The organism is Pseudonocardia sp. CA-107938 (assembly GCF_050936315.1).
In the GTDB taxonomy this organism is placed as follows: Bacteria; Actinomycetota; Actinomycetes; order Mycobacteriales; family Pseudonocardiaceae; genus Pseudonocardia.
Window position 1 is genome coordinate 3,608,888 of the sequence record NZ_JBNJNA010000001.1, and the last position, 57,671, is coordinate 3,666,558.

Sequence of the window (57,671 nt, forward strand, 5' to 3'; positions counted from 1 at the left end):
TGCCGGCGAGGGGGGCGATGCGGGGTTCGGGCACGAACTCGCGGACGTGGTCGAGCACCATCCGCTGCGCGGTGGCGAGGTCGATGGTGGAGGCGCGCACCGCGTCGGTGAGGCCGGACTTCGCGTGCATCTCGCGGACCACGTCGGGCATCCCGTCGAGGACGTCGTCGGGCGCGTGGATCACCACGTCGACGCCGTCGCCGAGCACCTTCAGGTCCCCGTCGGTCACCAGGACCGCGATCTCGATGAGCGCGTCCTTGGTGAGGTCGAGCCCCGTCATCTCGCAGTCGATCCACACGATCCGGTCGTTCACAACGGGTCACAGTAGCCCCGCCGGTGCTGGTCGGCCGGGTTGCGGCACGCCGGGGGCGGTGTGGCGCTACGCTCCGGCGCCGTGGGGAACACCGCTGCCCAGGAGATCGCCGCCGGCTACGCGACCGAGGGCGGGGCGCTCGAGCTCGGCACGGTCGTGATCGACGGCGTCGTCGATCCATCCGCGCGCGTGCGCATCCCGTTCGCGACGTTGAACCGGCACGGGCTGGTCGCCGGCGCGACCGGCACCGGCAAGACGAAGACGCTCCAGGGGTTGGCCGAGCAGCTCTCCACCGCCGGCGTGCCGGTGCTGCTGGCGGACGTGAAGAGCGACCTGTCCGGCATGGCGCGGCCGGGGGAGTCCAACCCGAAGATCGAGTCGCGGGCCGAGGACACGGGCGACGACTGGGTGGCGACCGGGTTCCCCGTCGAGTTCCTGTCGCTGGGCGGGTCGAGCAGCGCCGTGCCGATCCGGGCCACGCTGACGCAGTTCGGGCCGATCCTGCTGTCGAAGGTCCTCGACCTCAACGACACCCAGGAGTCGACGCTCGGCCTGATCTTCCACTGGGCCGACCAGCAGGGCCTGCCGCTGCTCGACACCAAGGACCTGCGCGCGGTCATCCAGCACCTGACCAGCGACGAGGGCAAGGCCGACCTCAAGGGCATCGGCGGGGTCTCCTCGGCCACCGCGGGCGTGATCCTGCGGGCGCTGGTGAACCTGGAGGCCGCCGGCGGCGAGGACTTCTTCGGCGAGCCCGAGTTCGACCCGCGCGACCTCATGCGCCAGGTCGACGGGAAGGGCGTCGTCACGCTGCTGGAGCTGGCCGACCAGGCGGCGAACCCGCGGCTGTTCTCGACGTTCCTGATGTGGCTGCTCGCCGAGCTGTACGAGGACCTGCCCGAGGCGGGCGACCTCGACAAGCCCAAGCTCGTCTTCTTCTTCGACGAGGCGCACCTGCTGTTCAACGGCGCGTCGAAGGCGTTCCTGGAGCGGATCGAGCAGACCGTCAAGCTGATCCGGTCGAAGGGCGTCGGGGTCTTCTTCTGCACGCAGCTGCCCACCGACATCCCCAACAACGTGCTGTCGCAGCTGGGTGCGCGCATCCAGCACGCGCTGCGCGCGTTCACGCCGGAGGACCAGGACGCGCTCAAGAAGACCGTCCGCACCTACCCCAACACCAAGAACTACGACATGGAGGAGGCGCTCACCTCGCTGGGCACCGGCGAGGCGATCGTCACCGTCCTGTCCGAGCGGGGTGCGCCGACGCCGGTGGCGTGGGCGCGGATGCGGGCTCCGCGGTCGCTGATGGCGGCCATCGGCGCCGCGGACGTCACGGCGGCCGCGAAGGCGTCGCCGCTCTACCCGAAGTACGGCGAGACCGTCGACCGCGAGTCCGCCTACGAGAAGCTCACCGCCAAGATCGCGGAGGCGCCCCCGCCGCCGCCCCCGCCGGACGACGCGCCGCCGCCCCCGCCTCGCCAGCAGCGCGAGGAGCCGGGCATGGTGGCCGAGGTGCTGGGCTCGCCGGTGGTGAAGTCGTTCCTGCGCTCCGCGGCGAGCGCGCTGGGCCGGGAGATCACGCGCGGCCTGTTCGGCACGCGCCGCCGCTGACGCGGGGTGTCCCGGCGGTAAGGGACTCCTGACGGACGCGTGCCTCGACCTTGCTGTGCGGACGCCTGCCGGTGCCGCACCCTCGCTCCTGATCGGGCACCCGTGGGTGGTGCAGCCGGGGAGGGAGGCGTCGTGGACGTGCGCGAGATCCATCGAGGTGCCACCGCGTTGGCGATCGACGGGTTCACCAGGCGGTTCGGGGCGACGGTCGCGGTCGACGACCTGTGGTTGACGGTGCCGAGCGGTTCGTTCTTCGGGCTCGTGGGCCCGAACGGAGCCGGCAAGACGACGGCGCTGTCGATGGCGGTGGGGCTGCTGCGGCCCGACGCAGGCGTCGCGCGGATCTTCGGCCACGACGTGTGGGCGGACCCGACGCGGGCGAAGGAGCTGGTCGGCGTGCTGCCGGACGGGCTGTCGCTGCCCGAGCGCCTCACCGGACGGGAGTTGCTGACCTACACGGCGCGGCTGCGCGGCCTGAACCGCGCGACGGCGGCCGAGCGCGCCGACGAGCTCCTGCGCGTACTCGAGCTGACCGACTCCGACGGCACGATGGTGATCGACTACTCGGCGGGGATGCGCAAGAAGATCGGCCTGGCGACGGCGCTGATCCACGCCCCGAAGCTGCTGGTGCTCGACGAGCCGTTCGAGGCCGTCGACCCGGTGTCGGCGTCGACGATCCGCACCATCCTGACCCGCTTCGTGGCCGCCGGCGGTTCCGTGGTGCTGTCCAGCCACGTGATGTCGCTGGTCGAGACGATCTGCGACCGGGTCGCGGTGATCACGCGTGGTCGGGTCGTGGCCGCAGGCACGCTCGCCGAGGTGCGCGGCGCGGGCAGCCTCGAGGACGCGTTCGTCGAGCTCGTGGGCGGGCGCGTCGGTGGCGGGGAGGGGCTGTCGTGGTTGGCGTCCTGATCGGCATGAAGGCGCGCGTCCTGCGCAACACGCTGCGCGGGAAGGGCGGCGCCTCGTTCGCGATCGGTGGGGTCGTCGGGCTGGTGGCGGCCGCCGTCGGCGTGGTGTTCATCGTCGCCCAGGACGGCGGGATCACCGTCGGCACGGACGTCGCGTCGGCGCTCTTCGCCGTCTGGATGCTGGGCTGGCTGTTCGGCCCGGTCCTCACCGGCGGCGGCGACGAGACGCTGCGCCCGGAGAACTTCGCGCTGCTGCCGATCCGGCCGCACCGGCTGGCGGTGGGTCTGCTGGGTGCGTCGCTGGTCGGCGTGGCCGTGCCCGTGACGTTCGTGCTGTTCAGCGGGTTGATCCTGCTCGCGGCCCCGGCCGGGGTGCTGGCCGCGGTCGTGGCCACCGCCGCGGTCGCCGCCCAGCTCGGGCTCGTGGTGCTGCTGTCCCGCGTGGTCATCGCGGGCCTCGGTGACCTGCTCGGCTCCCGTCGCGGCCGCGACCTCGGGGTGCTGCTCGGCGCACTGGTCGGGCTCGCCTACCTGCCGGCGCGGTGGGTGCTCGAGCAGGTCGGCCCGATCGTCGTCGGCCAGAGCTCACCGGCGCTCACGGCGACGCTGCGCGCGCTGCCGAGCGGCTGGGGCCCGAACGCGGTCGCCGCCGCGGCCGCGCAGCAGTGGCTCCCGGCGCTGGGCTGGCTCGCCGCGCTCGCCGTGCTCGACGCGGTGCTCGTGTTGGCCTGGTCGCGGTTGCTGGTGCGCCGCCTGACCTCCGGCGGGTCGCCGGCCGGACCGCGCCGGACGGGCCGCAGCGCGCGCACGGCGCGCCGGACGCTGCTGCCCGACACCCCGCTGGGCGCGGTGATCGGCAAGGAGCTCACGCTGTGGCGACGGGACGCGCAGCGCCGCACGATGATGCTGATCTCGATCCTCATCGGCCTGCTGCTGCCGGCGTTCTCCCTCCACGGCGTCGGCTCGGCGGGACTGGTGTTCGCTCCGCTGTGGATCGCCGTCTTCGCGACGATGCAGGTCAGCAACCTCTACGGCCTGGACGGCACCGCTGTCTGGCAGACGCTCACCACCCCGGGCGCCGTGCGGGCGGACGTCCGCGGCCGGCAGTGGGCGTGGGTGCTGATCGTCGGCCCGGTGGCCGTCGTGGCGGCGATCGTCCTGCCCGCCGTCACGGGCGCGACGGACAGCTACCCGTGGGTGCTCGCACTGGTCCCGGCGCTGGTGGGGGCGGGCGCTGGCACGGTGCTGCTCGCCTCGGTCGAGCTGCCGTTCCCGATGCCGAGCGGCAAGGGCCGCAACCCCCTCGGCTCCGGCAACAGCGGTGTCGGAATGGCGAACGTCATGCGCCGCATGCTGATGGTGCTCCTCCAGCTCGCCGTCGCCGTCCCGGCCGTGGTCCTGCTGGTGGTGGGCGGTACGGGGCTGGTCCCGGTGGCGAGCTGGCTGGCCGTCCCGGTCGGGGTCGCGTGCGGGATCGGTGCGGCGTGGGGGTGGGGCGGGCGCGCCCTGCGCCGGCTGGAGCTGCGCGGACCCGAGGTGCTCGCGGTGCTGCGGGTGCCGGTCTGAGTCAGACGACGACCGGCTCGCCGGCGTGCCAGCTCGTCGACGGTGTGGGGGCGGCGCCGCAGGACGCCGGGCGCGCCGGTCGCGTCGTCTGCCGCACGGGGACCGACCAGCGGGTGCCGTCGGTGGCGGTGACCAGCACGTCGGGCCCGTCACCTGCGGCGACGGTGAGGGCGGCGGCGTCGCGCAGCCCGGTCAGCTCGCGCACCGCCAGCTCGGCGACCTGGCCAGCTGGCGACCACGCGGAGCGGCCGCGGCACTGCCCGATCTCCACCTCGCCGAGCGCGGCGGCCTTCCCGGCGGCGGCGGCGCCCGCGGTGTCGATGCGGCCGTAGAGGTAGCCGGTGGGCAGCACCAGCGCGGTGGGCGCGAAGCGGTGCCCGCCCAGGTGGCTGCACTCCCACACCTCGGGCTCGCCGATGCTGCGCACGGCGGTCGCGAGCGCGCGGCCGTCGAGCGCGCAGCAGCGGTCGCGCCGGCCGTGCGTGCACACGAGCAGGACGCCGCCGGAGTACTCCTCGCCGACGGTCTCACCGGGGACGATCGCGTCCAGCTCGGCCGGGCCGTCGACGGTCAGGGTGGTGAGGCGCGGCGCGGCCGGGGAGATGTCGGCCAGCAGCACCCGGGTGGGCCCGGACGGGGCCCGGCCCGGCCGGCGGATCAGCAGCAGCTTCCAGCCCACGGCGGCCGCGCGCTGGTGCAGCGCGCGGATGGACGGGTCGGCGTGGTCGTCGACGTTGCGCGGCCAGGCGCCGCGCTGCTCGACGCAGACCCAGCCGGCCGCGACCGGTGCGGTGCCCGCGACGGGTTCGGTGAGCGCGAGGACCGCGCACCGGGAGTCGAGGACGTCCGCCATCGCCTCACTCTAGCCTAGGCTTGCCTAACTCCAATGGGTCACGTGTCACTCGCGGACACCGGCAGCTCCTTCTTGGCGATCTTGCCGGTGGCGTTGCGCGGCAGCTCGTCGAGGAAGTGCACGTCACGGGGCACGGAGAAGCGGGTCAGCTCGGATCGCACCCAGCCGCGGACGTCGTCGGCGGAGACGTCTGCTCCGTCGGAGACGACCACGAACGCGGCCAGCGCCTGCCCGAACTTCTCGTCGTCCACGCCCACGACGGCGACCTCACGGACCTCGGGCCGCTCCTCCAGGAGCTCCTCGACCGGCCCGGGGTGCACGTTCTCCCCGCCGCTGACGATCATGTCGTCGGCCCGGCCGGTGAGGTGGAGCCGGCCCTCGTCGTCGAGCCGGCCGACGTCGCCGGTGCCGAGCAGGTCGCCGTGCCGCTCCACGTCGGCCCCCTCGCGGGTGTAGCCCTCGAACGGCATGTCGTTGCCGACGAACACGCGGCCCTCCACGCCGGGCGGGACGGGCTGGTCGTGCTCGTCGAGGATCACCAGCCGGGTGCCGACGGGCGCGCGACCGGTCGTGCCGGGAGCGGCGCGCAGGTCGGCCGGCCCGGCGATCGACACCCACGACACCTCGGTGGAGCCGTAGAGGTTGTAGAGGATGTCGCCGAACCGGTCCATGAAGGCGGTCGCGAGCGGCGCGGCCAGCGCCGAGCCGCTGACCGCGACGATCCGCGGCCGGTGCTCCTGCCAGGCGGCGGCGAGCACGTCCTCGGGCAGGTCGAGCCAGCGCTGCAGCATCACCGGCACGGCGATCACCGCGTCGCAGCGCTCGCGCTCCACCAGCTCCAGCGCGGCCTCGGCGTCGAAACGCCTGGTCAGGACCACCGGTGAGCCGTGCAGCACGGCCAGCAGCAGGCCGGCGTTGCCCCACGTGTGCAGCAGCGGGGCGGCGATGAACACCGGCTCGCCCGCCTTCAACGGGATCGCCGAGAGCACCGCGGCCACCGGGGTCAGGCCGCTGGGCTTGGGCCGGCGCGCCCCCTTCGGCGGGCCGGTCGTGCCCGACGTCAGCACGATCGTGCGGCCCTCCGCCGGGCGCAGCGGCAGTGTGCCGGGGCCGTTGCGGGCGATCAGCTCGTCGAGCGTGGGATGACCGACAGGCCCGTCGTGCCACCCGATGACGATCGTGGCGTCGTCGGGGAGCGCGTCGAGCTTGTCGCCGAAGTCGGCGTCGGCGACGACGAGACGCATCTTCTGCTCCTCGGCCACTGTCGCCAGCTGCGCGGCCGGCAGGCCGGTGTTGAGCAGCACGACGTCGGCGCCGAGCTTCGCCACCGCCACCTGCGCCTCGACGGCACCGCGGTGGTTGCGGCACAGCACGCCGACCCGGTCCCCGGCGCCGACGCCCAGGCCGGCGAGCGAACGGGCGAGCCGATCGGTGCGCCGGCCCAGCTCCGCGTAGCTCACCCAACCCGCGTCGTCGACGATGGCGGTGCGGTCGGGGTGGCGGGCCGCCCCGGCTGCGTAGCCCGCGGTCAGGGTCAACCCGTAGCGCAGCCCGCCGACGCCCATGCCGAGGATCCGGTCCGGCCGGATCGGGCGGATCACCCCCGAGCGGACGAGCTCGACGACCGCCCGCGCGGACACGGCGGTCCTCTCCACGGTCTTCTCCACGGCAGCGGACACGGCACCGAACAAGGAATCGGCCACGGCGCCATCCTGCCCCGCCCACGTCCTCAGCGCGCGGCGGTGAGGTCGTAGAACTCCTGACCGCCGATCGTCTGCGCCGTGAAGTTCTGCTGCACCCACTCGGTGATCTGCTTGCCCGTGCCGCGGCCGCCGCCCGGGCCGCCGCGCTCCCCGCCGGTGACGAACCAGTGGATGCGTCCCGCAGCGACGTCGGCCTGGAACTGCTCCAGCGTCGGTGCCGGGTCGCCGCCGCTGAACCCGCCGATCGGCATGACGTCGGTGTCGCTCGCCAGCGCCAACCGCCCGGCCCCCTGCGAGCCGACGGTGGCGGCCGACCAGTCGGTGCCGGCCGACTGCAGGAGCGCGACCACCGCGGGATCGACGGTCCCGGGCTCCATCATCCCCGGGCCGCGCATCAGCTGCCCGTCACCGGGCGGGCGCTGGCCCCGGTCGCGGCCGGCCTCCTCGATCGGCGGGCCGGCCGACGGGATGCCGCCCACGTGCGACGTGGTCACCGTCGTCAGCGTGTAGGCGGTCGGTCCGGCCAGCCCGGCGACGGCGACCGCCGCCAACGTGCCCGCGAGGAACGCCCGCGCCCGCAACCCGGCGAGGACGCCGACCGCGCCCAGCACGGCCGCGGCGACCACCACCCAGCGCAGCCACGGCAGGTACTGCGGCGAGCGGTCCAGCAGCACGAACGCCCACGCGCCCGTCCCGGCGACGACGAGCGCGAGCACCCCGCGCACCCACCACGTCGAGCGCTCCCGCCACAGCAGCGCCCCGCCGATCCCGACGAGCGCGGCGATGCCCGGCGCCAGCGCCACCGTGTAGTAGGGGTGGAAGATGCCCTCTGCCAGGGAGAACACCAGGAACGTCAGGACGGTCCAGCCGCCCCACAGGACCAGCGAGCCGCGCACCTCGCGGTGCCGCCACGCCAGCCACGACCCGGCCACGAGCAGGACGAGCGCGGCCGGCAGCAGCCAGGTCGCCTGCCCACCGATCTCTCCGTTGAACAGCCGCTGCAGCCCGGCCTCGCCGCCGAAGCCGCCTCCGCCCATCGGGCCCTCGGGGCCGAAGACGACCATGCCGGGGCGCGGAGCGGGGCCCGTCCCGATCTCGATGCGCGTCCCGCCGCCGCGCTCGCCGCCGAAGATCCGCCCCAGCCCGTTGTAGCCGAGCGCGAGCTGCAGCACCGAGTTCGTCGTCGAGCCGCCGATGTACGGGCGGCTCGCGGCCGGCCACAGCTCGGCGATCGCGATCCACCACCCCGAACCGACGACGACCGCGCCACCCGCGGCCAGCAGCTGCCACACCCGCTTCCAGATCCCGGTCGGCGCCGCGACCAGGAACGCCAGCGCGAGCGCCGGCAGCACCACGAACGCCTGCAGCATCTTCGCCAGGAACCCGAACCCGAGCAGGAACCCGGCCAGCAGCAGCCAGCGCGTCCCGCCCTGCTCGATCGCGCGCACCGTCGCGTACGCGGCGGCGACCATGAGGAGCACCAGCAGCGCATCGGGGTTGTTGAAGCGGAACATCAGCGCGGCCACCGGAGTCAGTGCCAGCACTGCGCCGGCGATCAGCCCGGCCCGCGGACCGGCGACCCGGCGCACGGCCGCGTACAGCAGGGCGACCGTGGCGACGCCCATCAGCGCCTGCGGCACCAGCATGCTCCACGAGCTGAAGCCGAAGATCCGGCCGGACAGCGCCATCACCCACAGCGCGGCCGGCGGCTTGTCGACGGTCACCGTGCCGCCCACGTCGAGGGAGGCGAAGAAGAACGCCTTCCAGTCGAGCGTCATGGACCGGACGGCCGTCGCGTAGAAGTCGTTCGCCCACCCGTTCGCGGACAGGTTCCACAGGTAGAGCACGCCCGTGCCGAGCAGGAGCGCGGCCAGCGCGCCGTGCTCGCCGCGCGATCGACGGGTGGGCTCCACGGCGGACGCGGTGGGTCGGTCGAGGGTCGCGGTCATGCGGAGTTCTCCGGGGTGCGGGTAGGGAAGATCCAGCTGCGGAACGCGACGAACCGCAGCACGGTGGCCAGCAGGTTGGCCACGACGAGCACGAGCATCTCGACGGGCTGGCTCGCGGCCGGCGCGAGCGCACCGAGCAGCGCCAGCGCGCCGGTGGTCAGGGCCAGGCCGAGCGCGAACACGACCAGGCCCTGCACGTGGTGGGTGAGCGCGCCACCGCCGCCGCGCACCCCGAACGTGAAGCGCCGGTTGGCCGCGGTGTTGGCCACGGCCGTGCCGACGAGCGCCAGCAGGTTCGCGCCGAAAGCACCGAACGGATCCCGCAGCAGCGCGTAGAGCAGCAGGTACGCGAGCGTCGACGCGATCCCCACGACGGCGAAGCGCAGCAGTTGCACGGCCATGCCCTTCGGTTCGCCGGCCAGCGGTTCGCGGCCCAGTCCGCGCAGCGCGCCCAGCGGGATCCGGCCGGTGGCGAATCCGCGGGCCAGCCGCGCGACGCCCTGCAGGTCGGCGACGGCCGTCGCGACGATGTCGACGCTGGAGTCGGGGTCGTCGACCCAGTCGACGGGCACCTCGTGGATGCGCAGCCCGGCCCGCTCGGCCAGCACGAGCATCTCCGTGTCGAAGAACCAGCCGGTGTCCTCCACCAGCGGCAGCAGCCGTTCGGCGACGTCGGCCCGCACGGCCTTGAAGCCGCACTGGGCGTCGGAGAAGCGGGCGGCCAGCGCACCCCGCAGGATCAGGTTGTAGGTGCGCGAGATGAACTCGCGCTTCGCGCCGCGCACCACCCGCGCCCCGGGCCGCAGCCGGGTCCCGATCGCCAGGTCGGAGTGCCCCGACACCAGCGGCGCCACCAGCGGTAGCAGCGCGTTCAGATCGGTGGACAGGTCGACGTCGCAGTACGCGAGCACGCTCGCGTCCGACGCGGTCCACGCCGTGCGCAGCGCCCGCCCGCGGCCCTTCTGCGCGAGGTGCAGCACCGTCACGCCGTCCAGCTCGACAGCCAGCCGTTCCGCGATCGCCGGGGTGGCGTCGGTGCTGGCGTTGTCGGCGATCGTGATGCGGAAGGAGAACGGGAAGCGGTCGGTCAGGTGCGCGGCCAGCCGGCGCACCGAGCGCTCGAGGTCGGCCTCCTCGTTGTAGACGGGCACGACGATGTCGAGCACGGGCCCGGGCCGGGCGGGGGAGCGGCCTCGTTCGTCGGCCGTGGAAGCGGTCGCGGTGGACATGGGTGCCAACCTCGGGGTCGGCGCTGTCGAGGCCTTGTGGTCGACCTGTGTGCGGGCTGTGGGCGCGCCCCGATCGGGTGTGACCGCGGTCATGACGCCGCCGTCAGGTCGTGGACGGGGGTGCCGTCGACCGTGGTGGCGGGGAACGTCGCGGCCACCCACTCCGCGATCTGCCGGGCCGTGTCGCTGCCGCCGCTCGCCGTGCCACCGGGACCGGTGCCGCCGACGAACCAGTGCACCCGCCCGTCCGCGACGAGCTGCTGGAACTGCGCCAGCGTCGGGAACGGGTCGGTGCCGTTGTAGCCGCCGAGCGCCATGACCGGGTGGCCGGACGCGAGCTGGTAGGCGGCCGCGTTCTGCGAACCGACGGTCGCGGCGGCCCAGGTGTGGCCGTCGGCCTCGCTCAGCAGTGCGGTGAGCTCCGGTCCGGGCGTCGGTGCGTCGAGGAGACCGCTCATGCCGCGGCCGCCGACGAACCGCCCGGGCTGCGCGCCAGGTCCACCGGGCGGCGGTGCCGCCAGGATCCGCACCCCGCCCCGTCCTTCCGGGCCGGCCGCCGGGATCGCGCCCGTGCGCGGGGTGGCGGCCGTTGCGACGGTGTAGGCGGCCGGGCCCAGCAGCGCAGCGACCAGCGCGATCATCAGCACCGGCGCCCGCGGGAGCCGGTGGGCCGCGGCCAGGCCGACCACGGCGACGACGCCCGTCGCGAGCACCGTCCACAGCACCCACGGCTGCCACGCCGGGGTGCGCCACAGCAGCACGGCCGCCATCCCCACGGATGCGACGACCGCACCGACCAGCACGAACCGGCCGGCAGCCGTCCCTCGGCGCTGCCACGCCGCGACCGCGCCGATCGCGACCAGCGCGGCCACCGCCGGCGCCAGCGCCACCGTGTAGTACGCGTGGATGATGCCGTTCATCAGGCTGAACACCAGCCCCGTGACCAGCAGCCAGCCACCCCACAGCACCACGTCGGCGCGCCGCGTCCACCACAGGACCGCCGCACCGAGCAGGACGGCGGCCGGTAGCAGCCAACCGATGCCGCCACCCATCTCCGTGCCCAGCAGGCGCAACGGGCCGGCCGCGCCCCAGCCGCCGCCGGGGCCCCCGCCGACGGAGCCGACCTCGTCGCCCGTCAGCCGGCCGAGGCCGTTGTAGCCGAGCACCAGCTCCAGGACGGAGTTCGTCTGCGAGCCGCCGATCCAGGGCCGCCGGTCGGCGGGCCACAGCTCGACCAGCAGCACCCACCAGCCGGCGGCCACGACGAGCGCGGCGCCCGCGGCGAGCAGGCCGACGAACCGGCGGCGCAGCGGCAGCGGTGCCGCGAGCAGCCACACCGCGGTGAACGCGGGCAGCACCAGGAACGCCTGCAGCATCTTGGTCAGGAAGCCGAACCCGACCAGCGTCGCGGCCAGCACCAGCCACCGCACCCGACCCGCCTCGACGGCCCGCAGTGTCGCGTACGCGGCGGCGACCAGCAGCAGCGTCAGCAGGGCGTCCGGGTTGTCGTAGCGGAACATCAGCGCCGCTACGGGCGTCAGCGCCAGCACCGCGCCGGCCAGCAGCCCCGCGGCGGTGCCGGACGTGCGGCGCACCGCCGCGTACAGCAGCGCGACCGTCGCGACCCCCAGCAGCGCCTGCGGCACCAGCACGCTCGCGCTCGACAGCCCGAACAGCCGCACCGACAACCCCATCACCCACAGCGCGGCCGGGGTCTTGTCGACGGTGATGGCGTTCGCGGCGTCCGACGAGCCGAACAGCCACGCCGTCCAGCTGGAGCTGCCGGCCTGCGCGGCCGCGGCGTAGTAGGCGTTGGCCCAGCCGGACGCGGTGAGGTCGACCAGGTACAGCGCGGCGGTGCCGCAGAGCAGGGCGGCCAGTGCGAGCCGGCGGGGCCCGGGGCGCGGTGGAGCGGACTCGACCGTCCGATGGGGGAGCGTGGCAGTCACCGCGTCGACGCTGTCGATCGAGGCTGTGCGGGCCTGGTGGCACGGCTGTGTGCCGGCTGTGAGTGGCGGGTCAGCCGGGCAGGTCGGCGCAGAGCCGCAGGATCTCCCCGATCACGACGTGCGGTTCGGTGATCGGCACGAGGTGGCCGGATCGGGCGGCGAGCACGTGCCGTCCGTGCGGCGAGCACGCGGCCCGCGCGGCGTGGGCGGCGGTGATCTCGGCGCGCAGCCGCCTGGGGAGCCCGCCGGCGCGGGCCCCGGAGATGACGGTGACGGGGATGTCGCCCAGCTCCGGCGGGTGCTCGCGGAACGCCCTGACGACGTCGACGAAGGTCGTGGCCTGGGCAGCCATGGTGGCGACGACGCTCGGGGTGAAGCCCTCGGCGTCGAGGTCGCGGCGGGCGTCGGCCGGCAGCCGGGAGCGCACCGAGCGCTGCAGGTGCGGGAGCAGGCCGGTGCGGGCGAGCAGGGCGAGGACTCGCAAGGCGGTCCGTTCGGTGCGCCGGAAGCAAGGGGTGAACAGGGTGGGACCGGCCTCGTCGGTCGGGTCGACGAGCACGAGCCCGGCGACCCGCTCCGGCCGCCGCGCGGCAGCCGCTCGCACGATCGGCCCGCCCGCGCTGTGCCCGACCAGCACGAACGGGCCGGGGCCTGCGTGGTCGAGCACGGCGGCGAGGTCGTCGGCCATCCGCGGGAGGGTGCGCGAGACCGGGTCGGGGGCGCTGCGCCCGAGCCCGGAGCGGTCGTAGACGATCGCGCGGGTGCGGGCGCCGACCGCCGGTTGCACGAGTGCCCATGACGAGCGGGAGGCCCCGGCGCCGGCCTCGAACACGACGGTGGGAGTGGCACCGCCCGGGCCCGGCAGCACCATGGCGTAGAGCTGGCGCCCGTCCGGTGTGGTGATCCACTCCGGTGCGCCCTGGACGTGGCTCACCGCCCGGCCGCCACCTTCTGCAGTGTCGGGCGCAGCTGCCCGATGAGCCAGTCGACGGCGACGACGTTCGGTGCCTGCAGGGCCACCGCCTGGTCCGTCGTGAGCGGTACGTAGGTGCCGCCCCGGACCGCGCGAAGCTGCTGGACCAGCTTGTTGCCCTCGAACTGCTGGCGGTCGCCGCTGCCGGCGAACGTGATGAACAGGGCGTCGGCGCCGTCGAGGAGGCCGGCGTTCTCGTAGCTGACCCCGACCGTTCCCGGGGCGAGTGCCGCGGTGGCCGGCGCGTTCACGAACGCCTCCGGCACGCGCAGGCCGAGCGAGCGCATGAACACCGTGGACAGGTTCTGCTCGCCCACCACCATCGGCAGCACCTCGCCGCGGGCCTGGCCGAACAGGTACGTGCGGCCGGAGAGGCCGGGCAGCTCCGTCCGCAGCGCGGCGACCCGCGCGTCGGCGGCGGTGATCAGCTCCTCGACCTTCGCCTCCGCGCCGATGGCCCTCCCGATCTGCCGGGCGTCGTCCTGCATCGAGGCCGCGTACAGCGAAGTGCCGTACGTGACGGTCGGCGCGATCGCGGCGAGCTGGTCGTAGCTCTGCCTGTCGAGCACGAGCGGGGAGGTCACGGCCAGGATCAGGTCGGGCCGGTAGCCGGCGATCCGCTCCAGGTCGGCCTCGGGGTCGGCGGGGATGCCCAGCACCTCGGGCGGCAGCGGCGGCTGGACGTAGGGCAGGTTGGGGTCGCCGGCGAAGTTGCGCAGCGCGCCGACGATCGGGGCGCCGACGGCGTGCGCGATCGCGACGTCGGCCGTGCCGAGCGCCACGATGCGCTGCGGGCGGGCCGGCACGACGGTGGTGCCGTAGGCGTGGGTGATCGTCACGGGGAATCCGGGGCCGGCCGCGGGCGCGGCAACGGGCGCCGGACCGGCACACGCGGCCAGCAGCGCGGCGACGACCAGCAACGAGGGGACCAGCACCGAGCGGCGCAGACGGGACACCATGCAGGTGAACTTAGCCTAACCTTTGCTGGACGTCGGCAGGTCCACGCGGAACTCCGTGCGGCCCGGCCGGCTCGTCAGCTCCACCTTGCCGCCGTGCGCCGCCACCACCGCGTCGACGATCGACAGGCCGAGGCCGGTGCTGCCGTTCTCGCGCGAGCGCGACTCCGAACCGCGCGCGAACCGCTCGAACACGTGCGGCTGCAGCTCGGGGGCGATCCCGGGCCCCTCGTCGAGCACGGAGAGGCAGACGGTGGAGCCGTTCGGCTCCAGCGCGACCGTGATCGCCGTCCCGGCGGGGGTGTGCGTGCGGGCGTTGGCCAGCAGATTGACCAGCACCTGGGTGAGCCGCGACGCGTCACCGGTGACGACGACGGGTTCCTCGGGCAGGTCCAGCCGCCACCGGTGGTCGGTGCCGGCCGCGTGCGCGTCGTTGACGGTGTCGAGGACGAGCCGGGTGAGGTCGACCGGAGCTCGCTCCAGCGGACGGCCCGCGTCCAGCCGGGCGAGCAGCAGCAGGTCCTCGACCAGCGCCGTCATCCGCTCCGACTGCGACGAGATCCGCCCCACCGAGTACGCGGCCTCCGGCGTGAGGTCCGCGCGGCGGGTCAGCTCGGCGTAGCCGCGGATGGCGGCGAGCGGGGTGCGCAGCTCGTGGCTGGCGTCGGCGACGAACTGCCGCAGCCGCGTCTCGCTCTCCTGCCGGGCCTCCAGCGCCGCGCCGACGTGGTCGAGCATCGTGTTCAGCGCCGCCCCGACCGTGCCGACCTCCGTGGCCGGGTCGGCGACGGGCACCCGTTCGGCGAGCGACACCTCACCGCGGTCGAGGGGGATCTCGCTGACCTTCGCCGCCGTCGCGGCCACCCGTTGCAATGGCCGCAGCTCCCGTCGCACGAGGACGAGCCCGGCCGCGCCCGCCCCGGCCAGCGTCACCCCCGCGACGATCACGGAGATGATGATCAGCTGCGCCACCGTGTCGTCGACGCGCCGCTGGGTCAGCCCGGTCACCAGCACCACCCCGGTGGTCATCCGAGAGGCGACCAGCCGGTAGTCGCCGAAGTCCCCGATCGTCGCGGAGGTCGGCGGGGCCCCGGGGGTCAGCGCCAGCAGCTGCGGAAAGTCCGCCTCGGGCACGGGGACGGGATCGGCGTCGCGCGGGTAGACGGCGGCGCCCACGACCTTGCCGTCGTTGACGACCGCCGTGAGGGTGTCGGGGTCGCGCGGGGGCACCGGCAGCTGCGGCAGCGGTGTGCCCTGCTGCGGCCCGATCACGATCCTGACGGCGAACCCGTTGGCGCCCCGGAGGTCCGCGTCGAGCCGGTCGATCAGGCGATGCCGCAGGATCAGCGTCGTCGACACGGCGATGACGGTCGCGGCGACGGCGAGCAGCAGCACCACGACCGCCACCAGCCGCGCCGTCAACGTCCGGGGCGCGAACCTCATCCGGCGGCTTTCAGCACGTACCCCGCCCCGCGCACGGTGTGGATCATCGGTGAGCGCCCGGCGTCGATCTTCTTGCGCAGGTAGGAGATGTAGAGCTCGACGACGTTGGACTGGCCGCCGAAGTCGTAGTGCCAGACGCGGTCCAGGATCTGCGCCTTCGACAGCACCCGGCGCGGGTTGCGCATCAGGTAGCGCAGCAGCTCGAACTCGGTGGCCGTCAGCTCGACGACGTCGTCGCCGCGCCGCACCTCGTGGCTGTCCTCGTCGAGCACGAGATCGCCGACGACAAGCTCGGAACCCTGCCGGGCCGCCGCCGCCATCCCCGAGCGGCGCATCAGGCCACGCAACCGCGCGACCAGCTCCTCCAGGCTGAACGGCTTCGTCACGTAGTCGTCGCCGCCCGCGGTGAGCCCGGCGACGCGGTCCTCCACCGAGTCCTTCGCCGTCAGGAACAGCACCGGGACGTCGGGCGTCTCGCCGCGCAGCCGGCGCAGCACCTCCAGCCCGTCGAAGTCGGGCAGCATCACGTCCAGGACGACGGCGTCCGGGCGGAACTCCCGCGCCACCCGCACCGCCGAGAGGCCGTCGGCCGCCGTGCGGACCTCCCAGCCCTCGTAGCGCAGCGCCATCGACAGCAGGTCGGACAACGTCGACTCGTCGTCGACGACCAGCACCCGCACCGCACCCCCGTCGGCGCGCCGCAGCGACGGGACCTGCTCGCTCACCGGAAACATGCTAGTCAGGCTCGCGCGCGCGGCTGTGGCGTCGATGGGTGAATCCTGTGTGCCCGCTGTGTACGTGGTCCGTCACGTGCAGACGAACGGGCCTGTTCCGGGCGTTCCTGCACGAGATCGGCGCATCGAGGGAACCGCGCGCCCTCCGGATCCGTCAAAGCCCCGACCATCCACCGGAAGGGGTATCCCATGTCCACCGCCACCAGCACCGTCTTCACCGGCTGGCCCGCCGACGCCGTCGCGTTCCTGAGCGAGCTCGAGGCCGACAACACCGCGGAGTTCTGGGCCGCGCAGCGGCATCGCTACGACACCGCGGTCCGCCCGCCCACCAGCGCACTGGCCGCGGCGCTCGGGGCCGAGTTCGGTCCGGTCCGGGTGTTCCGGCCGTACCGCAACCGGCGGTTCCGGCCGGACGTCCCGCCGTACCGCACCGACACCGGCGGGGTGGCCAGCACAGCCGGTGGCACCGATCGGGGGTTCGTCCTGTCCGGCAGCGGGCTGGCGGTGACGGTGGGCCGGTACGCGTTCACCGGGCCGGCGCTGCGCGCCTACCGCGCAGCGGTCGCCGGCGACGCGGGCGGGGAGCTGGCCACGGCGCTCGCGGCCGCGGCCGCCGGCGGACTGTCCCTGCTCCCGGCCCCGTCGGCCGCGCGCACACCCCTTGGCTACCCGGCCGACCATCCGCGCGTGGCGCTACTGCGGTTGCGCGCGCTGCAGGTCGGCCACACGTGGGCGGTCGGGCCGTGGCTGAGTACGCATGAGCCGCTCGCCCGGGTCGCGGGGGCCTGGCGGGCCGCCGCGCCCCTGGTGGCCTGGCTGGACGCGCACGTGCCGGAGGTCGGTTAGGGCGCGCTGGAGCTACTGGGCGGTAACGTGCGGGCGTGTCCGCCGAACGCACACCCGTACTGGTGGGGGTGGGGCAGGTCCGGGGCAACCGCGCCCGCGACGTCGCCGCCGCTCGCGAACCCGCCGAGCTGGTGTCGGCGGCCGTCGCCGCGGCAGCGGCCGACTGCGGTGCCCCGGGGCTGCTCGCCGCCACCGACACCGTCGCCACGGTGCGCACCACCAGCTGGGCCTACGCCGACCTCGCCGGCAGCATCGCGGCGGAGATCGGCGCGCGGCCGCGGCACACGGTGGACTCGAGCGTCGGTGGGCAGTGGCCCGCCGTGCTGCTGGAGCAGGCGGCCGCGCGCATCGCCGACGGCTCGTCCCAGGTGGCGCTCATCGCAGGCGGCGAGGCGATGGCCTCGCTCGGCGCGCTGCGGGCCGCCGGCACCGATCCCGTTGCGGCGGGCTGGAGCAGCGCGCCCGGTGGACCACCTGCCTTCGACCCCGAGGAGATCGGCAGCCCGGCCATGCTCGCGGCCGGGATCCTGCTCCCGCGCCGGGTCTACGCCCTGTTCCACTCGGCGCACCGGCACGCGCTCGGCCTGTCCCCGGACGCCGCGATCGCCCGGTCCGCGCGGCTCTACGCGGCCTTCACCGAGGTCGCGGCGGCCAACCCCGCCGCGTGGAACCCGCAGGTCCGCACGGCTGCGGAGATCGCGGAGCCCGGCCAGGGCAACCGGATGGTGGCCGAGCCGTACACGCTGGCGCAGAACGCGATGCCGCACGTCGACCAGGCGGCCGCCGTGATCGTCACGTCCCTGGCCGCGGCCCGCGCGCACGGCGTGCCGGAGGAGCGGATCGTGCACGTCGTCGGCGGTGCCGGCGCGAGCGACGCGACCGACGTGCTGGCCCGGCCCTCGTTCGCTTCGTCGGCGGCGCTGGCCGACGCGCTCGACCGCACGCTCGCCGGGCTCGATCCGGCCGAGCTCGACGTCATCGACGTCTACAGCTGCTTCCCCGTCGTGCCCGAGCTGGTCGCCGACCACCTCGGGTTGCCGGTCACGTCCGTCGCCGGGGTGACCGGCGGGCACAACGCCTTCGGTGGGCCGCTGTCGAGCTACACGCTGCACGCGCTGGTCGCCGTCACACAGCGGCTGCGCGCCGGCGGCGGCCGCGCGCTCGTGCACGGCAACGGCGGCTACCTCACCCACCAGCACGCGCTGCTGCTCTCCCGCGATCCGATGCCGTACCGGGGCGACCCGCAGCCCCGCGACACCGCCGGCCCGGCGCCTCGCCTGGTGCCGGTGCCCGACGTCGCCGAGGCCGTGGTGGAGGCCGCCACCGTCGAGTACGGCCGTGCGGGCGCACCCGAGCAGGCGTTCCTGGTTGCCCGGTTGCCCGACGGGGCGCGCATCGCCGCCACCACCGCACCCGGCGACCCCGACGCGGCCATGGCGCTGTCGCTCCACCGCCGCGGGGCGCCGCGGGAGATCGTCGGGGTGCCGGTCCGCGTCACCCGCAAGGACGGCCACGTCGCCGTCGACACCCTGGAGGGTTGATGACCGATCCGTGGCTCACCGACGAGCGACAGGCCCTGCGGGCGCTGGTCGCCGACTTCACGACCCGCGAGATCGTCCCCCACCTCGCGGAGTGGGAGGAGGCCGGCGAGCTGCCCCGCGAGCTGCACGAGGAGGCGGCGGCCGTCGGGCTGCTCGGGGTCGCGTTCGGAGAGGAGGTCGGCGGAGGCGGCGGCGACGCGATCGACGGGTTCGTCGTGGCCGAGCAGATCCTGCTCTCGGGCGGGTCAGGGGGCGTCGTGGCGTCGCTGCTCACGCACGGCATCGCCGTGCCGCACATCGTGGCGAGCGGCGACGCCGACCTCATCGAACGGTTCGTCCGCCCGACGCTGGCCGGCGAGAAGATCGGCGCGCTCGCCATCACCGAGCCGGGCGGCGGTTCCGACGTCGCCGGTCTCACCACGCGGGCGGTGCGTGACGGCGACGAGTACGTGGTCGACGGCGCGAAGCTCTACATCACCTCCGGCGTGCGGGCCGACTTCGTCACGACGGCCGTGCGCACGGGCGGTCCGGGCCACGCGGGGATCTCGCTGCTCGTCGTGGAGAAGGGCACGCCCGGGTTCACCGTCAGCCGCAAGCTCGACAAGATGGGGTGGCGCTGCTCCGACACCGCCGAGCTGTCCTACGCCGGCGTGCGCGTCCCGGCGGCCAACGTGGTCGGCGCCGAGGGCAGCGGGTTCGTGCAGATCGCGCAGCAGTTCCAGAGCGAGCGGCTCTCGCTGGCCGTGCAGGCCTACGCCACCGCCCAGCGCTGCTTCGACCTCACGATGCAGTGGATCCGCGACCGCGAGACGTTCGGTCGCCCCCTCGCGACCCGCCAGCTCGTCCGCCACCGGATGGCCGAGATGGCGCGCCGGATCGACGTCGCGCGCACCTACACGCGCACCGTCGCCGCACGCTGGCTCGCGAGCGGCGGTCAGCTCACGGAGACCGCGATGGCGAAGAACACCGCTGTCGCGACCGCCGAGTTCGTGGCGCACGAGTGCGTCCAACTGCTCGGCGGCATGGGCTACATGCGCGAGCACGAGGTGGAGCGGCACTACCGCGATGTGCGCATCCTCGGCATCGGGGGCGGCACCAACGAGATCATGAACGAGATCATCGCCAAGCAGCTGGGCCTCTGATCGAGGGACGGCCTGAGAACGTCCTGTGCGATCTGTGTAACGTCCCAGCCCTTTCGACGGACAATCCCACGATCGGGTTACCACGTGGGGGTGGGTCGGGGATGACGTCAGCACTGACGGAGAGAACGCAGCGGTACCGCGGTTTCGCTGCGGTGCTGGTCGCGCTGACCATGATGGCGAGCCTGTTCGGGGCCGCCATCCTCACCGCGCGCGCTGCGCAGGCGCAGCCGGTGTTCCTGGAGCCGGCGCACGCCGTCGGCGAGGACCCGTTCGTCCCGTCGCTGCTGTCGCCGGCACCGGCCGCCGAAACGGTGCCCGAGAACGCCGGCACCGGCGACCAGCACACCTGCGACCCCGCCACGCTCACCGCGTACCTCAACGGGCACGCCGCCGCGGCCGCGGCGTGGACGGCGGCGCTCAACGCCGACCCGACGTTGAAGTGGAGCGGTGGCAACAAGGTGGGCGTCGACCAGATCGCTGCCTACGTCGCCGAGCTGACTCCTGCCGTGCTCGGTGGCGACATGCAGGTCACCAACCACCGCTTCGTCGACGGCCACCTCGGCGCCGTGCAGTCGGTGCTGCAGGAGGGCACCGCGGTGCTCGTCGACGCCGACGGCACCCCGCGCGTCCGCTGCGCCTGCGGCAACCCGCTCGCCCCGGCCGCCTACACCGACGACGACGACAACGACTACGTCGGTGAGCCGTGGCAGGGCTTCAGCTACGACGAGTCCGACGACACCGAGGCGTGGCACCACGACGACGACTCCGACCACCCGATCGTCGACGACTGCCACCGCGGCGAGTACCGCGACGACGACGGCAACTGCGTGCGGCACTGCCCGCGCGGCACCTGGCGCGACGACGACGGCCACTGCCGCGCCCCGGTCGAGCACTGCGACCGCGACAAGCACGACTGGTGCAAGCCGCGCCCCGACTGCAAGCCGGACGATCCCGGTGCACCGGTCGCGATCTCGACCGACGGCGACCGGCACGGGCCGCCCTGCCGCCCGCACTGCCCCGACGGGAAGACCTGGAAGGACGGGCACTGCGTCCCGCCGCCGTCGCACCCGAAGCCGTGCGGGGACGACGGCAAGGCCTGCCCGGCCGACCCGCCGAAGGACCCGGTGAAGGACCCGGCCAAGCCGGTGTGCGACGTCGTGGGCGCGGTCGCCGGTGCCGTCGACTCCGTGGTGGGGATTAAGCCGGACGACCCGTGCTCGCCCGCCCAGGCGAAGAAGCCGGGTGCCGAGGGCACGCCCGACAAGACGGACCCGCCGGCGCAGAAGCCGGCCGAGCCGGCGCAGCCGCCGCTGCCGCCGCTGACCGGGCCGGACAAGGTCCTGCCTGCACCGGTCGAGCAGCCGCCGGCGCCGCCGAAGGTCGAGGTCCCGGCTCCGCCGAAGACCGACCCGCCGGCCAACACCGGCCCCACCACGGAGTCGGTGAAGGAGCCGGCGAAGGAGCCGGCGAAGCCGCCTGCGGGCGGGCAGGCGGAGGGACATCCCGACCTGTCGCTGCCGGCGGTCGTGCCGGCACTGCCGCTGCCGAACGCCGGGCCCGCGTCCGAGGCGCCCAAGCCTGCGCCGGAGGTCAAGCCCGCGCCGGAGGTCAAGCCGGCCCCGGAGGCCAAGCCCGCACCCGAGGTGAAGCCGGCCCCTGAGGTCAAGCCTGCACCGGAGGTCAAGCCGGCACCGTCTCCTGCCCCGGCTCTGCCGAAGATCGTGCCGCCGCCCGTCGAGGTGCCGCCTGTCGCCAAGCCGGCCCCGGCGCCCGCTGCGAAGCCGGCCCCGGCTCCCGCGGCGAAGCCCGACCCGACGCCGGCGCCGAAGCCCGTGGTGGCGGTGAAGCCGGCTGTCACCTGCCCGAACGGTACGGCGATGCCGGCTGCCGGCTGCACGATCCCGGAGACCGGGGTGCCGGTGGGCTGGGTGCAGAAGGGCACGCGGATGGTGCCCGCCTGACGGTCTACCGCACCGGGAGTTGATCAAGGGCAGAGCGTCGTTGTTCGATCATGAACAGCGACGTTCTCCCCTTGATCACCGACACGACGCGCGGCGTCAGCGGGCGCGCCAGTACCCCGTCGCGTAGACGGCGCGGCGGTCGAGGCCGCGCTCGTCGAGCAGGTGCTTGCGCAGGTCCTTGACGCAGGTCGACTCGCCCGAGAGCCAGGCCTGCCCGCGTCCCGCCGGGAAGGTGGCGGCGCGGACAGCAGCGGCGAGCGGTTCGCCGGGCGGCGCGTCGCCCCGGTGGACCCAGACGAGCTCGGCGGCGCCGGGCAGCTCCTGCTCCTCGGCGGCGTCCGCCACCTCGAGGAACGCCACCGCCGGCACGCCGGCGGGCAGCGCCGCGAGCACGGTGGCGACGGCCGGCAGCGCCGTCTCGTCGCCGATGACGACGTGGAAGTCGGCAGCCGGGTCGGGGTCGTACCGGCCGCCCGGCTCGGAGACGCCGACCCACGCGCCGGGCTGCGCGTCGCGCGCCCACGCCGCGGCCGGGCCGTGGCCCTCGTGCAGCACGAAGTCGACGTCGAGCTCGCCGCCGTCGGGGTCGAACCGGCGCACCGTGTACGTGCGGATGGTCGGCCGCGCCTCGCCCGCCGGCCACACGGGCCCGCCGGTGCTGGCCCGCGGCACCGCCGGACGCTCCTGGCCGGGCACCGGGAAGAACATCTTGATGCGCCGGTCCGGCCCGGTCCCGCCGAAGCCGGCGAGCTCGTCGCCGCCGAGGGTGACCCGCACCATCCGCGGCGTCACCCGGACGCTGCGGCGCACCTGCAGCAGACGCGGGGCGGTAGTCGTCACGCCCGGAGATTCTGCCCGGCCTCGCCCTGCCGCTGCGCCAGACCCGTCCAGGCGAGGTCCATGAGGTAGTCGGTGGCCTGCTCGGCGGTGACGGTGTCGCCGTCGCCGCGGCCGCGCCACAGCGCGAGCCGCTCGGTGGCCCCGACGATGATCTGCGCCCACCCCTCGACGCGCTGCGGCTCGACGCCCGGGCGGGCGGCGGAGAGCATGCCGACGATGAAGTCCACCTGCTGCTGGCGGATGGCCTCCAGGCTCTCGGACGCCGCACCGGTGTCGGACTCGGTGTAGAGCAGCATCCACGCCGGGCCCTGCGCGTCGAGGTAGTCGAAGAACGCCCGGGTGCCGCGGCGCAGCGCGTCCTCGGCGCTGGTGGCGGCCGCGACGGCGGTCGAGGTGACGTCGAGCAGCTCCGCGCGGGCGCGGGCGATGCAGGCCAGCAGCAGCCCGTCCTTGGAGCCGAAGTGGGTGTAGAGCACCGGTTTCGTGACGCCGACGAGCTTCGCGACGGCGTCCATGGACGCCTGCTGGAACCCGCGCTCGCTGAAGACCCGGACGGCCGCGTCCAGGATCTGCCGCTCGCGCTCGGCGCGGCCGAGGCGACGGCGAGGCGCTCTGGTCTCCACCGAGCCATCCTACCGCAGGTAACTTACCCTCGGTAACTTGTTGGGTGGGTACGGTTCCCCGGTGAGCGTAGTGGTCGTCGGGGCCGGGATCGCCGGCATCGCGTGTGCGCGGGAGCTGGCCGCCGCCGGCGTGGCGGTGCAGGTGCGGGAGCGGGCGGACCGGATCGGCGGCCGCATGTGCTCGCCCGAGCTGGACGGGCGGCCGGTCGATCTCGGTGCCGCCTACTTCACGGTGCGCGACGACGGGTTCGCCGGGGTCGTCGACGGCTGGCGCTCCCGCGGGCTGGTGCGGACGTGGACCGACACCCTCGACGTGATCGAGAACGGCACTCGTGGCACGGCGCCGGGGCCGATGCGGTGGGCCGCGCCCGGCGGGCTGGGCGGGCTCGTCGCCGATCTCGCCACCGGTCTGGACGTCCGGCTGGGGCACACCGTGCGGTCGGTCGAACCCGGTCCGCTCGTCGACGGGGAGCCGACCGACGCGGTCGTGCTGGCGATGCCGGACCCGCAGGTCGGCGCGCTCGTCGACGCGCCGGCCGCGCGCGGTCGGGAGTGGCGGTCGGTGCTCGCGGTGGCGATGCGGTGGCGGGAACGCGTGTGGGCACCGTTCCCGGCTGCCTTCGTGAACGGGCACCCGCTGCTGACGAGTGTCGCCGACGACGGCGACCGGCGCGGCGACGGCGCGCCCGTGCTCGTCGCGCACGCCACCGGCGGGTCGCCCGCCGAGGTCGTCGCGGCGGCGCGGGAGCTGCTGGACCTCCCCGAGCCGGAGTCCGTGCACGCGCACCACTGGCCGCACGCCGCCCCGGTCGACGGGCGGGACGAGCCGTACCTGGCCGGTGCGGACGGGATCGCGCTCGCCGGCGACGGGTGGGGCAGCAGCCGGGTGGAGACGGCCTGGCGCTCCGGTTCGTTGCTGGGACGGGCCCTCGCCCAGCGGCTCGCCACGGGTTAGCGTCAGGCATGACCACGGTCGTGCCTGACGAGGTAGCCGCCGAGTTGCTGGCGGCGCTGCCGCCGCGCCGGGTGCTCACCGATCCCGACACCGTCCGCAGCTACCTCCATGACGAGGCCGAATGGGCCCCGTACGGGCAGGCGATCGCGGTGGTGCGCCCCGAGTCGACCGACGAGGTCGCGGCCGTGGTGCGGGTGTGCGCGCGGCACCGGGTCCCGGTCGTGCCGCGCGGCGCGGGCACCGGGCTCTCCGGCGGGGCGAACGCGGTCGCCGGTTGTGTGGTGCTCACCACGGAGAAGATGAACGCGATCCTGGAGATCAACGGGCCGGAGCGGCTCGCGGTCGTGCAGCCGGGGGTCGTCAACGACACGCTGCGCGCGGCCGTCCGTCAGGAGCGGCTCTGGTACCCGCCGGACCCGGCGAGCGCGCCGTGGTCGACGATCGGCGGCAACGTCGCCACCAACGCGGGTGGGCTGTGCTGCGTGAAGTACGGGGTCACCCGCGACTACGTGCTCGCGCTGGAGGTCGTCACGGCCGCGGGGGAGGTGCTGCGGCTGGGCCGGCGGACCGCGAAGGGGGTCGCGGGCTACGACCTCGTCGGGCTGATGGTCGGCTCGGAGGGCACGCTCGGCGTGATCACCGAGGTCACCGTGAAGCTGCGGCCGCTGCGCACCACCGAGCCGCGCACCGTCGTCGGCTTCTTCGACACCCTGGAAGCGACGGGCGAGGCCGTCGCCCGCGTGATCGCAGCCGGCCTGCAACCGGCCGCGTTCGAGCTGATCGACCGGTTCAGCCTGAAGGCGGTCAACGCGTGGAAGCACGCGGGCCTGCCCGAGGACTCCGCGGCGCTGCTGCTGGCCCAGACCGACCTGCCGGAGCCGGCGGCGGCGCAGGAGGCCGACGCGATCCTCGCCGAGTTCACCGCGGCCGGGGCGACCGACGCGATGCAGTCCACCGACCCGGCCGAGGCGGACGCGCTGTTCGAGGCGCGCCGGATGGTCTACCCGGCGCTCGAGCAGCTGGGACAGGCGATGCTGACCGAGGATGTATGCCTGCCGCGGCAGAAGCTCGCCGAGATGATCGGTCGCATCGTCGAGATCGGGGAGCGGCGCGGGGTGCAGATCGCGACGGTCGCGCACGCCGGCGACGGCAACCTGCACCCGCTGATGCTCACCCCGCACGGCGACGAGGAGGCCAAGCGCCGCGCGCAGGGCGCGTTCGACGACATCGTCGCCGCCGCGCTGGAGATGGGCGGCACCGTCACCGGCGAGCACGGTGTCGGCCTGCTGAAGATGCCCGGCATGACGCAGGAGCTGGGACCGGGGGTGCTCGCGCTGCAGCGCAGCGTCAAGCAGGCGCTCGACCCGCACAACATCCTGAACCCCGGCAAGGTCGTCGGGTTAGCGTGAGCGCGTGCTGCTCCCCGCTCTCGCCGACCCGTCCGACCGTCCCGCGCTGCGCTTCGGCGACCGCGAGCTGACCTACGCCGAGCTCGCCGGCGCCGTCGGCGCGCTCGCCGGTGCGCTGGCCGGGCGCTCGCGCGTCGCCGTCCACGCGACGGCGAGCCTGGAGACGGCCGTCGCGGTCGCGGCGGCCGTGCACGCCGGCGTGCCGATCGTGCCGGTCAACCCGAAGCTGGGGGAGCGGGAGCTCGCGCACGTGCTCGGCGACTCGGTCCCGGAGCTGGTGCTCGCCGCGCCCGGCGTCGCGCTGCCGGACGGGTACGCGGGCCTCCCGCGCGTCGAGATCGACGTGGCTGCCCGAGCCGGGTCCGACGCGGCCGACGTCCCGGAGAGCGCGCCGGCCCTCGTGATCTACACCTCCGGCACGACGGGGCCGCCGAAGGGCGCGGTGCTGTCGCGACGCGCGATCGCCGCCAACCTGGACGGGCTCGCCGAGGCGTGGGCCTGGACCGCCGACGACCTGCTCGCCCACGCCTTGCCGCTGTTCCACGTGCACGGGCTGGTGCTGGGCGTGCTGGGTCCGCTGCGCCGCGGCGGGCGGCTGCGCCACCTCGGCACCCTCGACGCGGCGACGCTGGCAGCGAGCGGCGCGACGATGGTGTTCGGCGTGCCGACCCAGTACCACCGCCTCGCCGACCAGCTCGAACGCGACGCCGACGCGGCGGCGGCCGTGGGCCGGGCCCGGCTGCTGGTCTCCGGCTCGGCGGCGCTCACCGCGGTCGACCACGCCCGCATGCGGGCCGCCACCGGCCTCGCCGTGCGGGAGCGCTACGGACTCACCGAGACCCTCATCCTGACCGCCGCCCGCGTCGACGACGAGCCGGAACCCGGCTCGGTGGGGCGCCCGCTGCGCGGCACCGAGCTGCGGCTGGTGCCCGTCCCGGACTCGGCGGACCTCGGCACCGTGGAGGTGCGCGGTCCCTCCCTGTTCGACGGTTACCTGAACCGGCCGCCGCGCGGTGCCGACGAGTGGTTCGCCACCGGCGACGTCGGCCGCTGGACGGAGTCGGGCCAGCTCGCGCTGGTGGGGCGCAGCGCCACCGACCTGATCAAGTCCGGCGGCTACAAGATCGGCGCAGGGGAGATCGAGAACGCGCTGCTGGAGCACCCCGGGGTGGCCGAGGCGGCCGTCATCGGGGTGCCCGACGACGACCTCGGGGAGCGCGTGGTGGCCTTCGTGGTGCCGGCCGGACCCGCGCCGGACGCGCAGGAGCTCACCGATCACGTCGCCCGGCTGCTGGCGCCGCACAAGCGGCCGCGCCGCGTCCGGTTCGTCGAGGAGCTGCCCCGCAACGACATGGGGAAGGTGCAGAAGGCGAAGCTGCCGCGCGATTGAGGGGCACTCGTTCGGGGCACCCGACAGGGATGAGCGCCACCACCGACGAGCAGACGACCTTGACCTTCCGCGGCCCGGCCGAGGCGAGCATCCCGCCCGTCGCGGGTCTGCCCGGCGTGCACGGCGACGAGGCCGCGCCGGCCCGGGTGCTGGAGGTGGAGCGCTACGACACGGCGGACCTGCGGCTGGCCGCTGCCGGTGTCACGGTCTCGGTGCTGCGCGACGACTCGCCGGCCCGGTGGGAGCTGCACACCCCGGGTGACGGGGACCCGCTGCACCTGCCGGTCGACCCCGACGCCGCCCCGGGCGCGCGGCTGCCGCTGCCCGCGGGGATCGCCGAGCTCGTCCGCGGCGCGGCGCGCGGGCGGAACGTCCGTCCGGTCGGCCGGGTGCGCACCACGCGCACCGAGCACCGCCTGCTCGACGAGTCCGGCGCGCGGCTGGCCACCGTCGTGCACGACCACGTCACGCTCTCGACGCTGGGCCGCAGCACCGAGGTGGAAGCGTGGACGGAGGTGGCGATCGACGCCCCGCCGGCGCTGCGCCCGGCGCTCGCGGACCGGGCGGCGGAGGCCGGGCTGCGGCGGGCCGAGCCGTGCGGGGAGGCGGAGCTGACGCGCCTACTGCGTCCGGCCCGTCCGGAGCGGGCGCGCCCGTCGGAGAAGCGGGCCGGTGGCGCGCTCGTCGCCTACCTCGCGAAGCACAACGACCGCCTCGCCGCCGAGGACCTGCGGGTGCGCCGCGGCGAGCCCGACTCGGTGCACCAGCTGCGGGTGGCGGCGCGGCGGCTGCGCAGCGCACTGCAGGGCCACCGCCGCCTGCTCGACCGCGAGCGCACCGACCCGCTGGTCGAGGGCCTGCGCCGGCTCGGCCAGGCGCTCGCCCCCGCTCGGGACGCCCAGGTGCAGCGCGAGCGCGTGCTGGCCGGCCTCGCCGAGCTGCCCGACGAGCTGCGGCTCGGCGGCGCGGCCGCGGTCGCCAACCGGTACTTCGCGCGGATCGAGAGCGAGAGCAACGCCGCCGCCCTCACGGCCCTCGACAGCGTCGAGTACGTCCGGCTGCGGGAGCAGCTCGACGAGCTGGTCGCTGCTCCTCCGCTGCGCAAGCGGGCGGCGAAGAAGGCGAAGAAGGAGCTGCCCCGGCACGTCGCGAAGCAGCAACGGCGCTTCGCCGCGCGCGTCGAGCACGCGCTCGACCCCGAGCTGCCGCCCGAGCGGCGCGACATCGCGATGCACGAGGCACGCAAGGCGGGCAAGCGGCTGCGCTACGTCGCCGAGGTGGCCCGTCCGGCCGTCGGCAAGCCGGCGAAGCGCTACGCGAAGGCCGTCAAGGGCATCCAGCAGGCGCTCGGCGAGCACCAGGACACCGTCGTGTCCCGCGGCACCCTCCGCAGCCTCGGCGCCCTCGCCCACACCGACGGCGAGAACGGCTTCGCGTTCGGCGTGCTGCACGGCCACGACACCGCCCGCGCCGCCGCCGTCGAGGCAGAGCTGCCGGAGCTGTGGCGGCAGGCGTCGCGCAGGAAGCTGCGCCGCTGGATGGAGTGAGCCGCCGCTGTGCCACGATCGGCAGGTGAGTGCTCCTCGCGACCCGGTCGCCGACCTGCGCCGCATCGCGTTCCTGCTCGAACGGGCGCACGAGTCGACCTACCGCGTGCGGGCCTTCCGCGGCGCCGCCAACGGGCTCGACGGCTGGGACCCGGAGGAGCTCACCCGCATCGCGCTGGCCGGTGAGCTGACCCGGATGAAGGGCGTGGGCGAGGTGACGGCCAAGTGCGTCGTCGAGTCGCTCACCGGGGTGGTGCCGAGCTACCTGAAGCGGCTGGAGGAGACGCCGCCCGACCCGCTGGACGCGCCCGTCCAGGAGCTGCTCGACGCGTTGCGCGGCGACTGCCACAGCCACACCGACGCGTCCGACGGCGGTTCGCCGCTGCGCGAGATGGTCGACACCGCGCGCGGGCTGGGCCACGACTACCTCGTCGTCACCGACCACTCGCCGCGGCTGACCGTCGCCAACGGGTTGTCGGCGGCCCGGCTGCGGGCGCAGCTGGAGCAGATCGCTTCCTTGAACGAGGAGTTGACCGACTTCCGGGTGCTCACCGGCATCGAGGTCGACATCAACGAGGACGGCACCCTCGACCAGGACCCCGGCCTGCTCGCCGAGCTCGACGTGGTGGTGGCGTCGGTGCACTCCAAGCTGCGGATGGCCGCCCCGGAGATGACCCGGCGCATGCTGCGCGCCATCGACAACCCGCTCGTCGACGTGCTCGGGCACTGCACCGGCCGCATGGTGACGGGCAGCCGCAAGCGTCCCGAGTCGCAGTTCGCCGCCGACAAGGTGTTCGCGGCCTGCGCCGACAACGGGGTCGCCGTGGAGATCAACTCGCGGCCGGAGCGGCTCGACCCGCCCAAGCGGCTGCTGCGCCAGGCCGTCGAGGCGGGGTGCGAGTTCACCATCGACACCGACGCGCACGCCCCCGGCCAGCTCGACTGGCTGCGCAACGGCTGCGAACGCGCCGTCGCCTGCGAGGTGCCGGTGGAGCGGGTGCGCAACACCTGGACGGTCGAGCGGCTGGTGGGCAGCCGCGCGTGAGGACGCGTTCGCGCGTGCCTCGATCGGGGGACGCGCGAGCGGGTGGAGAGTCTCGCTCCGCGACGGCGGGAGCGGTCGAATGTGCGCGCGGGGCGGTGGGTGACGAAAGGGATCTGGGGCCGTCACCCACCGCCCCGGCCCCGGCGGCTGCTCAGTAGTGGTAGCCGGTGGAGCGGTTCAGCTCCGCCGCCGTGGGCGGGTCGGCGCCTCGGCGCGAGCACGTGATCGATGCCGCCTCGGCCGCCCGGTCGAGCAGCCGGTCGAGCGTCTCGGCGTCGATGGCGCGGAGCCGGTCGCGGGCGGCTGCGCCGAGCAGGCCGCGGTCGTGCAGCCCCGCGAGCAGCGCCGCGGAGAACGTGTCGCCGGCCCCGACGGTGTCGACGACCTGCACGGGGATGCCGGGTCGCCGGGTGCGCAGCCCGCCGGCGCTCCCGGCGATGACGCCGTCCCCGCCGAGGGTGACGGCGACGACGGCGGGGCCGCGGCCGAGCCAGTCGTCGAGCACGTCGGCGGGGGTGGTGCCGGGCAGCAGCCACTCGAGGTCCTCGGCGCTGACCTTCACGACGTCGGCGAACGCCAGCACCTCGTGGACGCCGGCGAGCACGTCGGCGGGGTCGCCCATGAGCATCGGCCGGCAGTTGGGGTCGTAGCTGATGGTCGCGGTGGCGGCGGCATCGGCCAGCAGCGACCGCAGCACGCCGGCGCCGGGTGGGGTGGTCAGCGCGAGCGAGCCGGAGTGCACCGCCACCACGGACGGGTCGATCGCCCCGACGAGCTCGTCGGCGCTCCACTGCCAGTCGGCGGTGCCGTCGATGCGGAAGTCGTAGCTCGGGCCGCCGTCCTCGCCGACGGTGACCAGCGCCAGCGACGTCTGCTCCCGCGCGGTGACGACGTGGTCGAGCTGCACGCCGTTGCTCGCGAGGTGCTCGCGGATCCGGCGCCCCATCGGGTCGTCGGCGATCCGGGCGAGCAGCCGGGCCGGCACGTCGAGCCGGGCCAGGCCGAGCGCGACGTTCGCGGGGCTGCCCCCGGGACGGGCCTCGAAGTACTCCCCGACCGGGGCCGGGACGAGGTCGACCAGCGCCTCGCCCGCGACGGCGATCGTCACTGCGTGACCACGGAGTCGAGCTTCTCCAGCACGCCGTCGTGGATGCGGGCGAGGCCGCGCGGCGCGAAGGTGCGCTCGAAGAACCCGCCGATGCCGCCGGCGCCGTTCCACGAGGTGTCGACGGTGACGGTGCTGCGGTCGCCGTCGCCGGCGACGGTCCAGGTGGTGACCATGCTCGAGTTCGTGTCCGCCTCGACGAGCTGATGCGCGGCGGGCTCGGTGACCTCGACGACCTGGTCGCGCACCCGCGACTTGGTGGCCTGCAGCTTCCACGCCACCCGGCTGCCGGCACCGTGACCACCGGACTCGACGCGGTAGTCGGAGTAGCTCTCGGTGAGGATCTTCGGTCGGGTCGTGGCGTAGTCGGCGAGCGCCGCGTACACCTCGTCGGCCGGGGCTGCGATGGACCGCCTGGCCTGTGCCGTCACCTGTGCCATGACCGACATCCTGCCGCAAAGGCCGCGACACGCGACCGGCCGGCTTCCTAGACTCGCGAGGGTGACGGCAACCACCGCGGGCACCGGTCAGATCACGACGATCGAGGAGCTGGAGGCGCTCATCGGCAGGCCGGCCCCGCCGTCGGCCGACAAGGTGCGCACGTCCCTCGACGCGATCGACGTCGAGTGGATCGCGGCCACCCCGCTGATCATGCTGGCCACGAGCGACGCCGACGGGCGCTGCGACGTCTCCCCGAAGGGTGACCCGGCCGGGTTCGTGCGCGTGCTCGACCCGCACACCATCGCGATGCCGGAGCGGCCGGGCAACCGGCGCGTCGACGGTTACCGCAACATCGTCGTCAACCCGCACGCCGGGCTGATCTTCCTCATCCCCGGCCGCGACGACACGCTGCGGATCAACGGCCGCGCCCGCATCGTCACCGACGGTCCGTACTTCGACGACATGGTCGTGAAGGGGCACCGGCCCCGGTTGGCGCTGGAGCTGCAGGTCGAGGAGGTCTTCTACCACTGCGCGAAGGCGTTCCTGCGGTCGAGGACGTGGAAGCCGGAGACGTGGGACACCGGCCGCGTGCCGAGCCGCGCCCGGATCTCGCACGCCCTCGAGCGGAAGGACCAGCCGCTCGCCGAGGTCGAGGCGCACTACGGCCCGGCGTACGCGGAGAAGATCTACCAGGAGTCCTGAGCGGGCTATCCTCGTCCGATCGGTGGGGGACGAGTCGATCGGAGGGCCCGTGCCGGAGCGCGTGCGCGGCGGCGGGGTGCAGTCGCTGGATCGGGCGTTCGCGCTGCTCGAACACCTCGCCGACGGCGTCGGTCCCGACGGGGTGGCGCTGTCGGAGCTGGCGAGCCGCTCCGGCCTGCCGTTGCCGACGATCCACCGGCTGGTGCGCACCCTCGTGGCGTCGGGGCACGTGCGGCAGCTCCCGTCGCGGCGCTACGCGCTGGGGCCGCGGCTGATCCGGCTGGGCGAGGCGGCGTCGCGCATGCTCGGCGAGTGGGCCCGCCCGCAGCTCACCGCGCTCGTCACGGCGACGGGTGAGTCGGCGAACCTCGCGATGCTCGACGGCGACGCGGTCGTCTACGTTGCGCAGGTGCCGTCGCAGCACACGATGCGCATGTTCACCGAGGTCGGACGCCGGGTGCCCGCGCACTGCACCGGCGTGGGGAAGGCGCTGCTCGCGACGCTGCCGACGGTCGAGGTCCGGGCGCTGATCGCGCGCACCGGGCTGCCGGCCGCCACCCCGCACACGATCACCGACCCGGCGCTGCTGCTGCGTGAGCTCGACCGCGTGCGGGCCCGCGGCTACGCCGTCGACGATGCCGAGCAGGAGCTGGGCGTGCGCTGCGTCGCCGTGGCGGTGCCGGGAGCGCCCTCCGCGACGGCGCTGTCGGTGTCCGGCCCCGCCGCGCGCGTCACGTGGGAGGCGGTGGAGCGGATCGCGCCGCAGCTGCAGACGGCCGCGCAGGCCCTCGCCGGGCAGCTGGCGGCGGCCGCACCGGGCTGAGGCACCGGCCCCGGGTGCGGCGTTGATCATGGGCAGAACGTCGCTTCCCAAGATCCACCAGCAACGGTTTGCCCATGATCACCGTCGCGGCCCGCCCACTCCGCGACCGGGCCCTCGTGCAGCGCCGCGTACACCCGGTCGCGCAGCGCGTTGGCCGCCGCCGCGGTCAGCGTGCGGTCGACGGGGCGCAGCACCAGCCGGACCAGCGCGTTCACCTGCCCCGGACGGGTGCCGAGGCGGGGCGGCAGCTGCTCGTGCGGGGTGATCGCGCGCAGTGACAGCTCCTCCAGCGCGTCGGCGTCGGGGCCGAGCGCGGCCCGGGCGCGGTCGCCGAGCAGCTCGACGTCGGCGTCGGCGGCGTCGAGGACGAGGGACAGGTCGCGGCGGGCCGGCGGCCGCTGCGAGACCGGCCGCCACGGGGAGAGGTCGAGCATCTGCCCGGCGATGCGCGGATCGGTGGCGCGCAGCAGCCGGATGTCGGGCACGCCCTTGCGCAGCATCACCGCGCGGTCCAGCCCCATGCCCAGCGCCAGACCGCTCCAGCGCGCGGGGTCGAGCCCGGCGCCCGCCAGCACGGCCGGCGCGGCCAGCCCGCACTCGGCCAGCTCCACCCACCCGTCGCCGTCGCGCACGTCGACCTGGCAGCCGTCGACCGTGTACGGGTGGACGGCGGGTTCGGTGCGCACGGCCCGACCCGGCACGGCGGCCGCGGCCACCGCGTCGATCATCCCGGCGAGGTCGGCCGGGCGCATCGGGCGGTCGCGCACGATCCGCCAGAGGTCCAGCTGGTGCGGGGTGCCGACGTGGTGGCGGTCGACGGCGTCGCGCCGGTGCACCATGCCCGGCAGCACGAGCAAGACGTCGGTCGTGTCGCGGTCGAGGGCTCGCAGCGCGCCCGGCACCCCGGAGCTGACGTGGCTGCGCAGCATGGTCGTCGGGGTGACGTAGTGGCTGTAGCGGGCGTCGCGCGTGACCGCGTCCGGGGCGTAGCCGAGCCGGTCGTAGTTGTCGGCGACGTCCACGACGGGGTGCGGGCGGTGCTCGATCGCCGGCACCCGCCAGCGGGCCGTCAACGCCGCGACGACGTCGTTGACGACGAGCTGGACGGCGTGCGGTCCGGCGGCGGGATCGGTCAGGTCGCGGACGGCGAGCGCGGCGGACAGGGCGTCGGGGGAGAGCAGCACGGCAGGTCCTCACGGTGGCGGTGGCAGGGGATCGACCCCCCGGCCGCCGGGCACGAGGACGCGCGGCTAGCGCCCCCCGCCGCGTCGCGGCCGGGGGCGACCGAATCGCCGCACCGTGTGCATGCCGGGGAGGGTAGGCCCGGCCCCCGTGGCAGCAAAGCCACTTTCCCGTCAGGGCGTCAGCACCAGGCGGCCCCGCAGCCCGCCGTCCGCCAGCCTCCGGTGTGCTTCTGCCGCCTGTGCCAAGGGGAGGACGTCCGCCACCCGGGCGGTCAGGCGGCCGGCCGCGGCCAGCTCCGACAGCTGCCGCAGGCGCCGTCCGTCCGCGCGGACGGCGACGCGCGTCACCCGGCTTCCGCGCAACGGTGGTGGCGCGGAGCCGAGATGCACCGACACGAACGCGCCGCCGCCGCGCAGGGCGTCGTGGGCGGCGACGCCGACGACGGCGGCGTCCAGCACCCCGTCGACGCCGCCGGGCACCTGCGCGCGCACGGCCGCGCCGAGCCGTTCGGCGTCGCGGGGCACGAACCGCTCGGCGCCGAGGCTGCGCACCAGCTTCTCGTCGTCCGCCCCGGCCACGGCGACCACCCGCAGGCCGGCCGCGACGGCCAGCTCCACCGCGTACCCGCCGACCGCGCCGGCCGCGCCCGTGACCAGCGCCGTCGAGCCGGCGACGAGGTCCAGCACGTCGAGCGCCTGTGCCGCGGTGAGCGCGTTCAGCGGCAGCGTCGCCGCCTCCACCGCGCTCCAGCCCGCCGGCGCCGGCGCGACGGCGTCCGCGTCCAGCACGATCCACTCGGCGTACGCCGCCGTCGGCACGTCGAGGCGGTCGGCGAGCCCGATCACCGCGTCGCCGACGGCGAACCCGGCCACGCCGTCGCCGATCGCGTCGATCTCGCCGGCCACGTCCCAACCCAGACCCAGGCGGTCCCGGGGCACCACCAACCCGGCCGCGGTCGCGGCACCGGAGCGCACGAACCCGTCGACGGGGTTCACGGCGGCCGCCCGCACCCGGATCCGCACCTGGCCCGGCCCCGGCTCGGGCACCGCCACCTCGACGAGCACGGCCGCGTCGGGGCCGCCGGGCTCGTCCACCACGACCGCTCTCATGGAGTGCTGCACTGAAATGGTCATGCTGCACACCTTCGGCGCGTTACTCTCCATGGGGAAGAAGGCACCTTGAAGTGCGTACCGCTCCTGGAGGTAGGACGTGACGACCCGTACCGCGGCCCAGCGCCGCGAGCTGGCCGCGATCGAGTACAACGCGTTCATCCGCGAATGCCCCACGCACAAGCTGCTCGCCCGGATCAGCGACAAGTGGGTGAGCCTCGTGCTGGTGGCCCTCGCCGTGGGCCCGCAGCGCTACAGCGAGCTGATGCGCACCATGCCCGGGATCAGCCAGAAGATGCTGACGCAGACCGTCCGGTCCCTGGAGCGCGACGGCCTGGTCGCGCGGACGGCGCACGCGTCGGTGCCGGTGCGCGTCGACTACCGGCTCACCCCGCTCGGGGAGACGCTGCTGCCGGTCATGCGCCAGATCAAGCAGTGGGCCGAGCGGCACATCGACGAGGTCGAGGAGGCCCGCGACTACTTCGACGGCGTCACGAGCGACAGCGCGTAGGACCCGTACCACTCGCCGGCCGACGGAGCGTCGCCACCGCAGTCGCCGTCGGACTCGCCCGGCCGCTTGATCCACAGCAGCGCGTCGACGAGCGGGATGCCGGGGTTGAGCGTGGGAGCCTCGCCGAGGCGCCGGCCCGGCGGGTTGCACCAGCCGTCCGCCGCGTCGGGGGCACCGTTGCGGCTGGTGTCGATGACGAAGTGCTTCCCGCCGAGCGCGGTCGAGATCGCGGTGCCGTAGGTGACGTTCTCGGCGGTCGAGCCGAAGTTGGCGACGTTGAGGCTGAACCCGGCGGCCTGCGTCACCCCGGAGCGGCGCAGCGCGTCCGCGGTGGCGGCGACGTCGCCGGTGAAGCCGGGATGGCCGGCGTCGAGGTAGACCGCGGCGCCGGCGGCGGCGAGCTTGCGCGTGGCGTCGGCGAGCAGCGCGTACCGCGCGTCCGGGTCGCCGGCGCACTCGCCCTGCAGCGCGTGCGGGATCGCGTCCGGCTCCAGCACGACGATCGCGCCGCTGCCGCGCACGGCCTGCGCGAACGCCGTCGACCAGAGCTCGTAGGCCGCGGCGTCGCCCGCACCGCCCGCGGAGTAGCCGGCGCCGCAGTCGCGACCGGGGATGGCGTACCCCACCAGCAGCGGCCGTCCGCCCGCGGCGCGCGCTCGGGCGAGGTAGGGCCCGACCTGGCCCGCGACGTCGTCGGCGCTGCCCGTGACCCACTCGGGCTGCGGCTGCCCGGCGATCTTCTCCAGCGCGGCCGCGTCGGCCGTCCGGCCCTGCGCGCGAAGGGTGCGCACCTGCTCGGGGGCCGCGCCCTCCGAGTCGACGAAGAGATGATCGGCGCACACGATGCCGGCCGCGCAGGGCACCGCGGCCGGGACGCCGGCCGGTGCCAGCAGGACGGCGACGAGCGCGGCGGCAACGCAGGGGAGCACCTCAGCAGGTTGACACCGCGGATCGGGGCCGGACGGCACTGCAACCCGGTCGGGCGTCGGGGACCGCCCGATCCGGGGTGATGCGGATCGCTCGGGCGGACGGCGGGATGCGACGATCAATGATCGTGTTGCCCGCCCGCCTGGCCGTGTCCTGCGCCGCCGCCCTGCTCGCCCTCGCAGGCTGCGCCGCGGCACCCCCGGTCGCGCCACCGGCGCCGGGCTGCGTCACGGCCTTCGATCCGCAGACCGACTACTTCCCGGTCAAGGCGCAGTTCGAGCACGCCACCGCCGTCACGCTCGACTACGAGCGCAGCTACCGGGTGCTGACGGTGAAGCAGCCCTACCCGGGCGGCGCCCCCGAGTCCTACGTGCTGCTGCAGTGCGGCGCGCCGCGGCCGCAGCTGCCGCCGCAGCTCGCCGGCGCGCCCGTCATCGAGACGCCGGTGCGCAGCGTCTACGCCGCCTCCACCACGCAGCTGCCGATGATCACCGACGTCGGCGCGCTGGACGTCCTGACCGGCGTCGCCACTCCCGACTACGTCTCCGACACGGCGGTGCGGGCCCGGATCGCGTCCGGCGCCGTGCGCGGGTTCGCCACCAACGGCCAGATCAACGGCGAGTCGGTGCTGGCCGCGGCGCCGTCGGTGCTGCTCAGCCAGGGCACGGAGGACCCGGCGTTCCCCGCGCTGCGCACCGGTGGCGTGCCGGTGATCGGCTGGGCCGACTACCTCGAGACCGGCCCGCTCGCGCAGGCCGAGTGGATCAAGGTGGTGGGCGCGTTGACCGGCCACGACGCCGAGGCGAACCGCGTCTACGACGACATCGCCCGCCGCTACGCCGACGTCCGTGCGAAGGTCGCGGGAGCGCCGCCCGTCCCGGTGCTGCTCGGTGCCGCCTACCAGGGCACCTGGCGGGTTCCGCAGGGCGGCGGCATCGCCGGCAACCTGGTCCGCGACGCCGGCGGGACCTGGTCGCAGGCCGCGAACCCCGGTTCCGGGGCGCTCGCCCAGGACCTGGAGACGGTGTTCGCCGCCGACGGCCAGGCCCGGATCTGGCTCACCGACGGCCCGCTGCCCACGAAGGCGGCCGTGGTCGCCGCCGACGCCCGGTACGGCACCCTGGCCGCCGTGCGCGACGGCCAGGTGTGGACGCGGGACCGGCGGGTGGGCCCGACCGGCGGCAACGACGTCTTCGAGCGCGGCGTCACCCACCCCGACGAGGTGCTCGCCGACCTCGCCGCGATCCTGCACCCGGACCGGCTGCCCGGCCACGAGTTCGTCTACTACCGGCAGGCCACCGGGTGAGGGGAGCGGGCGCGCTCGTGGGCCTCGCGCTCGTCGGCGGGATCCTGTTCGTGCTGGCCGTGGCGCCGGGACCGGTACCGGTGCCGCTGGCCGACACGGTGCGGGTGATCGTCGGGGCGGAGCCCTCCGATCCGCGGTGGAGCGTCGTGATCGGCACGTTCCGCCTCGCCCGCGCGGGCACCGCCGTGCTGGCCGGAGCCGGGCTGGGGGTGGCCGGGCTGCTCATGCAGACGCTCTTCCGCAACGCGCTCGCCGACCCGTACGTGCTCGGCGTCTCGGCCGGGGCGAGCCTCGGGGTGGCGCTGTTCCTCGCCGCGACGACGACCGCTGCGGCCGGCGCCACCTTCGGCGCGAGCCTGGTCGGACTCGGCCGGGTGGGCGCGGTGGGCGCGGCCGCGGTCGGCGCCGCCGGGGTGCTCGGGCTCGTGCTGGTGCTGGCCCGGCGCGTGCGCTCCGCGGTCACGCTGCTGATCGTCGGTGTCATGGTGGGTGCCGTGGCGGCTGCCGTCGTGAGCCTCGTGCTGGTGTGGTCGGACCCGTTGACCGCCCAGCAGTACCTGGTGTGGGGCCTGGGCAGCGTCGACGCCACCACGGGCGCCGACCTGCCGGTCCTCGCGGCGGTCGTCGCGGCCGGGCTGGTGCTGGCCGGGCTGGTCGCCGCGCCGCTGACGGCGTTCCTGCTCGGCGAGGACTACGCCCGCAGCATGGGCGTGGACGTCCGGCTCGTGCGGATCGCCGTGCTGGTCGCGGCCGCCCTGCTGGCCGGCGGGATCACCGCGTACTGCGGGCCGATCGCCTTCGTCGGCATCGCTGTGCCGCACCTGGCCCGGCTGGTGGCGGGCACGTCCGATCACCGGCTGCTGCTGCCGGCGACCGCGCTCGTCGGCGCGGTGACGTTGCTGGCCTGCACGATCGCCGCGCACCCGCCGGGCGCCGAGCTCGTCGTGCCGTTGAACGTGGTGACCTCGCTGATCGGCGGACCCGTCGTGATCGCGGTGCTGCTGCGCAGCAGCCGGTTCGCGGGTGCGGCGACGTGACGCTCGTGCTCGACGGCCTGACGGTCGGCCACGGCGGCCGCACCGTGCTGGCCGGCGTCCACGCCGCCGCTGCTCCGGGCGAGCTGACCGTGCTCATCGGACCCAACGGTGCCGGCAAGTCCACGCTGCTGCGAACGGCCGCCGGGCTGCTGCCGCCGCTCGCCGGCAGCGTCCGCCTCGACGGGGTCGACCTGCTCGCGCGCACCCCGACCGAGCGGGCCCGGCAGCTGGCGGTGGTGCTCACCGACCGCGTCGAACCCGGGCTGCTGACCGCGCACGAGCTCGTCGGCCTCGGCCGGCTCCCGCACACCGGTCCGTTCCGTCGGCTCGGCCGGGCCGACCTCGCGGCGATCGACGGCGCGCTCGACGCGACCGGTGCCGCGCCCTTCGCGGCACGCCGGGTCGCCGAGCTGTCCGACGGGGAGCGCCAGCGGGTGCTCGTCGCGCGGGCGCTCGCGCAGGCGCCGCAGGTCCTGCTGCTCGACGAGCCCGGCGCGTTCCTCGACGTCGCCGCGCGCGTCGGGCTGCTCGTCCTCCTGCGCGACCTCGCCCGCACGGCGAAGATGTGCGTCGTGGCGTCGTCGCACGACCTGGAGTCGGCCCTGCGGCTGGCCGACCGCGTGTGGCTGGTCGGCGCCGACGGCGACCTGCACACCGGCACCCCTGAGGAGCTGACCGCGACCGGCCGGATCGGCGCGGTCTTCGACACCCCCGCGCTGGCCTTCGACGCCGGGTCGGGCACGTTCGCCCGCACCGGACCGGCCGGCCCGACCGTGCGCATCCGCGGGGAGCACGCGGCCCTGATCGGCCGCGCCCTGCAGCGCGAGGGCTGGACCCCGGAGCCGGACGGGCCGGCCGACGCCGAGGTCACCGGCCACCCGCACGGCTTCCGGGCACAGGCCGCGGGCGCCACCCGGCAGCTCGCCGGCTGGTCCGAGCTGGCGGAGTGGGCCCGAACCACCACGGCCGCGGCGCCCCGCCGCGCCGCGGACGCCGAGGTGGCGGACGCGCTCGCCGCGGCCGCGGCCGTCGGCCCGTACTTCGCCGTGCAGGAGCGCGCAGGCGACGGCTGGACGGCTCTGGATGCCGCCGGCCTGGCCGCGCTCACCGACACCGTCGGTGCGCGGCTCGGCACCACCGAGCGCCGGGTGGCCGCGTCGATCATGCTCCAGGGACTCGCGGCCCGGCTCGTCTCGCCGGTGCTGGCCGGGCTCGGTCGCGGGGTCGTGCTGGACCTCGATCCTGCCGGCACGGTCGTGCGCAGCCGGCCGGGGCAGGCCATGGAGCTGGCGTGCGCGCACGTCGGCGGCTGGCGCACCCCCGAACCGGGCGCCGCGCTCGTCGCCGACGTGCTGCTGGAGCAGCAGCTGCGCCCGCTCGTCGAGGCGGTGGCGGCGGACGGCCCCGTCGCCGAGGGGCTGCTGTGGGGCAACGTCGCGTCGGCGCTGGTGGGCGCGCTGACGGTGCTCGGCGGCGGCCCGGCCACGCGCATCGTGGAGGAGCTGCTCGGCACCGGCCCGCTGGCCGGCACGAGCGAGGGCGGTCTGGCAGGGTTCCGCCGCCGCTCCTGCTGCCTGTACTACCGCACGCCGGCCGGCGGCTACTGCGGCGACTGCGCACTCACCCCCGGGTAGGCGACGAGAACGACGTTGCGGTGATCAACAAGGCTTTTTGATCACCGCAACGTCGTTCTCGACGCGTCAGCGGGGGAGGGTGAAGCCGTCCGCGGGCGGTGGCGGTGGGGCCGGCGGAGGCCGCACCGGGGCCGCTGCGGCCTGCTCGACGTTCAACCGCGCGGTCTCGCGGCGGCTGCGCTCCGCCAGCACCGCGGCGAGGAACGCCTCCGGCGGGGTGCCGGGCGGCGGGGCGGGGCTGACCAGCGCCGTCGCCTCCGCCGCGAACGACGTGGCCATCGACGCGCGCGCCTGCGCGTCCATGTCCGGCGCGCGCAGCAGGAACTGGCGGATCGAGAGCGCCAGCGCGTCCGGCACCTGGGAGAGCGTCACGGTGTTCGCCCACCCGGCCAGCGGCGGCGGCATCACGATCCCGCCGCGCGTGGTCGTGCGCACCCGGTCGCGCACGACGACCGTGCCGGCGAGGAGGTCGCCGATCCGCTTGCCGCGCGGCGAGATGAGCGACGAGAACAGGGCGACGGCGCCGGTGAAGCCGCTGACCACCCCGAAGTCGACGATCAGCCCGGCGAGTCCGCGGGCCAGCGCGTGCCGGAACCGGATCGGCCCGCCGTCGTCGCGCACCACCCGCAGCCCGACGATGAGCTTGCCGAGGCTGCGCCCGCGGCTGAGCGTCTCGACGGTGACGGGCACGCCCACCAGCACGAGCACCGACGTGCCGATCACCATCGCCGCCGCGAAGGCGGGGTCGGCGTCGAACGTGCCGGCGAACGCGTAGCCGAGCAGGATCAGCACGTCCAGGATCAGCACGAGCGCGGCGTCGATGCCGAACGCGAGCGAGCGCGACGCCAGCTGGGCCAGCGGCAGCTCCACCACCACGGCCTCGCCGGTGATCACGTCACGCACCCGGCCATTGTGCCGTCGTTAGGCTGACCACGTGGACGTCGACGCCTACACGGCCCGCCACGGCCCGGAGTGGCAGCGGCTGCAGCGGCTCGTCGCGCGGGCGTCGCGGCTGTCCGGGCCGGAGGCCGACGAGCTGGTGACGCTCTACCAGCGCACGGCGACGCACCTGTCGACGATCCGCTCGTCGTCGCCGGACCCGGCGCTGGTGCAGCGGCTGTCCCAGCTGGTCGCGGAGGCGCGCTCGGCGATCGCGGGCGTGCACACGCCGGCGTGGAAGGTGGCGGTGCGGTTCCTCGTGGCCGGGTTCCCGGCCGCGCTCTACGCAGGTCGGCGCTGGTGGCTCTGCGTCTCCGCGGTGAGCGTCGTGCTGTCGCTGGTGGTCGGCGCGTGGGTGGCCGGGTCGCCCGACGTGCAGTCCGCGATCGCGTCGCCGGCGGAGATCCGCAGGCTCGTCGACGTCGAGTTCGAGCAGTACTACTCGTCGGCGCCGGCCGGCTCGTTCGCGGCGCAGGTGTGGACGAACAACGCGTGGATCGCCGCGATCTGCCTGGTGTCGGGGATCCTGATCGTGCCGGTGGTCTCGGTGCTCTGGCAGAACGTGCTCAACATCGGCGTCACCGGCGGGATCATGGCCGGCGCCGGCCGGTTGGACCTGTTCTTCGGCCTGATCACCCCGCACGGGTTGCTGGAGCTGACCGCCGTGTTCGTCGCCGCCGGGGCCGGGCTGCGGCTGGGCTGGACGCTGGTCGACCCGGGTCCGCTGCCGCGCGCCACCGCCGTCGCGGCCGCCGGGCGGGCCACCGTCGGGATGGCGCTGGGCGTGGCGCTGCTGCTGGCCGTGTCCGGCGTGATCGAGGCGTTCGTGACGCCGTCCGGGCTGCCGACGTGGGCGCGCATCGGCATCGGGGTGCTCGCCGAGCTGGCGTTCGTCGCGTACGTGTGGGTGCTGGGCCGCCGCGCCGCGCGGGCCGGCGAGACGGGCGACGTCGACGAGGCGGGTGACCTGCTCCCCACCGCCGGCTGATCAGACCTCCACGAGCAGGTGGTAGGCGTACAGAGCGACGAGCGCGGCGGCCGCGACCCAGCCACCGCGCCACGCCGCGCGGGACACCGGCGGGGCCGCGCGCCACGCCGCCACCCCGAGCGGAACGAGCGCAGCGGCCAGCAGCGCCGTGGCGACCAGCGAGTTCACCGCGCTGCCCTTCAACACGCCGCTGGAGTGCGTCAGCATGATCGCGACGCCGGCGGCCGGCAGCCAGCCGAGCACCCCGGCCCGGACCGCGCCGACGGCGAGCAGCGCCCAGCCGATGTTGTCGAGGAACGTGAGCGGGTAGAGCACGTACCAGGACTGGTAGGTCGCAGTGACCGCATGCGTCGCGGTGTCGAGTCCCTGCACGTCGACGAGGTGCAGGGCGAGGAAGCCGATGCCGTCCTGGAACAGCCGCACGGCCGTGCCCAGCACCGCGGCGGTGGCGCCCCAGAACGCCCAGCCCGGCTCCCGCACCGCGATCATCGCGGCCAGCGCGAGGAACGCCGGCACGAGTGCCAGCAGGCCGAGCGTGAACAGCCCGTACGAGACGAGGATCGTGGTGCGATCCGTCGCCATCGCCGCGAGCTGGGCGGGGTAGTAGTAGAAGTGCCCCATGCGGACGGCCTCGCCGGCCAGCAGCAGGAGCGGCGCCGCGACCAGTGCCACGGCACCCAGCCGGGGCCCCGGCCACGACCGCTGCGGCTCAGCCCGCACCGCGGCGGCGGGCAGCTCGCCGGGCCGCAGCAGCACGCCGGCGACCAGCGTGCCCAGCACGGCGCCGAGCAGCGCCAGGGCGTCGTCGACGGGGGACTGTCCCCACCGGACGCCCGCGAGCCCCGTCGCGGCGAGCGAGCCGAGCGCCGCCCCGATCTGCTGCGCCACCACGAGTACCAGCAGCACCCGCGTCACCGGCGCGGCCAGCACGTCCTTGAGCTGTTCCCCCACGCCGATCAGTGTGGCCGCAGCGGGACCGCCGCAACTGCGGGACGACCCCGACCCGAACCCTGATCAGAGCCGCCCGGCCGCCTTCAGGGCCAGGTACGCGTCGGCGACGGCGGGGGCGAGCGTGTCGGGGGGCTCGTCGACGACGGTGACGCCGCGCCGGGTCAGCTGGGCCGCCGCGGTGCGTCGCTCGGCGCGGGCGCGCTCGGCCGCCGCCGCGCCGTAGACGGCGTCGGCGTCGGACCGGTCGGCGGCCAGCTCGGCGACCCGCGGATCGGCCACCGCGGCCACCACCACCGTGTGCCGGGTGAGCAGCGACGGGAGGCCCGGCAGCAGCCCCTCGGTGACCGTGGCCGGGTCGAGCCCGGTGAACAGCACCACCAGCGACCGCCGCGTCGCACGGGCCAGCACGGCAGCCACCATGCCGCGCACGTCGGTCTCCACCAGCTCCGGCTCCAGCGGCGCCATAGCCTGCACGAGCCCGGGCAGCAGGTCGCCGCGGCCGGCGCCGCCGACCTGCGCGCGGACCGTCCGGTCGTAGGCCAGCAGGCCGACGGTGTCGCCGGCGCGGGCGGCGAGCGCGCCCAGCAGCAGCGCGGCGTCCATGGCGGTGTCCAGGCGCGGGGCGTCCCCGACGCGGCCGGCGGCCGTGCGGCCGGTGTCCAGCACGATCAGCACCTGCCGGTCGCGCTCCGGCCGCCACGTCCGCACGACGACGTCGGCGGCGCGCGCGGTGGCGCGCCAGTCGATGGAGCGCACGTCGTCGCCGATGACGTACTCGCGCAGCGAGTCGAACTCGGTGCCCTGCCCGCGCACCATCACCGCGGTGCGCCCGTCCAGCTCGCGGAGGCGGGCCAGCCGCGAGGGCAGGTGCTTGCGCGAGGTGAACGGGGGCAGCGCCCGCACCGACCACGGCACCTCGTGGTGGCCCTGCCGGGCGGCCAGCCCCAGCGGCCCGAACGAGCGCACGGTGACGCGGTCGGCGCGCCGGTCACCCCGCCGGGTCGGCGTCAGGCTGGTCGTCAGGCGGCGCCGTTCCCCGGCCGGCACGGTGACCCGGTGCCGGGTCGGCGACGCGCCCGCGCTGGGCGGCCAGGCGTCGCGCACGAGGGCGCGCAGCGTGCGCGGGCCGGGGTTGGCGATCACCAGCTCGACGGACACGCTGCCGCCCAGCCGCACCGCGGTGTCGCCGGAGCGGCGCAGCGCCAGTGCGGAGACGGGTGCGGCGAGCACCACGTCCACGACGACGCCGAGCAACAGCACACCGAGCACGGCGAGGAACGCGGCAGGCCCGGGGAACACCCCGCACACGAGGGCCCCGAGGGCGGCGACGAGCGCTAGCCGCCCGGTCAGCGCCACGTCACACACCCAGTGCGGACCTCACACATGCTGCACCGTGTGTGGCGACCCCACTCGGTGTGTGAGGTCATCGGGGGACCGGGACCGTGGCCAGGACGCCGTCGATCACCGCGTCCTGCGTGACCCCGTCCAGCTCCGCCTCGGGGCGCAGGCGCAGGCGGTGCCGCAGCGTCGGGCGCGCGAGCGCCTGCACGTCGTCGGGGGTGACGTAGCCGCGGCCCGACAGCCACGCCCACGCCCGCGCGGCGGCGAGCAGCGCCGTCTCCCCGCGCGGCGACACCCCCAGCGTGACGGACGGGGCCGAGCGGGTCGCCCGGCACACGTCGACGACGTAGCCGAGCACCTCGGGCGCCAGCGTGACCTCGTTGACGGCGCGGCGGCCGGCCTCGATGTCGGCGGGCCCGGCGACGGCCGTGACCCCGGCTGCGGCCAGGTCGGACGGGTCGAACCCGGCCGCGTGCCGGGACAGGATCGTGATCTCGTCAGCCCGGTCGGGCAGGGGCATCGTCAGCTTCAGCTGGAAGCGGTCGAGCTGCGCCTCCGGCAGCGGGTACGTGCCCTCGTACTCGACGGGGTTCTGCGTCGCGATCACGACGAACGGGTCGGGGAGAGGCCGCGGCTGCCCGTCGACGGACACCTGCCGCTCCTCCATCGCCTCCAGCAGCGACGCCTGCGTCTTCGGCGGGGTGCGGTTGATCTCGTCGGCGAGCAGCAGGTTGGTGAACACCGGGCCCTCGCGGAAGGAGAACTCGGCGGTGCGCGCGTCGTAGACCAGCGAGCCGGTGACGTCGCCGGGCATGAGGTCGGGGGTGAACTGGACACGCTTCGCGTCGAGGGTCAGGGTCGCCGCGAGCGCGCGCACGAGCAGCGTCTTCGCCACCCCCGGCACGCCTTCGAGCAGCACGTGCCGGCGGCACAGCAGCGCAACGACCAGGCCCGTCACCGCCGCGTCCTGGCCGACGACCGCCTTGGCCACCTCGCGCCGGACGTCGTGCAACGCGGCCCGCGCAGCGTCGGCATCGGGGAGTGCCTCGGTCGTCATGCGCGTCGTACCTCCGCTTCGCAGGCGTCCAGCGCCCTGGCCAGATCGATCATCGCGGAGTCGTCCACAGGCGCTGGACCGTACAGCAGCCCGTCGACCTGGCCGGGTGGCCGCCCGGTCCGCTCCGCCACGGCCGCGACGAGCGCCGGCCGTTCCGCGGCCCCCACCAGCGCGGCCAGCCGCGCCCGGGACGCCTCCCGCAGGACGTCCGCGGCGTGCCCGCGCGCCCTGGCCCGCCGGTACAGCCGGGCCCGGCCCTCCACGGCCTCCGCGGCGCGGACGGTCACCGGCAGCGGCTCGGTGACGACCCGGCCGAGCCGGCGCGCCCGCCAGGCCGCGGCCAGCACGGCGGCGACCCCGAGCATGCCAGCGGCCCACAGCCAGCCCGGCGGCACCAGCTCGTCGATGCTGCGCTGCTGGTCGACGGGCGCGCCCTCCGGCAGCGCCCGGAACCACACCAGCCGCGGGTGCGCACCCAGCAGGTTCATCGTCAGCGCCGCGTCGCCCTCGTCGGCGAGGTCGTCGTTGGTGAACGCGGTGCGGCCGCCGAGCACCACCACCGTGCGCCCGCCGGCCTGCACCTGCACCAGCGCCGGGCCCTCAGGGGTGGAGTAGCACGTGATCGCGTCCGGCGGCGCGGTGAACGTGCCGGCGCCCAGCACGGCGGACCCGGCGGCGCGTGCGGCCGGGAGCAGGCAGCCCGGCTCGAGCGGACGTTCCGTGCCCGATCGGCGGTCGACGGTCACCCCCGGCGCGAGCACGCGCAGCTGCCCGTCGGTCGGCTGGAGCAGCACCAGATCGGCCTGGGTCGCCGCCAGGGTGTCCAGCTGGAACTGCGAGAGCATGTCCGGGAACGGCACCAGCACCGTCGTGTCGCGCCCGGCCCCCTGGACGTCGGCCGACCGCGTCGCGTGCTCGACCTGCACCCCGCGCTCCCGCAACAGCGTCACCAGCGCCCGGCTGCCCTCCCCGCCGACCGAGTCGGGGTCCAGGTGGCCGCGGGTCGTGCGCGGGCTCACCGCGGCGACGACGACGGCCAGCACGATCAGCACCGCCGCGATCGTGAGCGGGCCGCGGGCCGCCCGCCACACCGCGCGCGGATCGCGGCGCACCGCAGTGGTCACCGCGAGGTCCCGACCGGCCGCGCGCGCACGACGGCCGCGTCGACCGCGCGGAGCTGCGCGTCCATCTCCGCGGTGGCGGTGCGGCCGCCGTACCAGACGTCGTCGAACGTCCGGGCCGCCGCGGCCAGATCGTCCGCGCATTGCGGCAGCACGGCGCCGGCCTCGCGGGCCGCCTCGTCGGCGGTCCGCCCGGGCCGCGCGTCGAGCAGGTCGCGCTCCTCCAGGCCGCGCACGACGGCCCGCAACCGGGACCGGACGGCCTCGGCCCACTCGCCGCGACCGGCGAACGCATCGGCGGCGCGGCGGTGCTCCGCGGCCGTCAGCGGCCCGCCCTCGAACAGCTGCACGGGCGCGGCGGCACTGCGCCCCATCGGCCCGATCCGCAGCCGGATCGCCACGACCGCCGCCACCACGACCACCAGCAGCACCAGCAGCGACAGGTACCCGCCCGGCGTCACGTCGGCAGCCAGCTGGAACAGGTCCGCGATCCGTTCGACGATCCAGGAGAAGATCGCGCCGACGATGCCCTGGTCGCTGTGGTAGTTCGGATCGGCCAGCTCCCGGGCCGCCGCGTCGGCGGCCTCGTCGCGGCCGATCTCGATCGGGATCACTGCTGGGCGGCGCGCTGCAGCGTGATGTCCAGGCCCTCGCGGCGCATCCGCTGGTCGAAGTAGATCAACCCGACGGCCCCGGCCTGGAAGGGCGTGGTGAGCGTGCTGGCGATGACCGCGCCGAGTGCTACCACCACCATGCCCGCGGGGTTCAGCGGGGCGGTGACGCCGAACGCGCCCCCGCTGACGGCGGCCGCGACACCCGCGAAGGGGACCGTGATGATCGTCGCGATCACGGTGGCGATCAGGGTGGCGAGCAGCAGTAGACCTAGGACCCGCCACCACTCCCGCTTCACGAGCGCCCGCGACCGGCGGAACGACCCGATGGCGCTTGCGTGCTCCAGCACGTACACCGGGCCGACGAGCGACCATGACACCCACAGATAGATCGCGGCGGTGAGACCGCCCAGCATCCCGAGCAGCGTCAGTCCCACGATGGCGACCTCGCTCGCTCCGAGCAGTCCCGCTACCAGCGCGGGCACGAACCCGAGGAAGATCGCCGCCGCCACCCCGAGAGCGGACAAGAACGTGACGCCGATCAGGCCCAGCAGCCGTCCCCTGGCGGCACGCCAGGCCTCTCCGACCTCCATCCGGCGTCCCAGTACGGCCTGCGACAGCACGACGATCAGCAGACCGGTCAGCACCGAGATGCCGAGGAACGAGATGCCGCCCGAGATCATCGACTTCCCGAAGAAGCCTGATAGCTCGTCGAGGTAGCGCTCGACGTCGCGCTCCGCGCCGGCCGGGTTCGGCTGGACGGGAAAGCCCGTCATCAACCCGACGATAAGGTTCAGCAGCTGGACTACGGCTGCGATCGCGGCCGAGAGCCCGATCGTGGCTAGAGGTTGGCTGCGGATGAAGCTGATGGCGCCGTCGAGGATCTCGCCGAAGCCGAGCGGGCGCAGCGGGATCACACCAGGCCGGACCGCCCTTTGAGGCTGCCACTGCGGGGTGGACAGGCCGGGATGGGACCCGCTGGCGGGAGGCACGTTCGCGACCGACGGCTGCTGCCCGGCCGGGGGCTGCCATAGCGGCGGGTACTGGGTGCCAAGGTTCGGGATGGTCGGTGTCGGGTCAACGCGCGCCGGCTCGGTCGACGCCTTCTCCAGTGACGGGCCGCACGGGTCGCTGCCATCGTGGCCGGCGGGCGAGGTGGGGTCGGGACCCGGCGGATCTGCTTCCCGCTGCTCGTCCTGCGACCGGTCGCCCGGTCGTGTCCACTCCGATGGCTCGCTCATCTATCCCCCGTCGTGACGCCTGGGGTTCCATCGTGCCAGGTGGAGGGGAGGGCTTCCGCCACGCATCAGCGTCATCATGGCGCTGTCTGGGTGGCCGGCCGGGATGCGGGTGATCGTGCGCGCGCCGCGAACGCCCGCGCCCCGCGACGCAACTGTGCCTGACCGACCCCGAACGGGCACCGCTACATCGCCTTCGCCACCAACACCCGCCACGGTGGAACCCGGGCGGCAACGCCGACCTCGAGCTGCGGCATCGCCGCCGAGCCCGGGTCGAGGACCGCATCAGCGCTGCGAAAGACAACGGGCTGCGCAACCTGGCCCCTGCGGAGTCGAACCAGAACCGGATCTGGCAGGCCATCGTCATGCTCGCCTGCGAGACCACCGCCTGGACCAACCGCTCGCCTTCGCCACCGAGCCCGCGCGGCGCTGGGAACCCAAACGACTGCGCCTGCGCATCTTGTCGCTTCCCGCTGAAGCGGCGTCACGCCCGCCGCACCGTGCTGCACCTGCCCGCCCGCTCACCATGGACCGCGCGAGTCCTGGCCGGGATAGCTGGCTCCGCGCTCGCCGTCCCAGATGAACGCGACCCCGACCGTCCCGACGAGCCCTGAAGCCGACCGGACCGTGGTGGACCCGGCGCACCGAGCGACCTCGGCATTCTCAGCAGGCAGAATCCGACCTCATGACCGGATCGGACACCGGTCAAGATCACCATCGGCCGGGCGACCAAGGATCGGGCTAGAAGCTCGAATTGGCTGCACAGTTGGGCAGTCGTATCAACCCAGTGTGCCCCGGCGGCAACTTAATGCTGGCTCTCCGATTCGCCGCGGGAGGCAGGGTGCCACTTCTGGAATTGCCACACTGCGAGGTCGCGTGCAGCGTAGTCGATGTTATTCTTGTAGGCATTTCGCGGAGGTCGGAGTCGCTCTCTTGCTGACAATGTTAACTGCGATTCCAACGCAAGCTCCGTTGCTCCGTGCGATGCGGGCCATGATCACCATTCCAGGGCCAATGATGCCTCCGGTGACAGCGCAGACGATGTTGGCCGGCGGTGGAAACAGGCTGCATCCCGTGGCGATCAGCGAAGCAACCAGTGCGGGCCCTCCGTCCGCCAAGTTGCTGGTCTCCGTCTTGCTGAAGATGACGCAGGGGTCTGTCGTCGACGCGACGCAACGCCCGATTGCCACGGTCGGGGCGGGCTGTAGTGCTGGCGCGGCATACGCAGCTGCCGGAGCCACTCCGACGGTGATTGCAATTGCAAGAAGTGGCGCCATAAGCCACCATTTTAGTCCAGATAGGGCTGTCTTGTACACTCATTCCTCCGGATGCGAGTTGGGTTTGATGCAGTGACGAATTGATCTCGGCGATGGTTGGCACCGGACCAATCGTCTGAGCATCGTCCGTCATCGGCGGGCGTCTAAAACTCACCCTGCTTCGATGGGTGGACCAATGTGTTGTTCCGAGGCGGTTGTTCAATGGTCTTGATGTTAGAGCCCTCGGTGGCTCGTTCGGGCAACTTTGGAAAAACTTGAGGTAGAAAGTTTGCCCTGGAAGACAGGGTCTCACTCAGCGTGAGAGCCTGGGCCGGCTGTGGCGGCAGCTTGTTGACGCAGAGTCACGATGCGGACGTTTGGCTGTCAGGTGCTGTGTACAACGCCCCGTGCCTGCGGTGGGTTGTGCATGTCAGGCGTCGTTCGACACCCGGAATGATCTCGCAGCCGAACCGGCGCTCAGTGCTCCACTTGCTACCGCCGCGTCACCACGGCCACCGCGAGCGCGGTCGTCACGGGCACGGACGCGACGATGCCGATGCTGCCGACGAGCGTGCGCACCACCTCGACCGCGATCACCTCGGTGGTGAGGGTGTCGGTGAGGCCGCGCTCGGCGACCGAGAACAGCAGGAGCAGCGGCAGCGCGGCGCCCGCGTAGGCCAGCACGAGCGTGTTCACCGAGGACGCGACGTGGTCGCGTCCGATCCGCATGGCCGCGGCGAACAGCGCCCGCGGACGCATCGCGGGATCGGCGGCGTTGAGCTCCCACACCGCAGAGGTCTGGGTGACGGTCACGTCGTCGAGGGCGCCGAGCGCGCCGATGACGAGCCCGGCGAGCACCAGCCCGCGCCCGTCCACCGAGGTGCCCAGCGCGCGGGCGAGCCCCGCGGTGTCCTCGCCCAGCCCGGTGATGTGCGCGGCCGCGACGAACACCGCGCCGAGCACCCCGATCAGCACCAGCGACGCGAGCGTGCCCAGCACGGCCGTCGACGTGCGCGCGGAGAAGCCGTGCGTCAGGTACAGGACCCCGAACATGATCGCGCACGACCCGGCGACGGCCACGGCGAGCGGGTCGCGGCCCGCCAGGATGGCCGGCAGCACGAAGGTCACCAGCACGACCAGGGACAGGCCCAGCGCGATCAGCGCCGCGAGCCCCCGCCAGCGGCCCAGCGCCACCACCGCGACGGCGAAGAGGACGGCGAGCACGAGCATCGGCGTGCCCCGCTGGAAGTCCACGGGGTCGTACGAGGCGGGATCGGCCGGGTCGCCGGACTGCAGCAGCACGATGTCGTCGCCGGCGCCCCACGGGACGGTTCCGCGGACCTTCGACGCCACGGTCTGCACCGTGCGCCCATCGGCGAGCGTGACGTCGAGCGCCACGCAGTCGAGCGGGGCGCCGGGATCGGCGGTGTCGCACGGCACCTCCGTCGCCGCCGTGACGTGCCCTGGCACCCGCGGCCCGGCCGCTGCCGCGGCGTCGGTGCGGGCGAAACCCGACCACGGCGCGAAAAGCACGATCCCCACCGCCGTCGCCAGCGCGGCCGGCACGAGCAGCGCGGCGATCGCGACCCGCACCCGTCGCCCGGCGGGTGCCGGCGGTTCGTGCGAGTGCCCGTGCCCGCGGTGGTGCCCGGCGATCGCCGGAGGTTCGGTGGCGGCGCGGCGGCGGTGACGGGCAGCTCTGCTCACCGGCAGATCGTCCCGTCCGCGCAGCGGTGTCCGGTGCGCGGGCCGGGTAGCGAGTCCGGCTGGTCTGTCGGCTGCCGGGCTTGGGCAGCCGGGAGTTTGCGGTGATCATGGGCAGAACGCGGTTCTGGATCGATCTCGGAACGACGGTTTGCCCATGATCACCGCGCCTCCAGCCGGGCCGGACGGGCCGAGCCGGCCGGGGAGTGTCGGTGATCAAGGGCAGAATGTCGCCCTGGATCGATCCCGGAACGACCTTTTGCCCTTGATCACCGCGGAACCCCGGCGCCGGCGAAGCCTCAGCCGAACCGCAGCACCGTGATCGTGGGCCGGACGTCGCGCGCCACGGGCAGGTTCCACCCCAGCCGCACGAGGGCCGCGACCAGTCCCCGCCCGGCCGGCGCCGGCACGTCGACGACCTCGACGATCCCCGGCACCGTGTCGACGAGCCGGGCCGCCTCGCGCCGCGACAGGTGGAACGGCATCGCGGGCAACTTGTAGTCGGCCGACAGCCAGGCGCCCTCTGTGGTGCTGGCCCAGTCCGGGATGGTGTCGAACACCATCGCCCCGCCGGGGAACCGGGCCGCGCAGTCGCGCAGCAGCGCGCGCACCTCGTCGGGCGGCAGGTACATGAGCAGGCCCTCGGCCGTGATCAACGGGGGCGCGCCGGACGGGACGGCGTTCATCCACGCCCGGTCGAGGGCCGACCCGGCGAACGCGCGCATCCGCGGTTCGGCCGGCAGCAACCGCTTCCGCAGCGCCACCATCTCGGGCAGGTCGACGGTCAGCCAGTCGACGTGCGGGTCGGCGATCCGCCAGAACGAGGTCTGCAGGCCCTCTCCGAGCGCGACGACGGTGGCGCCCGGGTGCTCGGTGAGGAACCGCCGGGTCACGTCGTCGAACACCCGCGCGCGCAGCGCGATCGCCTGGTCGGCGTTCGAGAACGTCGCGTAGCGCTCGGTGCGCTCGCCCAACCGCTCCAGCACCGCGAGTGCCTGCGGGTCCGCCAGCACGCCGTCCGGCCGCGCCGCCTCGACGGCCCGGTTGCGCAAGGTGATCAGCGCGGTCTCCGGGACCCCGCTCAGCTCGGTCGGCACGGACCGACGGTAACCCCGACCCCCGCTGGGTAGCCTCGCGCGGGTGGCACGACTGTCGGTCGACGAGCGCCGGCGCGTCCTCGTGGACGCCGCGATCCAGGTGATGACCCGCGACGGCGTCGCGAAGGCCACGACCCGCGCCGTCGTCACCGAGGCCGGGATGCAGCTCGGGTTCTTCCACTACTGCTTCGAATCGAAGGAGGACCTGCTCGCCGTCGTCGTCGAGACGATCACCGAACGCAACGTCGCCGCCGCCATGGCGTCGGTCGCGCCGCGGCGCGCCGTCGCGGACATGCTGCGCGAGGGGATGCACGCGTACTGGCGCGGCGTCGAGGGCGATCCGGCCACGCACCAGCTCACCTACGAGCTCACCCAGTACGCACTCCGCCGGCCGGGCCTCGACGCCGTGGCCCGCCGCCAGTACGCGGCCTACCTGCAGGCCACCACCCGGTTCCTGGACGCGGTCGCGGCGGCCGCCGACGTCACGTGGGCGGTGCCGGTGCCGGTGCTCGCCCGGCACGCGGCCGTCGTGCTCGACGGGGCGACGCTCGCGTGGATCGTTGACCGCGACACCGCCGGCACGCTCGCCGTGCTCGACCAGGCCGCCGCCGCGATCGCGGCCCACGCCGATCCGGCGTGTACCGCCGGACGGGGTAACGAACGGCCCGTCTGCGGAGACACTCCCGGCGACAGCCCAGCGTCGATCCCGGAGCCATCGTGAACCAGCCGTTCGATCCGCAGCAGCGCCCGTACGGCCAGCAGTACGGACAGCAGCAGTACGGGCAGCCCTACGGTCAACCGGGCAACGGTGCGCCGGGCTACCCGGGGCAGCCGTACCAGCAGCCCGGATACGGCTACCAGCCCTACGCCCAGCCGTACGGCCAGCAGCCGTACGGCCAGCCGGGCTACGGTGTCGCGCCGCAGGTGGCGCCCCTCGCCGAGTGGCCGGCCCGGGCCGCAGCGGCCCTCATCGACGGCGGTATCCCGGCCGTCGCGGCACTCGTCGGCTTCTTCCTCGTCGGCCTGCTCGTGTACGTCACGCAGAGCTTGTCGCTGGCGTTCCTCGGTGTGCTGGTCTACGTGGCGCTCATCGCGTTCACGATCTGGAACCAGTGCTACCGGCAGGGCGTCACCGGGCAGTCGATCGGCAAGAAGATCGTCGGGCTGAAGCTCGTGGGCATGCAGTCCGGGGCCCCGATCGGGTTCGGCGGGGCGTTCCTGCGACAGCTCGCGCACTTCCTCGACGGCATCGCGCTGGTCGGCTACCTGTGGCCGCTCTGGGACCCGATGAAGCAGACGTTCGCCGACAAGATCTGCAGCACCGTCGTGGTCGTCGTACCGAAGGGCTGACCGTTCACTGGTGCCCGGTGGTGCAGGCCCAGCCGATGACGCGGGCACCGGACCCGGCGGTGTGCTGGACGGCGATCCGCTCGGCCCCGGCGCGGGAACCGCTCCACGCCGTCCCCCACGCGCCGTTGCGGGCCTGCGCCAGTGCGACGCAGCCGTTGATCACGTAGACCGCGACACGGCAGTCCGACCTCCCGCACCTCTGCACGGCGGCGGACTTCGCCGCCTCTACGGTCGGGTAGTCGTACCCGTACCCGACGCTGCCGGTCCGCTGGGAGACCGCGATCGCCGCCCAGTAGCCGCCGCCGGGCGTCGCGGCGTCGGCCGCACCGGCGGTGGCGAGGGCGGTCCCGGCGACCGTCGCCCCGACGAGCAGGGCGGTCGTGGCGCCACGGGTGATGCGGGTGCTGAGCGACATGGGTTCGGCCTTCCGGCTCGGCTGACGTGCGGTCGCCCGTGGAGATCGACGACCCGCGCCGACGGTTGGTGTGACGGCCGTCACCACGCCCCGGGACGTAGGGTCGTGCCGACGAAGGGATGTCGACGATGACAGGTGTGCCCCGGGTGCTGAGCATCGCCGGGACCGACCCGACCGGTGGCGCGGGCATCCACGCCGACCTCAAGAGCATCGCCGCGAACGGCGGCTACGGGATGGCCGCGGTCACCGCGCTCGTCGCGCAGAACACCCGCGGGGTGCGGTCGATCCACGTGCCGCCGCCCGCGTTCCTGGCCGAGCAGCTCGACGCCGTCAGCGACGATGTCGAGATCGACGCGGTCAAGATCGGCATGCTGTTCGACGGCGACATCGTGGCGGTCGTGCGGGACTGGCTGGCGCGGGTGCGCCCGCCGCTGGTGGTGCTCGACCCGGTGATGGTCGCGGCCAGCGGCGACCGGCTGCTCGCGCCCGACGCCGAGGAGGCGGTGCGCGGTCTGGTCACGCACACCGACCTCGTCACCCCCAACATGCCGGAGCTCGCCGCGCTGCTGGACGAGCCGCCAGCCACGGCGTGGTCCGACGTGCTGGAACAGGCGCGCCGGCTGGCTGCCGCGCACGGGGTGCGGGTGCTCGCCAAGGGCGGTCACCTCGGCGGCCCGCACGCCCCCGACGCGCTGGTCGCACCGGACGGGACGACGACCGAGTTCGCCACCGCACGCATCGACACCACCAACTCGCACGGCACCGGGTGCTCGCTGTCGTCGGCCGTCGCGACACTGCGGGTCCGGCTGGACTCGTGGGAGGAGGCCGTCGAGGCGGCGAAGCGGTGGCTCACGGCCAGCATCGCGGCGGCCGACGACCTGCACGTCGGCGGGGGGAGCGGCCCGGTCTCGCACTTCGCGCAGCTGTGGGCGGCAGCCGATCAGGCCGGCGGCCAGGTGTCGCCCCAGCCGGTGTCGCGGGCCGCCCGGTAGCGCTCGCCCTCCCGCTTGGACACCAGCACGGGCGCGGCCGTGCCCGCGGGGGTGCACAGCTCCAGCGCGACCACGCCCTTGCGGTAGCGCGGATGGCGCAGCACCCGGCCCGGCACCGTCGGCGCAGGCCCGGGCAGCGCGACGACGACGGCGAACTTCTCGTCCTCCCAGCCGAGCTGGGCGTCCTTCAACCGACGGTGCAGCGCGGATCGCGGCACCCGGGCGGCGAAGTGGCACCAGTCCCGTCCGTCGAGGGGGCAGGCGAGCTGGTGGGGACACGGCGCCACGACGGCGAGGCCGTGCTCGATCAGCGCGGCGCGGGCGGCCAGGACCCTGCGGTAGCCGTCGGGGGTGCCGGGCTCGACGACGGCGACCGCGCCGCCGGCCGCGATCGCCGCCCCGAGCACCGTCGCCTGCTGGGTGGGGGAGAGTTCCCCGAGCAGGTAGGAGATGGTCACCAGGTCGGCGGCGGGCACCTCGGTGCCGGCGCGCCAGCGCTGCCAGGTCGCGTCGCGCAGCGCGGCGTCCGGGCTGGCGCGAGCCAGGTCGCGGCCGAACGTCAGCGCGTCGCCCACCTGGTCCAGCACGGTCACCGAGCGCAGGCTCGGCAGGGCCGCCACAGCGGCCCACGACGCCGCGCCGGTGCCGCCGGCCACGTCGCAGAGCGTCCGGGGCACCCAGCCGGGCACCGCCTCCGTGGCCTGCTGCAGGGCGGCCCGCACGGCGGCGAAGGTGGCCGGCATGCGGTAGGCCGCGTAGGCGGCGACGTCGGCCGCCGACGCCAGCGCCGGTGCGGTCAACGCGCCCCCGGAGCGGTACGCGGTCATCAGCCGCTGCACCGACGCCGCCAGCCGAGCCTCCGGCACGCGCGCCAGCGCGGCGTCGAGCGCCGCGCGCAGGGCGTCGGGGAGTTCGGTCATGGCAGGGCTCCGCGGTCGAGGTGGGGGCACGACGTCACACAAGTTACGGCCACGGCACACAGGTTCTGCGGTGTGTGCGGTGGCCATAACCTGTGTGACGTCGCTCGGTGAACGGAGATCGCAACGGTGACGGACAACGTCGTGCAGGTCCTGCGTGAGCGCATGCGACAGGGCAGCATCCCCGGCCACCGCAGCGACGACGCGCGGGTCGTGCTGCTCGTCGAGGGCGGGAGCTCGCGCGGTGCGTACTCGAGCGGGATGACGGTCGCGATCGAGCAGCTGGGCCTGCTCCCAGCGTTCGACGCCGTGTACGGCAGCTCGGCGGGCGCGCTCAACGGGGCGTGGCTGCTGTGCGGGCGCGCCGAGCGCACCCAGCACGCGTGGTGGACCCCGTCGATCATGCGCGGCACCATCGACCCGGTGCGGACGCTGCGGCGGCGACCGATCGTCGACACGCAGTTCCTCGTGCACACCGTGTACACCGAGATCATGCCGATGGGGTTCGCCGAGATCCTCGCCAACCCCGTCGAGTTCCACCCGATGGCCACCGATGCGCGCACCGGCCGTCCCGTCGACCTGCACGACGCGATCCACGACCGCGCGAGCCTGCAGACCGCGCTGCGCGCGTCGACGGCGATGCCGGTGCTCGCCGGCGACCCGGTCGAGCTCGGTGGGCACCGGCTCATCGACGCCGGCGTGAGCGCTGCGATCCCCGTGCAGACGGCCCTCGAGCAGGGCGCCACGCACATCGTGGCGCTGCGCACCCGGCGGTCCGACGAGCTCGTGTCGGCTCCGTCGCGGCCGGAGCGGCTCGTGCTGTCGCGGTGGTTCGCCCGGCACGCGCCGGGCGCGTTCGAGACCTGGCTGCGCCGCGAGGCGGGCCGGGCGGAGGAGGACGACCTGCTCGCGGCGCACCCCGCCGCGCTGGAGATCCGTCCGCCGCTCGGCAGCCCGCGGATCGGCCGCACCGAGCGCCGCCCCCAACCGCTGCGCGCCGCGGTCGACGTCGGTCGGCAGGCGGCCTGGGACGTGCTCGCAGCGTGCGTCGACGAGCCGGTGCAGGACACCGCCTGACCGGGTGGCAGCCGTTGCCGTGATCAAGGGCAGAACGTCTCGTCGAGCGCGCTGCGCGACCGTCTGCCCTTGATCACGGGCGGATCCGGTGGCCGGCAGGGTCGTCCCCGCGGATGCCACACTGCGACCATGGGCGACGACGGTCCGGCTGCGCGGCCGAACATCCTGGTCATCATGTTCGACCAGCTCACCCCGGGTGCGCTCGGCTGCTACGGCAACCGCGTCACCCATGCGCCGACGATCGACCGGCTGGCGCGCGAGGGTGTCGTGTTCGACGCGGCGTACTCCAACTCACCGCTGTGCACCCCGGCCCGCTACTGCATGATGACGGGCCGGCTGCCGTCGGCG

The 57,671-nt window shown here is 74.7% G+C and carries 52 protein-coding genes and 1 pseudogene (2 of these 53 running past the window's edge); 25 read left to right on the plus strand and 28 right to left on the minus strand.

Going from position 1 to position 57,671, the window contains the following annotated elements:
• Positions 1-313 carry the 5' portion of an oligoribonuclease gene (gene orn, locus ACQEVB_RS18050; RefSeq protein WP_432972468.1) on the minus strand. The gene continues 290 nt to the left of window position 1, outside the view, so the window shows 313 of its 603 coding nt (coding positions 1-313); it begins with the start codon at positions 311-313; the stop codon falls past the left edge of the window.
• 81 nt (positions 314-394) lie between these two features.
• Between orn and ACQEVB_RS18055 the strand changes: the two genes are divergently transcribed.
• The 3 genes from ACQEVB_RS18055 to ACQEVB_RS18065 all read left to right on the plus strand — a co-directional run bounded on the left by ACQEVB_RS18055 (position 395) and on the right by ACQEVB_RS18065 (position 4,401).
• Positions 395-1,924: a helicase HerA-like domain-containing protein gene (locus tag ACQEVB_RS18055; protein ID WP_432972471.1), complete on the plus strand. Its 1,530-nt coding sequence runs from the start codon at positions 395-397 to the stop codon at positions 1,922-1,924.
• A gap of 132 nt (positions 1,925-2,056) precedes the next feature.
• On the plus strand, positions 2,057-2,836 hold the full coding sequence (locus ACQEVB_RS18060) for an ABC transporter ATP-binding protein (RefSeq protein WP_432972474.1): 780 nt from the start codon (positions 2,057-2,059) through the stop codon (positions 2,834-2,836).
• Positions 2,821-4,401, plus strand: a complete 1,581-nt coding sequence (locus ACQEVB_RS18065; protein WP_432972476.1) for a hypothetical protein — start codon at positions 2,821-2,823, stop codon at positions 4,399-4,401. The genes ACQEVB_RS18060 and ACQEVB_RS18065 overlap by 16 nt, the downstream gene beginning before the upstream one ends.
• Before the next feature lies 1 nt (position 4,402).
• On the opposite strand, the gene ACQEVB_RS18070 is transcribed toward ACQEVB_RS18065, so the two are convergent.
• The 9 genes from ACQEVB_RS18070 to ACQEVB_RS18110 form a co-directional block, all read right to left on the minus strand.
• Entirely contained in the window at positions 4,403-5,254 is an 852-nt protein-coding gene (locus ACQEVB_RS18070; protein ID WP_432972479.1) for a sucrase ferredoxin, read from the minus strand.
• A 38-nt stretch (positions 5,255-5,292) separates the two neighbouring features.
• On the minus strand, positions 5,293-6,957 hold the full coding sequence (locus ACQEVB_RS18075) for an AMP-binding protein (protein ID WP_432972482.1): 1,665 nt from the start codon (positions 6,955-6,957) through the stop codon (positions 5,293-5,295).
• Between the two features lie 26 nt (positions 6,958-6,983).
• Positions 6,984-8,906 carry an ArnT family glycosyltransferase gene (locus ACQEVB_RS18080; RefSeq protein WP_432972485.1) on the minus strand — a complete coding sequence of 641 codons (1,923 nt, stop codon included), beginning with the start codon at positions 8,904-8,906 and terminating at the stop codon, positions 6,984-6,986.
• Entirely contained in the window at positions 8,903-10,135 is a 1,233-nt protein-coding gene (locus ACQEVB_RS18085; protein ID WP_432972488.1) for a glycosyltransferase, read from the minus strand. The genes ACQEVB_RS18080 and ACQEVB_RS18085 overlap by 4 nt, the downstream gene beginning before the upstream one ends.
• Before the next feature lie 89 nt (positions 10,136-10,224).
• The gene (locus tag ACQEVB_RS18090) at positions 10,225-12,084 is read right to left on the minus strand and encodes a glycosyltransferase family 39 protein (protein WP_432972491.1); all 1,860 of its coding nucleotides are present in this window, start codon (positions 12,082-12,084) and stop codon (positions 10,225-10,227) included.
• A 70-nt stretch (positions 12,085-12,154) separates the two neighbouring features.
• Entirely contained in the window at positions 12,155-13,018 is an 864-nt protein-coding gene (locus tag ACQEVB_RS18095) for an alpha/beta fold hydrolase (protein ID WP_432972494.1), read from the minus strand.
• Positions 13,015-14,016, minus strand: coding sequence for an ABC transporter substrate-binding protein (locus tag ACQEVB_RS18100; RefSeq protein WP_432972497.1), 1,002 nt, complete (start codon positions 14,014-14,016; stop codon positions 13,015-13,017). Before ACQEVB_RS18100 ends, ACQEVB_RS18095 begins: the two co-directional genes overlap by 4 nt.
• 15 nt (positions 14,017-14,031) lie before the next feature.
• Positions 14,032-15,456 (minus strand): sensor histidine kinase, encoded by a 1,425-nt coding sequence (locus ACQEVB_RS18105; RefSeq protein ID WP_432972500.1) that lies wholly within the window; start codon positions 15,454-15,456, stop codon positions 14,032-14,034.
• A complete protein-coding gene (locus tag ACQEVB_RS18110) occupies positions 15,453-16,190 on the minus strand; it encodes a response regulator transcription factor (protein WP_432972503.1) in 738 nt (245 codons plus the stop codon). The genes ACQEVB_RS18105 and ACQEVB_RS18110 overlap by 4 nt, the downstream gene beginning before the upstream one ends.
• Before the next feature lie 189 nt (positions 16,191-16,379).
• Here ACQEVB_RS18110 and ACQEVB_RS18115 point away from each other — a divergent pair, with 189 nt between their 5' ends.
• The 4 genes from ACQEVB_RS18115 to ACQEVB_RS18130 all read left to right on the plus strand — a co-directional run bounded on the left by ACQEVB_RS18115 (position 16,380) and on the right by ACQEVB_RS18130 (position 21,680).
• Positions 16,380-17,036, plus strand: coding sequence for a DUF2461 family protein (locus tag ACQEVB_RS18115; protein WP_432972506.1), 657 nt, complete (start codon positions 16,380-16,382; stop codon positions 17,034-17,036).
• Positions 17,037-17,071: 35 nt separating this feature from the next.
• Positions 17,072-18,577 carry an acetyl-CoA acetyltransferase gene (locus tag ACQEVB_RS18120; protein WP_432972509.1) on the plus strand — a complete coding sequence of 502 codons (1,506 nt, stop codon included), beginning with the start codon at positions 17,072-17,074 and terminating at the stop codon, positions 18,575-18,577.
• Entirely contained in the window at positions 18,577-19,719 is a 1,143-nt protein-coding gene (locus tag ACQEVB_RS18125) for an acyl-CoA dehydrogenase family protein (RefSeq protein WP_432972512.1), read from the plus strand. Before ACQEVB_RS18120 ends, ACQEVB_RS18125 begins: the two co-directional genes overlap by 1 nt.
• A 101-nt stretch (positions 19,720-19,820) precedes the next feature.
• Positions 19,821-21,680 (plus strand): DUF6777 domain-containing protein, encoded by a 1,860-nt coding sequence (locus ACQEVB_RS18130; RefSeq protein ID WP_432972515.1) that lies wholly within the window; start codon positions 19,821-19,823, stop codon positions 21,678-21,680.
• Between the two features lie 96 nt (positions 21,681-21,776).
• On the opposite strand, the gene ACQEVB_RS18135 is transcribed toward ACQEVB_RS18130, so the two are convergent.
• On the minus strand, positions 21,777-22,520 hold the full coding sequence (locus tag ACQEVB_RS18135) for a siderophore-interacting protein (RefSeq protein WP_432972518.1): 744 nt from the start codon (positions 22,518-22,520) through the stop codon (positions 21,777-21,779).
• On the minus strand, positions 22,517-23,143 hold the full coding sequence (locus tag ACQEVB_RS18140; RefSeq protein WP_432972521.1) for a TetR/AcrR family transcriptional regulator: 627 nt from the start codon (positions 23,141-23,143) through the stop codon (positions 22,517-22,519). The genes ACQEVB_RS18135 and ACQEVB_RS18140 overlap by 4 nt, the downstream gene beginning before the upstream one ends.
• Before the next feature lie 61 nt (positions 23,144-23,204).
• On the opposite strand from ACQEVB_RS18140, the gene ACQEVB_RS18145 reads away from it, so the two are divergent.
• Genes ACQEVB_RS18145 through ACQEVB_RS18165 form a run of 5 tightly spaced genes read left to right on the plus strand, consistent with a single transcriptional unit; the run spans position 23,205 to position 29,489 of the window.
• The gene (locus ACQEVB_RS18145; RefSeq protein WP_432972524.1) at positions 23,205-24,098 is read left to right on the plus strand and encodes an NAD(P)/FAD-dependent oxidoreductase; all 894 of its coding nucleotides are present in this window, start codon (positions 23,205-23,207) and stop codon (positions 24,096-24,098) included.
• Positions 24,099-24,106: 8 nt separating this feature from the next.
• Positions 24,107-25,507: an FAD-binding oxidoreductase gene (locus ACQEVB_RS18150; RefSeq protein WP_432972527.1), complete on the plus strand. Its 1,401-nt coding sequence runs from the start codon at positions 24,107-24,109 to the stop codon at positions 25,505-25,507.
• Positions 25,508-25,511: 4 nt separating this feature from the next.
• Positions 25,512-26,897 carry an AMP-binding protein gene (locus ACQEVB_RS18155; protein ID WP_432972530.1) on the plus strand — a complete coding sequence of 462 codons (1,386 nt, stop codon included), beginning with the start codon at positions 25,512-25,514 and terminating at the stop codon, positions 26,895-26,897.
• A 29-nt stretch (positions 26,898-26,926) separates the two neighbouring features.
• Positions 26,927-28,444 carry a CHAD domain-containing protein gene (locus ACQEVB_RS18160; protein WP_432972533.1) on the plus strand — a complete coding sequence of 506 codons (1,518 nt, stop codon included), beginning with the start codon at positions 26,927-26,929 and terminating at the stop codon, positions 28,442-28,444.
• Positions 28,445-28,469: 25 nt separating this feature from the next.
• Positions 28,470-29,489: a PHP domain-containing protein gene (locus tag ACQEVB_RS18165; protein WP_432972536.1), complete on the plus strand. Its 1,020-nt coding sequence runs from the start codon at positions 28,470-28,472 to the stop codon at positions 29,487-29,489.
• A gap of 151 nt (positions 29,490-29,640) precedes the next feature.
• Here the strand turns inward: ACQEVB_RS18165 and ACQEVB_RS18170 are convergent, their stop codons facing one another.
• Entirely contained in the window at positions 29,641-30,597 is a 957-nt protein-coding gene (locus ACQEVB_RS18170; RefSeq protein ID WP_432972538.1) for a carbohydrate kinase family protein, read from the minus strand.
• The gene (locus ACQEVB_RS18175) at positions 30,594-31,034 is read right to left on the minus strand and encodes an SRPBCC family protein (RefSeq protein WP_432972541.1); all 441 of its coding nucleotides are present in this window, start codon (positions 31,032-31,034) and stop codon (positions 30,594-30,596) included. The genes ACQEVB_RS18170 and ACQEVB_RS18175 overlap by 4 nt, the downstream gene beginning before the upstream one ends.
• Before the next feature lie 61 nt (positions 31,035-31,095).
• Here ACQEVB_RS18175 and ACQEVB_RS18180 point away from each other — a divergent pair, with 61 nt between their 5' ends.
• Complete coding sequence (locus ACQEVB_RS18180) at positions 31,096-31,737, plus strand: pyridoxamine 5'-phosphate oxidase family protein (RefSeq protein WP_432972544.1); 642 nt, start codon at positions 31,096-31,098, stop codon at positions 31,735-31,737.
• A 22-nt stretch (positions 31,738-31,759) separates the two neighbouring features.
• Positions 31,760-32,560: an IclR family transcriptional regulator gene (locus ACQEVB_RS18185; protein ID WP_432972547.1), complete on the plus strand. Its 801-nt coding sequence runs from the start codon at positions 31,760-31,762 to the stop codon at positions 32,558-32,560.
• A gap of 26 nt (positions 32,561-32,586) precedes the next feature.
• Here the strand turns inward: ACQEVB_RS18185 and ACQEVB_RS18190 are convergent, their stop codons facing one another.
• Positions 32,587-33,744, minus strand: coding sequence for a hypothetical protein (locus tag ACQEVB_RS18190; protein WP_432972550.1), 1,158 nt, complete (start codon positions 33,742-33,744; stop codon positions 32,587-32,589).
• A gap of 171 nt (positions 33,745-33,915) precedes the next feature.
• Positions 33,916-34,854, minus strand: coding sequence for an NADP-dependent oxidoreductase (locus ACQEVB_RS18195; RefSeq protein WP_432980432.1), 939 nt, complete (start codon positions 34,852-34,854; stop codon positions 33,916-33,918).
• A gap of 100 nt (positions 34,855-34,954) precedes the next feature.
• Here ACQEVB_RS18195 and ACQEVB_RS18200 point away from each other — a divergent pair, with 100 nt between their 5' ends.
• Entirely contained in the window at positions 34,955-35,365 is a 411-nt protein-coding gene (locus ACQEVB_RS18200; RefSeq protein ID WP_432972553.1) for a winged helix-turn-helix transcriptional regulator, read from the plus strand.
• Here the strand turns inward: ACQEVB_RS18200 and ACQEVB_RS18205 are convergent.
• Entirely contained in the window at positions 35,332-36,294 is a 963-nt protein-coding gene (locus ACQEVB_RS18205) for a glycoside hydrolase family 6 protein (RefSeq protein WP_432972556.1), read from the minus strand. The genes ACQEVB_RS18200 and ACQEVB_RS18205 overlap by 34 nt on opposite strands.
• Positions 36,295-36,419: 125 nt before the next feature.
• Between ACQEVB_RS18205 and ACQEVB_RS18210 the strand changes: the two genes are divergently transcribed.
• The 4 genes and pseudogenes from ACQEVB_RS18210 to ACQEVB_RS18225 all read left to right on the plus strand — a co-directional run bounded on the left by ACQEVB_RS18210 (position 36,420) and on the right by ACQEVB_RS18225 (position 40,269).
• Positions 36,420-37,598, plus strand: a complete 1,179-nt coding sequence (locus tag ACQEVB_RS18210; RefSeq protein ID WP_432972559.1) for an ABC transporter substrate-binding protein — start codon at positions 36,420-36,422, stop codon at positions 37,596-37,598.
• The gene (locus ACQEVB_RS18215) at positions 37,595-38,635 is read left to right on the plus strand and encodes a FecCD family ABC transporter permease (RefSeq protein ID WP_432972562.1); all 1,041 of its coding nucleotides are present in this window, start codon (positions 37,595-37,597) and stop codon (positions 38,633-38,635) included. Before ACQEVB_RS18210 ends, ACQEVB_RS18215 begins: the two co-directional genes overlap by 4 nt.
• 5 nt (positions 38,636-38,640) lie before the next feature.
• Positions 38,641-39,114, plus strand: a pseudogene (locus tag ACQEVB_RS18220) (ABC transporter ATP-binding protein); the annotation flags it as partial.
• A 684-nt stretch (positions 39,115-39,798) separates the two neighbouring features.
• On the plus strand, positions 39,799-40,269 hold the full coding sequence (locus ACQEVB_RS18225; RefSeq protein ID WP_432980435.1) for a (2Fe-2S)-binding protein: 471 nt from the start codon (positions 39,799-39,801) through the stop codon (positions 40,267-40,269).
• Positions 40,270-40,335: 66 nt separating this feature from the next.
• Here ACQEVB_RS18225 and ACQEVB_RS18230 read toward each other — a convergent pair whose 3' ends face one another.
• Positions 40,336-41,172 (minus strand): RDD family protein, encoded by an 837-nt coding sequence (locus ACQEVB_RS18230; protein WP_432972565.1) that lies wholly within the window; start codon positions 41,170-41,172, stop codon positions 40,336-40,338.
• Positions 41,173-41,203: 31 nt separating this feature from the next.
• Here ACQEVB_RS18230 and ACQEVB_RS18235 point away from each other — a divergent pair, with 31 nt between their 5' ends.
• Entirely contained in the window at positions 41,204-42,196 is a 993-nt protein-coding gene (locus ACQEVB_RS18235; RefSeq protein ID WP_432972568.1) for a stage II sporulation protein M, read from the plus strand.
• Here ACQEVB_RS18235 and ACQEVB_RS18240 read toward each other — a convergent pair whose 3' ends face one another.
• The 8 genes from ACQEVB_RS18240 to ACQEVB_RS18275 all read right to left on the minus strand — a co-directional run bounded on the left by ACQEVB_RS18240 (position 42,197) and on the right by ACQEVB_RS18275 (position 52,572).
• Entirely contained in the window at positions 42,197-43,147 is a 951-nt protein-coding gene (locus tag ACQEVB_RS18240; RefSeq protein ID WP_432972571.1) for a hypothetical protein, read from the minus strand. It abuts the gene before it with no gap.
• Between the two features lie 63 nt (positions 43,148-43,210).
• Entirely contained in the window at positions 43,211-44,503 is a 1,293-nt protein-coding gene (locus ACQEVB_RS18245; RefSeq protein ID WP_432972574.1) for a DUF58 domain-containing protein, read from the minus strand.
• Between the two features lie 67 nt (positions 44,504-44,570).
• The gene (locus tag ACQEVB_RS18250) at positions 44,571-45,545 is read right to left on the minus strand and encodes an AAA family ATPase (protein WP_432972576.1); all 975 of its coding nucleotides are present in this window, start codon (positions 45,543-45,545) and stop codon (positions 44,571-44,573) included.
• Positions 45,542-46,669: a DUF4350 domain-containing protein gene (locus ACQEVB_RS18255; protein ID WP_432972579.1), complete on the minus strand. Its 1,128-nt coding sequence runs from the start codon at positions 46,667-46,669 to the stop codon at positions 45,542-45,544. The genes ACQEVB_RS18250 and ACQEVB_RS18255 overlap by 4 nt, the downstream gene beginning before the upstream one ends.
• A complete protein-coding gene (locus ACQEVB_RS18260; protein ID WP_432972582.1) occupies positions 46,666-47,280 on the minus strand; it encodes a DUF4129 domain-containing protein in 615 nt (204 codons plus the stop codon). The genes ACQEVB_RS18255 and ACQEVB_RS18260 overlap by 4 nt, the downstream gene beginning before the upstream one ends.
• Positions 47,277-48,518, minus strand: coding sequence for a hypothetical protein (locus ACQEVB_RS18265; RefSeq protein ID WP_432972585.1), 1,242 nt, complete (start codon positions 48,516-48,518; stop codon positions 47,277-47,279). The genes ACQEVB_RS18260 and ACQEVB_RS18265 overlap by 4 nt, the downstream gene beginning before the upstream one ends.
• 1,745 nt (positions 48,519-50,263) lie before the next feature.
• The gene (locus ACQEVB_RS18270) at positions 50,264-51,478 is read right to left on the minus strand and encodes a YibE/F family protein (protein ID WP_432972588.1); all 1,215 of its coding nucleotides are present in this window, start codon (positions 51,476-51,478) and stop codon (positions 50,264-50,266) included.
• Between the two features lie 296 nt (positions 51,479-51,774).
• Positions 51,775-52,572, minus strand: a complete 798-nt coding sequence (locus ACQEVB_RS18275; RefSeq protein WP_432972591.1) for a class I SAM-dependent methyltransferase — start codon at positions 52,570-52,572, stop codon at positions 51,775-51,777.
• 43 nt (positions 52,573-52,615) lie between these two features.
• Here ACQEVB_RS18275 and ACQEVB_RS18280 point away from each other — a divergent pair, with 43 nt between their 5' ends.
• On the plus strand, positions 52,616-53,293 hold the full coding sequence (locus ACQEVB_RS18280) for a TetR/AcrR family transcriptional regulator (RefSeq protein WP_432972594.1): 678 nt from the start codon (positions 52,616-52,618) through the stop codon (positions 53,291-53,293).
• Positions 53,290-53,922, plus strand: coding sequence for an RDD family protein (locus tag ACQEVB_RS18285; RefSeq protein WP_432972597.1), 633 nt, complete (start codon positions 53,290-53,292; stop codon positions 53,920-53,922). Before ACQEVB_RS18280 ends, ACQEVB_RS18285 begins: the two co-directional genes overlap by 4 nt.
• Positions 53,923-53,926: 4 nt before the next feature.
• Here the strand turns inward: ACQEVB_RS18285 and ACQEVB_RS18290 are convergent, their stop codons facing one another.
• Positions 53,927-54,337: a DUF4189 domain-containing protein gene (locus ACQEVB_RS18290; RefSeq protein WP_432972600.1), complete on the minus strand. Its 411-nt coding sequence runs from the start codon at positions 54,335-54,337 to the stop codon at positions 53,927-53,929.
• A gap of 128 nt (positions 54,338-54,465) precedes the next feature.
• On the opposite strand from ACQEVB_RS18290, the gene thiD reads away from it, so the two are divergent.
• Positions 54,466-55,329 (plus strand): bifunctional hydroxymethylpyrimidine kinase/phosphomethylpyrimidine kinase, encoded by an 864-nt coding sequence (thiD, locus tag ACQEVB_RS18295; protein WP_432972603.1) that lies wholly within the window; start codon positions 54,466-54,468, stop codon positions 55,327-55,329.
• On the opposite strand, the gene ACQEVB_RS18300 is transcribed toward thiD, so the two are convergent.
• On the minus strand, positions 55,278-56,249 hold the full coding sequence (locus tag ACQEVB_RS18300; protein WP_432972606.1) for a small ribosomal subunit Rsm22 family protein: 972 nt from the start codon (positions 56,247-56,249) through the stop codon (positions 55,278-55,280). The two genes, thiD and ACQEVB_RS18300, sit on opposite strands and share 52 nt — an antisense overlap.
• A gap of 126 nt (positions 56,250-56,375) precedes the next feature.
• Here ACQEVB_RS18300 and ACQEVB_RS18305 point away from each other — a divergent pair, with 126 nt between their 5' ends.
• Both ACQEVB_RS18305 and betC read left to right on the plus strand, forming a co-directional pair.
• A complete protein-coding gene (locus ACQEVB_RS18305) occupies positions 56,376-57,323 on the plus strand; it encodes a patatin-like phospholipase family protein (protein WP_432972609.1) in 948 nt (315 codons plus the stop codon).
• Between the two features lie 129 nt (positions 57,324-57,452).
• A protein-coding gene (gene betC / locus ACQEVB_RS18310; RefSeq protein ID WP_432972612.1) for a choline-sulfatase crosses the window boundary here: on the plus strand, positions 57,453-57,671 show its 5' end (the start). 1,311 nt of this gene lie beyond the right edge of the window; only the first 219 of its 1,530 coding nucleotides appear in the window; its start codon is at positions 57,453-57,455; its stop codon lies beyond the right edge, outside the window.

Bases quoted from the DNA above. Each gene is read 5' to 3' on its own strand.
- ACQEVB_RS18070 (WP_432972479.1), bottom strand. From the start codon at position 5,254: ATGGCGGACGTCCTCGACTCCCGGTGCGCGGTCCTCGCGCTCACCGAA.
- ACQEVB_RS18080 (WP_432972485.1), bottom strand. From the start codon at position 8,906: ATGACCGCGACCCTCGACCGACCCACCGCGTCCGCCGTGGAGCCCACC.
- ACQEVB_RS18085 (WP_432972488.1), bottom strand. From the start codon at position 10,135: ATGTCCACCGCGACCGCTTCCACGGCCGACGAACGAGGCCGCTCCCCC.
- ACQEVB_RS18100 (WP_432972497.1), bottom strand. From the start codon at position 14,016: ATGGTGTCCCGTCTGCGCCGCTCGGTGCTGGTCCCCTCGTTGCTGGTC.
- ACQEVB_RS18105 (WP_432972500.1), bottom strand. From the start codon at position 15,456: ATGAGGTTCGCGCCCCGGACGTTGACGGCGCGGCTGGTGGCGGTCGTG.
- ACQEVB_RS18110 (WP_432972503.1), bottom strand. From the start codon at position 16,190: ATGTTTCCGGTGAGCGAGCAGGTCCCGTCGCTGCGGCGCGCCGACGGG.
- ACQEVB_RS18115 (WP_432972506.1), top strand. From the start codon at position 16,380: ATGTCCACCGCCACCAGCACCGTCTTCACCGGCTGGCCCGCCGACGCC.
- ACQEVB_RS18125 (WP_432972512.1), top strand. From the start codon at position 18,577: ATGACCGATCCGTGGCTCACCGACGAGCGACAGGCCCTGCGGGCGCTG.
- ACQEVB_RS18130 (WP_432972515.1), top strand. From the start codon at position 19,821: ATGACGTCAGCACTGACGGAGAGAACGCAGCGGTACCGCGGTTTCGCT.
- ACQEVB_RS18150 (WP_432972527.1), top strand. From the start codon at position 24,107: ATGACCACGGTCGTGCCTGACGAGGTAGCCGCCGAGTTGCTGGCGGCG.
- ACQEVB_RS18160 (WP_432972533.1), top strand. From the start codon at position 26,927: ATGAGCGCCACCACCGACGAGCAGACGACCTTGACCTTCCGCGGCCCG.
- ACQEVB_RS18175 (WP_432972541.1), bottom strand. From the start codon at position 31,034: ATGGCACAGGTGACGGCACAGGCCAGGCGGTCCATCGCAGCCCCGGCC.
- ACQEVB_RS18195 (WP_432980432.1), bottom strand. From the start codon at position 34,854: ATGAGAGCGGTCGTGGTGGACGAGCCCGGCGGCCCCGACGCGGCCGTG.
- ACQEVB_RS18225 (WP_432980435.1), top strand. From the start codon at position 39,799: ATGCTCCAGGGACTCGCGGCCCGGCTCGTCTCGCCGGTGCTGGCCGGG.
- ACQEVB_RS18250 (WP_432972576.1), bottom strand. From the start codon at position 45,545: ATGACGACCGAGGCACTCCCCGATGCCGACGCTGCGCGGGCCGCGTTG.
- ACQEVB_RS18265 (WP_432972585.1), bottom strand. From the start codon at position 48,518: ATGAGCGAGCCATCGGAGTGGACACGACCGGGCGACCGGTCGCAGGAC.
- ACQEVB_RS18290 (WP_432972600.1), bottom strand. From the start codon at position 54,337: ATGTCGCTCAGCACCCGCATCACCCGTGGCGCCACGACCGCCCTGCTC.
- thiD (WP_432972603.1), top strand. From the start codon at position 54,466: ATGACAGGTGTGCCCCGGGTGCTGAGCATCGCCGGGACCGACCCGACC.
- ACQEVB_RS18300 (WP_432972606.1), bottom strand. From the start codon at position 56,249: ATGACCGAACTCCCCGACGCCCTGCGCGCGGCGCTCGACGCCGCGCTG.